Raw genomic sequence first — 56192 nt, 5'->3', positions numbered from 1 at the left:
GGACCCCCGTGGCATCTGCTGCCACGATTGGGGTCCCGGATGCCGCTGCTTCCAGAAGTACGGTTGGAAGGCCTTCACGGCGGGACGGAAGGCACAGCAGGTCCAACGCCGCGTACACCGTCGCAGTATCGTCCAAGTTGCCCGTCCTGTGTACCCAGGGCTCATCGAACGCAGCTACTGTCGCTGGGCGTAGCGATTCGATCCCATCGTCCGGTCCCACCAGGACGAGGTGGACGTCATCCATGTGCTGTCTAAGTGACTGCATTGCGTCCATGAGCGCGTCGATGCCCTTGTCAGCTGTGATGCGGCCGACGAAGCCTACAACTTTGGCATCGGCAGGGATATCGTGGTCCGCGCGGAATGATGTGCGCAGCTCAGGGTCCTGTCCCTTGAGTTGATAGTTCTCGAGATCGATGCTGTTGGCAGAGCCCTTGCCGAAAACTGTGACGTCAGCCGTGAGTCCTGCCTGGATCATCTGCTCCTTCAGAGCATGGCCGACAGCCACGACGTCTGTGGAAAGCCTAATGATTGTCTTCTCGATGAGAAGCATCATCTGTTTGCTGGCGCCGGTCATGGTCTCGGATCGAAGCCCATAGACGCAGTAAATGCGCCGAGGCTTCTGCAGCACCCAGGAAGCGATTGCACCCAGCAGTGCAGCCTTCGGTGTGCCGTACACAATGACATCAGGCTGGAGCTCCCGGATGAGCCTAAAAATCCGCCAAAGTGCGCGCAGATCAGACAACACCGACGGGTCACGTTCAATCGGCAGGGCGTGCGACGATACGTTGTCTTGCTCGGCGAGGGAACTCAAAAGACCGGTATCGCCTGATGCAACCGCAACGCGCAATCCCCGACGCTGCAGGTAACCCATCTGGCCGCTCAACTGGGAGCTAACCGAGATGTCAGTAGTCTGGATGAAAAAAATGTCTGTCGTGGATTTCATTCTTGAGCCCGCTCCCCTGCCGACAAAGTACTTTCCCCCATGCCTAAGGATTGGCCAGCGGGCGTTTGACTGATCCGCTGGCCAAACCACAGCACCTCGGCCCTGCGGACGACGCTATCCATTTTGGGTGAGCCGAATTTCGCAAACCAATAACCAACCTTGAGCATCAAACGGCACAACGCAGGAGGCAGCTGAAGGGGTTCCTTGTGCCCGTGCTGGAGCACAACATCGCGCACGGTCAGTCCATCCCACGGTTGCACACTGACAGTCGGCACACGTTCAGGCGCCTCGCCTACGGCGCGCACGTACCCCGCTAGACCGCCAAGACTGGACACTGGTGAGGGAGCGGAACCAGGTGCGGCCACGCTGGCAAGTGGTGAACGCGCGAACCTGATCAGACTCCGCGTAGTGCTTCGGCTAGGGTCTTGAATCGACGTGGCCCGGACAATCCGGACTGTCGACGGCCCCGTGAGGGTCTGATCCATGAGCAATTGCAAGGCTCGTTCGCCTAGGGCTTTGGACTGTGAATAAGGTGAGAAGGGTTGATGATCCCACGAACCGTCAAGCACGGGCCGCCGTCCCTGCACAGCAGCACTACTTATGTGGATGTACGTCCGGACACCGGCTTGCTGTGCCGCCAGCCAGATGAGGGCTGGCAAGACCGCGTTGGCACCAAAAAGCTCCAGGCTCTGGCCGCTACCTGGGGTAGCAAGTCCAGCTGCGTTTACCACGACATCCTTGTCCGCAAATGAGGCGGCCAGCGCGGCGATCTCCTCGACGTGCTTGGAAGCTTCCGCTATGACCTCCTGAGCAGACCACTCTGGATCAGCCAGCACACGTGGGGCGACCTGCTTCAAGACGCCGTGGCCCGCAGAGGCCAGAACGTCAACGATAGCGCCGCCAACAAATCCACTGCCCCCGACCACAATCCAGTCAGCCATCGAGACGGCTCCTTCCCACGTCAGCGTGACGGTTGCTCGCCCAGCGTCGAATCGCTACCGGGGTCATGAGATACCCTGCGATAAGCACCCCGGCGATGCCCAGATATAGGACCGCAGTCCAGGGCGCTGCCTGGGCGGCAAGTATTCCCAGGGCACCTGTGGCGCAGCTGCCAGCAGCGACGATGGCGGCAACCTGGAGATGGGTCAGACCGAGGTCTTCGAGCTGATGGTAGATGTGGCTGCGGTGGGATTCATACCAACGCTGGCCTCCGGCAATTCTGGACAGCAATGTGTACGTTGCGTCTGCCAGGTAGATGGCTATTGGCCCAAGGATTGCGAGGAGCGGCGCTCCCGAGCAGAAAGCTGCAAAAGCCATGACAGAAACTGCTGCGCCGAGCAGGTAGCTGCCGCTGTCGCCAAGGAAGATCCGATTCCGCCCAAGATTCCAAGGTAAGAAGGCGGCATAAACGGCAGCAAGTACCAATCCGGCCGCAGTCAGCCAGGATTGCGACGTCAGTATTCCAATCACCGCATAAGTCCCACCGAATACGGCACCGTTCAAGCCCGAGATCCCGTCGACGCCATCCATGAAATTCGCGACATTTATGAACCCTGTTATGAACAGTCCTCCGAGCGGGATGATCCACGGTTCCGCGCCGGAAACGGCAACCACGGCCCCCGCGGTGGAAAGCCCGATCAGCAGTTGGCTTGCCACCCGATATTTGATGGAAATTCCTTTGAAGTCCTCCAGCCAGCCTGCGCCAGCCGCTGCCACGGACGCAAGAAGAACACAAATGACTAGTTTCGGGGCTTGTCCTCCCGTCATGATGACCAGACAACCGGTGATGAAGCCAACAAGGGTTGCAAGGCCAGCCCCACGAATCGCCGGGGACGAATGCGAGGAACGGGCTGATGGGACGTCAACGACTCCCAGTCGCCGCAGCAGGGGCAGGACCGCGTAGGGCGCAAGAAGGCTGGCGACCAGCCCGAGACCCGCCGCCGCGAACTCAAGCCTCACGCCGGCCCCTTCGAAACGAGTCTATTCGGTCCGGTTTCCCGGTCATCCGCAAAAAGCTGATACCACTCTTCGACGTCGAGATCTTCGGGCTTCAACTGGGCGGCCGTCGTATGGGAGATCTTGGGATGGATGGGACGCACATCTGATTCGTTGTGGCTGACCAGGACTTCATGAAGCTTCTCGCCTTCACGCAGACCGGTGTAGACGATCTCAATGTTCTTGCCGCTGGCTGCAATCATCCGCTCAGCGACGTCCTGGATCCGAACCGGCTCCCCCATGTCCAGGATCAGCACCTCTCCGGGGCTCCCGATGCCGCCCGCCTGCACGACAAGCTGGCACGCCTCGGGAATCGTCATGAAGAACCTGGTCACTTCAGGATGAGTGATGGTCAGCGGTCCACCGGCGGCAATGAGCGTCTGGAACGTCGGAAGCATGGATCCCCTGCTTCCGATGACGTTTCCGAAGCGCACCGAAAGGTATCTTCCGCCACAGCTGGCCGCAGCCCAAGCGGTGAGCTGCTCAGCAAGTCGCTTGGAGTGCCCGAGCACACTCGTCGGATCGGCGGCCTTGTCAGTCGAGATGTTGACGAAGGTCGAAACACCAGCTTCACGGGCCGCATTCAGGACGTTGAGCGTGCCGAGAACGTTGGTCTTCCAGGCCTCACCCGGGTATTGCTCCAGCATCGGCAGATGCTTGAGCGCAGCCGCATGAAACACAACCTCGGGCTGCCGCTCCCGGAAAATTTCCTCCAGTGCCAGCGGATCACGGATATCGGCGAGGACGACGTCTTTGGTATCCAGGAGTCCGTGCCCGGCGATGGATATCTGCGCGCTTTGAAGACCGGATTCATCGCGGTCCAGCATCATCAATTCGGCCGGTTCGAACCTGACGATCTGACGGCAGAGCTCAGACCCTATGGAACCGCCGGCCCCGGTCACGAGAACACGCTTGCCCTTCAGGTAGCCGGCAATGGAGGCGACCTCCGTGTCCACGGGATGCCGTCCAATGAGGTCTTCAATGGCTATGTCACGAACGTCCGCAGGCGCGGCTCTACCTTCCATGATCTCGCTTAGGGTCGGCAGTACCTTGACTTGGATGCCGCAGGCTGCTGCTGCATCGGAAATCGATCGAAGGAGTTCCGAATCAGCCCTGGCAATCGAGACGATCAGGACTTCAACCTCGGATTCATTGACAATCTGCGAAAGCCGACTGCTGTCACCCAGGACGGGGACACCCACGAGTCGAAGGTTGCGCTTCGAAGGGTCGTCATCAATGAGACCGACAGGCTGGTAACCGGAATGCGCGTCAGCGTACATATTCCGGATCAACAGCTGGCCCATGTGACCTGCTCCGTAGATGAGCGTGCGCTTCGCGTCCGTTTGGGGCTTGTGTAGGCGATCGGAATTCAGGCGGCGGAGGTAGCGCGAGGAACCCATGAGGAGGAAGGCCAAGGGCAGCGCCATGAGCGTTGCGCTGCGGGGAATCCCCAGGCTCTCGCCGAGGAAGACTACGGGGATGCCAACGAGCATTGCAACGGAAATAACGGTTACCAGCAAGGCTGCAGCTTCTTCAAAACTTGCCGACGTGTACCGACCCCGGTAAAGCCAAAATAGCCAGCCGATGAGGAGTTGGGCGAAGACCAGAGCCACGCTAACGGCCAGCAGCGGAGGCAGGCTCATCTGGCTTCCATCAAACTCGTATCGGAAGAAAACACCAACGACTAGTCCGACAATCCAAGACACGGCATCCAATCCGAATTGAAGGCGGTGGCTGAATGGGGTCAACTGCGAACTATGTAGGGCTGCTATCTCCGTCGAAGGTTTCCCCGCATAGTCACTTACGGTGTTGATCCTGTTGATGTGTTTCATCGACTATCCCCAATGTTATGCAAATCAGGACTGAGCTGGTCCGTAGAAATCGTGAAGCGTTGAAGGTCTGGTGCAAGCCGACACTGAAGGCTGAAGTCTGCACCAGGATTGGATGCGCCAGGCATATGCGAAATCTGGATGCGCGGGGCAACGAAGCGTACATTCCGTTTCGCTCGGATCGGCTACGGCTTTGCGCTACCGTGGCGCATTTCTTGCCGATTCCTGGCTTCGGTCGAACGCCTTTTACCTTTGTCGACCTGAGGCTTGTAGTCGTAGTAGTTGTGATCACCCTTTGTTGCCGGAAGACGATTGATGACCACGCCCAACATTCGCGCACGGACAGCTTCAATATTTGCGACAGCTCTGGCAAGATCGGCTTTTTTCGTTCGACCGTCAACACTCACGACCAGCAGGATGCCGCTGGCGTTCGCTGCGAGAACGGCCGGGTCTGTGACGGGGAGCAGAGGCGGGGCATCAATAATGACCACTTCATACTCAGATTCCAAATGAGTGAGTAGCTTGTCCATAGTCGAAGACCCAAGCAACTCGCTTGGGTTCGGTGCCAAACGCCCCGATGCCAAAACGTGAAGCTGGCCCGCCGGACCCCATGTTTGTATTGCGTCCTCAAGCGCCACACTGCCGGTCAGGACACCTGTAAGGCCCACGGATCCTTCCAGAGCCAAGTAGTTTGCGACACGCGGCCGGCGCAAATCGGCATCGATGAGAAGCACACGCGTCCCGCTTTCAGCCAGCATTATTGCCAAATTAACAGCGGTAGACGTTTTCCCTTCACCTGGGATCGACGATGAAACCACGACACTCTGGTGCCCGCCGCCAAGGTTCGTGAATGACAGGTGTGTTCGCAGCTGGCGGAAGCCCTCTGCCCTCGGACTGTATGGGTCACCCTGCGTTAAGACAGGGGTCTTTTCCAAAGAAGGATCGCCCACGAAGGTGCCCAGAACGCCTGCGCTGACGACTCGCTCAATGTCATCCTGGGTCCGCAGCCGTGTATTGAGAACTTCACGCACGAACGCGAGGCCAAGCCCAAGGACCAGGCCCACAACCAGACCAAGGATTAGGTTCATCATGGGTCGAGGTGAAGAAGGACTGACTGGCGGCTCCGCCCGTTCAAAGACGCTCAATTTCACCAACGAAACATCCTCGACGGATGCCACGCCTTTAATCAGTTCGTCCGCCGTGGAGTTGGCAATCCTGGCTGCCAGTTCGGGGTCTGCGTCGGAAGCCGTAATGTCGATGAGTACTGTTTGTGGGGGCGCCGAGGCTGAAACGCGACCCGCCAGTTTCCTTGATCCGCCTGGCATATCTAAGTCATCTGCAACCGCTTGGAGGACGCGGGGACTCGTAGCGAGACTTACATAAGACGTAACGCGGTTTTGCGCGAACATGTTTCCCTGGGTCACGTCAGTCGCTGAATTTCCACCCTTGACGGACACGAACAATTGTGAATGGGCGTCATAGATGGGCGTCTGGGTCAACGTTTGACCCAGTGCGACGATAACCGCCACAGCGGTGACAAGCAGTATGGAAATCCAGCGCTTGCGGATGACATGCAAGTAGGTACGCAACTCCACGGGGTTCCCCATTATTTTCGTGAGCCATTATCCATCAAGGAAGCGGAGCCGAGGCGATCGGTCCACTCATCGTTATTAGATCATGTCGTATAACCGATGTTGCAACACAGGTAGACGCTGCTAGTCATATGGTCACGCTTGATAATTTTGACGCTATCATGCATCTATCACGCAGGTTTAAAATGAACTTCCTAGGCGGAGGCTAAGTTTCAACTAAAATTGGTTGACGAACTGAAGTGTGGGACTCCGAAATGTGCTGGCATCGGCCATCCCGCACGCTGTACGCATCAAGCACCCTTTACAGCAGTCCCGTACCACGAGAACTTGCCCGGCCAAGGTATCGGACGCCATAGATACGAAAGCGCGAGCAAGGGACATCGGCTGCTGTCGCTCCTGTACTCTGTCTAGACGTCCACAAGACTCTGGCGAATTCCTTGACAACCACAGAGTACGACTGGCTCGTGGTGGATTTCATCGACGAACGCATGAGCACAATCGAGCTTGGCGGGACCACCATTACACAGTCCGATGAGCTCAAGGCAATGGATTTCACCGTTGATCCTGCCAGTGTTCATGAGCCTTGGAGTGCCACCGGATGGGCCAACCGCCTTGAAGGCCTTCGGGAGCTTGTGAGGCTAGTTGACCCAGCCAAGATCATAGTCAACCGCGTTTACTGGTCAAGTATTGACGCGTCAGGGCAGCCCTTCGGGCGTTCACTCTGGTTCGACCGAAATAATCGACTGCTCTACAACCTGTACAAAGAGATCGAGAAGTCGCCAGGTGTCCGGTTCATCGACTACCCCGGCGGAACACCCTTGGCTGCGGATATACACAAATGGGGCAGGCAACCCTTCCATTACACAGATGCTTCGAACCAGCACTTTCTCGCGGAGCTCACGCGGTTGACCAAAGCGTAGCTCTTTGGGAGGAAGTCCAGGTTTGCGAGGACTTCCCCTCTAGTGTTCGTGGAGCTGGTCAGAAATGTCTGTATTTCAGTTAGATTCACACCTTTCCACCGGCAGCTAATCGCTCCCTGCATATTCCGATCCCAATCCTTAAATTGAGGCCAGGCTTCGGCAAGTAAGAGACTCCGTGGGAAAATTCACGTTGAGACCGTCGATGCCCGATGACCAACTTGCTGGTAATTGATTGGGACCACCGCAATCACGCAGTAAATTGGAAACCGCGGGTCAAATAGGTATTAACGGCCTATTGTGGCGCCACCGCTGCCTGGCAGGGCAGCCGCAAGGATGCAGAAACCACGCAGGCTAAGCAGCTGGCTGCGCGCCCGCGCGGATTGTCTGGCGTCCCGCCGGTCACTGTACCCAGCCGCTAAGTAGTGGTCTCGCCCAGGCAATGAAGGGCCTCACGGCCACTTTCAAATGCGACGTGCCACCCATGCCCCTCGGACACGGCCCAAGAGCTCCTGGCGAGTAGTTGAAGCAAATAATCCGAGTAGTGGATGCACGTAATACAAGTATTCTTCGACTTCAAGATCTAAGTACGCCAAGTAGTAATCGAGCGTCGCGGGCCTTCAACTCGAGTACTAATTACTGTTGGTAAGAACCTATATTACCCACTATTTTCGAAATGTGATGGAGATCCATTTCAGGAATGAAGTTCACGTATCTGGCACGATTTCCATCTTCTAATTCTAGTTGGCGAGTCAGACCTTTCTTCCCGGTCCGCCGGGTTACTCGGCCCTGGTTGTTTTTCCAAGCAGCCAGGCCGGGATAACTACCTCACGGGAACCAGCGAATAGGGGTGTCTTCATGAGTAATGGCAAAGAGAATGTGGATAGCTCGCTGACAAGGCGAGGTGCCGGCATAGGGCGTCGGGGGATCTTTAAATTCGTCCCCTTGGCAACGGCTGCAGTCGCCAGCGAGGGTTTGTTGATCCTCAACTCAGGCTCAGCTCATGCTGCCGGAGTACGGTCAACAGTGTCGGCCGCGACCGATCCTTCAGTCCAGTACGTACTACGCGCCAACGAACCCGTGAATGCCAGGGACTATGGTGCGGTCGGGGACGGCATCGCCGACGACTCGGTTGCCATTAGCGCAGCACTTCGCGCTGCCGGAGGCAGATCTGTTGTCCTACCAGCAGGGACCTATTTGATTCCGTCTGCGACCCGACTCCAGATGTTCGCGAGCTACTCGTCCCTGGTTGGCGATCCCTCCGGTTCGTCCGTGCTTAGGTTTACTCACCCAAGCGGGGGTATCGATGTGGGCAATGGAACGGATTTCATCTACCAGAACCTGATTCAGAACCTAGTCATCGATGGGTTCAATATAGCTCAGACGCCTTTACGTCTACGCAAGTCCGAGGAAATGGGCATGGTCAACGTCAGGGTCCATCAAGCCGTTGTTGCCGCAATCGAAACCACGGACACAAGCCTGTTTCATTCGACGCGTCTTCAACTCGCCAGGGCCCCAATCGGAATCAAGACTCTGGGTTACCTAGGCACGGCTGGACTGCACGACGGCAACTTTTATCTCCTGGACAGCATCGTTTCCGTGGAAGGTACAGGAGTCGCGCACTTGGTAGTGGGCGGCGTAACTTACATTGAAGGCGTCAAGGCCGGCGTGAGGTTCAACCGACCGGGTGGTCCCATCTCAGTCGGTACGATCCATTTCCGCGATTGTTACGTGACCAGCAGTCTGAATGAGTTCTCACTCTTCAAGGGCGTGGCGGCAACTGGCATAAATGCCGCTGCTTTGGTGGCGACGGATCTCAACGCCTACCTGCCAAATGTGACAACGCCGCCATTCGTAGACTTCAGAGCTTTGAACAACTCCGGTTCGACATTGAGAGCTCGCCTCACCAGCGGAACCTTCACGCTTACTTCGCTTGGATCCGGAAAACTCGTGGCCGTCCACAAATCGCAGAACTGGTTCCAGTTTTTCGTAACTCTGGCCAGCATTACAGGTGCTGCCACGGGTCAGTTTGCCTCCCCATATGTCACAGGCGGCGTGGCACTGAGCCCTCTTCAGCTAGTTGGCTCCGGGAGTCCGGAGAAACGCGAAATGGCACCGGTCGGCTCGACGTATCAAAACTATGGAGGCGGCATTGGTACGACCTTCTACGTCAAGCAGAGTGGAAACGGAAGCACCGGCTGGGTTGGTAAGTGACAAGGCAGCGCTTGGCTGCCAAGAAAACTGGACCAGAGCAGCGCTAATCGAGACGCTCAGCATAGTTAACAAGTTTGTAAGCCGACCGAGGTGCGGCTTGGCTGGTCTCTACTCCGCAATCCAACTGAGAAACCCCTCCACATCCTCAGCAACCCGTTCCGGGCACTCCCACAACACCAGGTGCCCCGTCTTCTCGTAGATCTTCAGCTGAGCTCCCGGGATACGGCGGACTAGGGTCTCTTCATGGTGCCGCGGGACGATGTGGTCATGTGCGCCCCACAGGATGAGCGTCGGGGCTGAGATGGTTCCGGCTTCGGTTGGCGGGACAGCGTCGTAGTAGCCACGCAAGGAAGCCTTCCAAACGGCTGCCGGCATGGCCAAGCCATCCTGCACCCTGTCCTCGATGTAGGCAGCGGGGACAGGGTGCAGCAACCGGTACCAGGACAGAGATTCCCGGACCCAGTCCTCCGAAATCGGATCAGTGAGCGCATCCACCTCGTTCGCAAACAATGGTTTCCCGTGCAGGCTCAACGGCGATCCCACCAGAATCAGTGACTGCACGAGTTCAGGATGGGTCGCAGCGAGTTGTTGCGCCACGTATCCACCACTGGATGAACCCAACACGTGGGCTCTCTCGATACCCAAGGCATCGAACATGGCGAGAACATCTTCCGCGACCGCTGTCAGAGAGTAACTATCTTCAGGTTTGTCGGCCCCGCCATGGCCGCGTAGGTCCGGCGCCACCAGAGTAAGAGGCGGAAGCGAGGCAATCAGCCGCTCAAAACTCCGCCAGGATTCACCCCACGCATGCAGCAGGACCAAGGGCGCGCCGCCGTCGTCGTTCCCTTCAGCGAGGTGACCCTGCACAAAACACGGCACGTTGATCCCTGTGCGCAAGGCGACGGTCCTGACCTCGGACTCCATGCGGCCAGCGTACGCCCGGGCTGGTTATTCCACGACTATCTTGGCTGAATCCGTCGGGGTCCGGCATTCCGCGCAGCAGCTGGAGTCTTCGGCGGATTCATTACTAACGGCCGCGGCGGGCACGGCGCAACACACGTCGCCACGCCATGCGTTGATTCCTTCGCGGACGGCGACGGCGGCAATCACCAACGCTGCGCCGGCATCAGCCCACCACCAACCCAGCGTGCTGTTCAGGACCAGGCCAATGAGCAGCACAGCAGAGAGATACGTACACAACAATGTCTGCTTGGAGTCAGCTACGGCCGTCTTGGATCCGAGCTCACGCCCGGCTCGGCGCTGGGCCCACGACAAAACGGGCATGATCGCCAGGCTGAGGGCTGCTATCACGATCCCTGGCGTCGAGTGCTGGGCCTCTCCCCCACCGGTGAGGGACCTGATGGCATCGAACGTGACGAAGGCCGCCAGTGCGAAGAAGGAAATCGCGATAATCCGCAGGGTTAAGTGCTCGCGGCGCTCGGGGTCCTTGGCGGAGAACTGCCAGGACAGTGCCACCGCGGAGGCCACCTCGATCACCGAGTCCAGCCCAAAACCAATCAACGCCGAGGAATCCGCTGCACCGCCGGCCCACAATGCCACTGCCGCCTCGATCACGTTGTAGGTGATGGTGGCGGCAGCGAGGAGTCTGATCCGACGCGTCAGGACGGTTCTGCGTTCTGCTGCTTCCCGCACGGCGGTACTCATGCCACGCATGTCCCATCAGGAGCGCAGCAATTGGGGTCCACAGCCAAGACCACGCCGATCAGATCTTTGATGGCGTGGCCCAGGCGTGCGTCGGCAAGTTCATAGCGGGTCCTGCGCCCGTCGGGAACCCCGACCACCAGGCCGCACCCGCGGAGGCAGGTCAGGTGGTTGGACATGCTCTGACGGGAAACACCCAGGGAATCTGCAAGTTCCGACGGGAATGCTGGCGCGTCAGCCAAGGCCAGGAGTACGCGTGCCCTGGTGGCGTCCGAGATCGCATAGCCAAAGCGGGCCAGCACCGGAGCGTGGGTGAGGGTTTCCATGTGGTTAAAGTACAGCGGTCGCTGTATTCATGCAATCGTGTACTGAGCCTGCATTGAGCACTGTTGGGCTGCACGAGAGAGCGGCCCCTCCCGCACGACGCGGCGGCAGCTCCGCCGTCGTACGCTTTGCCGACACGACAGAGGCGGAGCCACCTGATAGGTGGCCCCGCCTCTGGTGCGTTGAGATAATCCAGTCCTGCGCCCGTCTTTCGGGTTACCTGTTGCGTTGGTATGCAGGCCGGGTCCCTCCGCGTGCCGACGTGGAATTGCCGGCAGTCATGTGAAAAGTTGCGGCTTAGAGGATGCCTGTCGGAACCAGGAGGGCCCAAGCCATCGCGGGCGCCACCAAGACCACTCCACCTGCGTAGACCATCAGCTGCTTGTAGACGCGCTGACGGTCTGATTCCTGTGCGTTGGCAACAATCAATGCGCCGTCAGTGGAGAAGGGCGAAACATCCACCACAGTTGCTGCGATTGCAAGAGCAGCGACCGTTCCTGACGCACTCAACATGCTGGAGGCCAGCAGCGGTCCGGCGAGCGGGATGAACGCGGTCAGCAGCGCGGTGGACGAGGCAAATGCCGAGCCGACACCGATGACGTAGCAGAGAACCAAGGCGATCAGCAGCGGTGCGCCCAGAGCCAAAGCCATCTCTGCAAGAGTGTCGATAACGCCCACGTGCTGCAGCAGGGAGACGTAGGTGATCATGCCGGCCACCAATAGGACAGTGGACCAGGAAACGCCGCCGATGAATGTCCGGTGTTCCTTGATGTTGACCAGCGCCAGCAGCAGGCCGGCGGAAAGAGCAACAAAGCCAATGGGCATCCGGAAGCCCAAGGTGCAGACGAGCATGACAGCGATCAGCACGAGCGTCAGGATCTGCTGGCCATGAGGCCGCGTGGTGCGGGGAGTTTCCAGGTCCAGGTTCTGGACCCCTGAGCCATCCTTCAGTTTGCCCAGGACCGCGAACAAAGCCAGGGAGAGCGCCGAGAGAAGCAGGTTGATGGCGAAGCTCGCCGCAAAGAGTCCACCCTGGGAAATGGGGAAGCCGTTATCGTGGGCGATGTTGTGGACCAGGACGCCGGCAACCGAGAGCGGCGAGAACCCACCTGCATGTGCACCATTGATGACAAAGGCACCCATGAGGACAGGGTGGATACGCGACTCGTAGGCGAACCCCATTGCAGCAGGTGCAAGAAGTGCGACGGCGGCAGGCGAGAACGTGCCAAGCGAGGTCAGCGCGGCGGCAATGAGGAAGAAAACCCACGGCAGCAACATCGTCTTGCCCCTGACGAGGCGCACACAGTTCTGCACGATGATGTCGATGGTCCCATTGCGGTTCGCCATGCTGAAGAAGTACGTCACGCCGATGATCGTCAGGACGATGCTCGCCGGGAAGTCAGCAAGGATCTCCTTATCGGTCATGCCCAGCATGAAATACCCGACGCCGAACGAGGCCACCAGCCCCATCACACCGATGTTCAGGGGCCACTTGGTAGCGACAACGAACATGACCACCAGGATCACCAAGGGAATGATCTGCGTAGCGGTCAAGGTCGGCTCCGTTCCCGAGGTGGCCGCCGGGTTGAAAATGGCGCCCCCGAACATCAGAGCGGCCGGACCCAGGACAGCAATCACGGCTGCTGTTATCAGCAGGATACGGCGGCTGCGGTTGGGACGTTTGGAACCAGCGTCCTGGACATCATCCACTGATGTGGGGGCGGCTTGGTAATCGGTCTTAGTCATGATCTTTACTCCTCGTTGAGTGGGCTGTCTGGGCAGCCAATGTCAATGGGCGGCTGATACGAAGGAAGGCTCGACGGCGCTGCCGAGGAGTTCCGGGAGATGCAGGGTGGTGGTGGCGATGGTGCGTGCCGTACGGTCCACCCCGACCAACAGGGACCCGTCGCGCTCTTCGCTCCAGGTCTCGATCACGCCCGCAGGAGTCCGAAGCCGCAGGATGGAACGCGGTTCGCTGCCCGTGATGCTGTTGAGGACAGTTCCTGGGGTGCTTGCTGCAAGCGTCAAGGCGATGCTTCCGGTAATTGCCAGGGCCGGGTGGGGCTTGCCCATGGAGAGCATCATGACGTTGACATCGCCGGCATCCCCTATGCCGGTGTCCCCCGCGCCGTTGTCCCCTGTGCCGGGGGCTCCGACGATTGCAAGCTTGGGGATAGCGCGGGCAGCGTCCTTAACTGTTGAGGCCAGGCCCATGCGGACGGCGGCCTGCCGGCGGATCTGGTCCAGGGTGTCCAGCTGCAGCTTCACTCCGGCCTGCCAGCTTTCGAAGCGGGCAGTGTCCAGGCCCAACTCCTCAGCCTTGACGATCACAACTGGAGCTCCGGCGTCGACCATTGAAACTGTCCAGCGCGTGCCGCCTGCACTTATCGTGTCCGTTGGTTCGCCGGTGGGCAGCAACTTCCCGGTCGTCTTGCCGGCGGGATCCTTGAAGCCCAGGCCCACCCGGTAGCCGGGAAATACGACGCCGGGCATCTCCGCATCCGGGACGATCGGCAAAGCGCCCGCCGGGGTGGCAACGCGCTGGATGATGATCTGGCCGGTATTGGTGTTGCGCGTGACGATCCGGGTGTTGTCGCCGCTGGGCGTGACCCAGCCCTTCTCGATCGCGTAGAGTCCAACAACCGCGGAGCAGTTTCCGCAGTTACTCCCCCAGTCCACGGCCGCTTCCTCGATACCGACCTGCGCGAAGGTGAACTCGACGTCGACATCCGGCTCGGCGGGACGGCGCAGAATCATGGCCTTGCTGGTGGTGGAGGTTGACCCTCCAACGCCGTCAATCTGGCGGTGGTCCGGGCTTCCGAAAAGCCGGGGCAGCAAAGAGTCCAGGTCCTTGTGGGTTTCGTCCAGGTGTTCACCTTCGAAGACCCAGCACTTGCTGGTGCCTCCACGCATCCACTCCGCTTCAATCTTCATGGCAATCCGTCCATCTCCTCATGCCGCTCTGGGTTTCAGGGGCCTATTAGAAGAATGATCCGGATCACAAATGAAGACAATGTTGGATATTTGATGGGGCATGTAGGGATGCTTCATTCACTGTCGCTGGAGTGCCTAAAGGCTGTCTGGCTTCTGGGTTTAAGCTCTTTTGGTTGGCAACAGCTGGGGCAAATCGCGCTGCATTGCATAGAATTAACCAAAATCAGAGGAGAGTTAACTGATGCTTAATGATCACGGCCAGGAATTATTCGACATTCGGCGGTTGGCTCTGCTGGTTGAGGTGGTGGAGCAGGGATCCATCACTGCTGCGGCCGATCTGATGCTGTACACGCCGTCCGCGGTTTCCCAACAATTGCGGAAGCTCGAACAGGAAGTAGGCCAACCGCTTCTTACCCGCCGTTCGCGTGGCGTGGTGCCAACAGAAGCGGGCCAGGTGCTCGCCGGGCACGCCCGCAAGATGGTGGGGCAAATGCGCGCGGCCCGTAACGACCTCGACCAGATCGCCGGCCTCCGCCGCGGCTCCCTGACGGTGGGCACGTTTCCCACCCTCGCAGGATCGTTCCTGCCGCTGGTGATCCGGGCGTTCAAGAAGCGATACCCGGCCATCAGCCTCTCAGTCCGAAGCGCGCGCTTTGAGGAACTCGTGTCAGACCTCGAATCCGGGGAGACCGGCCTTTGTTTGCTCTGGGACTACCCATGGAATCGCTTCCATGACGACGCCATCCGGACAACCGAAGTCTTCCAGGAAAGCACGGTCATCCTCGTGGCCAAAGGACACCACCTCGCCGACCTCGACGAAGTAAAGATGGAGGATCTGAAAAAGGAATCCTGGATCGTTCGTGCGGATGCCCATCCTGTGGTGGAAGTGCTCCGGCGATCGGCCAACGAAGCCGGCTTCGAGCCGACCATCGGATTCCTGGCCAACGACTACCAGGAAGCGCAGGCAATGGTCAGCGTGGGAATGGGCGTGGCCATGGTGCCCAAAACCGCCGTCGCACTCCAGCACCCGGACGTCCGGGTGCTGAGCCTCGGCGCTGCCGCCCCACTGCGCCGGGTGCTCCTCGCCCAACGCCAGGACAAGGTCTACGCCCCGGCCGAGGTTGCGTTCCACACAACGCTGTTGGAAATTGCACGGGACCACGTTGGGGATTACCTCTAAGGCTGTGACCGGATCCCAGCGAGTCCGTCCGTCGGCCGCTGCAACGGATATCCTTTGTTATGCCCTCACCGGACAGACCGCCGTCGAACGCCCCCGGAGACCCTGGAGATACCTCCGGAGTGCTTCACGATAAGCTCACCATCCCGGAACGATACGTTGCACCGCGGAGTCAGAAGGTCCTTTACGTCATCGCGGTTGTCCTCGCGCTGGTCGGCGCCGGATCCTTCTTCCTCATCCTCGCCGAAGTAAAGCAAAAAATAGATCTGGCCACGGTGGATGCCACGGTCAGCTCGTGGTTTGTGAGCCAACGCTCACCGGCGGCGACAACGGTCATGGCTGTCCTCGCCACCATTTTTGGCCCCATAGTGATGCCCATCATCGTGGCCGCCGTGACGGGGATCTGGATAATCCGGGCGCGAAAGCTCTGGCGGCCTCTCTTGCTTGCCGGGGCAATGCTAACCGGCGTGCTCCTCGCCCAAGTGATTACGCGTTTGGTCGAGCGACCACGACCGCCCATGGATCTCATGGTGCTCGGCGCTGACAGCACCTACTCTTTTCCGTCGGGCCACGTACTCGGCGCCTCCGACTTCCTTCTTGTGGGGGCATTCCTCGTGTTTTCCCGCCGCCGCAGGATAGGTGCGGTCATTGCCGGCTTCAGCGCCGCCGTCGCAGGAATTGTTACCCAAGCCATCAGCAGGCTTTACCTCGGCTACCACTGGCTGACGGATGTCGTCGCTTCCGTCTCTTTGTCACTCATCATTCTGGCCGCGGTCATTGCCTTGGACACGTGGCGCACCACCAAGGCGCTACCCGGGCCCGAAGAGATGGCTGCGAAAAAACGCTTGCCGCCCGCATGAGTGACCGCTTCCCTTGGACGCTTGCCTGAGTCCAGCTGACGGGACGCTCGTGCCGTTGTCGGTGGCTTCGTTGCCTGGTCACCAGTAGCAGCACCGATCAACTCCGCGGTCATGGCTCCGCTAGAACCGCCCTTCCTGCTGCTGGCGCGGTGCCGTAAAGTCGGGCCATGAATGCTTCGGCTTCCGACCCGGATATAGTTCTGGATCCCACCACCGGGTTCCGCCGCCGCAGCGCCGCGATCGCCCTGCCGGTCGCCTTCGTCTGTCAGCTAGTCTGCAATGCGCTCTACGCCGGCGTATCAACCTCGACCGGCCTCAGCGACACCGGCAGCTCCGCCGGCGGCCTCGAGCTGGCCGCTGCGGCTCCCGGCGCCTTGCTAGCAGCCATCATGTTCGCACTTGTCGGATCACTACTGGCAGTGCTCGGACTTCCCGCTGCGCTGCGACTGCTGCGTCCGGCCAGTCCGCGACTGGCCTTATGGGCGGTGGCGCTCATGGTCACCGGCTACATCAGCTACTTCGGCATCAGCTTCGCCAACCTCGACAGGATCGCCCTGGCCACGAGCGGCGTGGATGCGGCCGCCGCCCTGGATGCATCGCCCGCGGGGACGTGGGGACAGCCGTTCTACCTGCTGTTCGCGATCGGCAATCTTGTCGGCACGCTACTACTCGGCCTCGCGGTGATCCGGGTCGGCCGCGCCGTCGGGGTGCCGTGGTGGGCAGGCGCGCTCATCATCTGCTGGACCATCGGCCACGTCATAAACATCATCGTCGGCAACGAGTGGTTCGCTGTGGCCGGTGGCGCGCTCGAGATCGTCGGGCTCACGTTCGTGGCCGCGGCAGTGTGGCGTTCAACGAACGCGGACTGGGCGGCGCGGGGCTGACCCATGGGCTCGAGGACCGCTTCACGGCATACGACTGCCCGCAGATTCCTGTGCCGCATTATCGGGGTACCCTGGACAGCAGCTGCGATACATTGCTGGGTAGCGCAGCCCAAGAGGGCCGCTTGAAAATGAGCGAATAGAGACCAGTAAGCAACGCTGCCAGCCCGATGAAGATCAGGATCGATTCGCCATTCCCTGTAACAGCATTGGCCACGGCAAGTAGGGCAAGCAATGCGCCCACGATCCAAAAGGAGGGACCGATGCGCTTCTTGGAACCGCTGGACCAATTTTCCCGCGGAGGGTTCTGCGGGAAAGGTGGGGGTCCGAAGCCTGGATGTTGGAAGGGCGGCTGCTGGTAGTAGGGCTGGTACGGAAAAGGCGGCTGCTGGAAAGGAGCCTGCTGGAAGGGAGCCGGCTGGAAGCGCGGCTGCAGGGACGGCGGCTGCTGGTAATGGTGTGGCTCTGGAGCAGCAGCGGGTGCTGCAAAAGGCTGCGACGAGCCATACGGAGGCGGGCCCGCAGGCACTCCCGGCGGCGCGAAGGGCTGCGGCTGTTGCAGCGGCACCACCGGCACTTCCGACTGGCCGTAAGCCGCACCATCCGTGTCGTTTGTCATCAATTCCCCCAATGGAAGTAACCGGCATGGCCCGTTCGTCGACGGCTGGCCCAACTACGCATCAGACTACGACATCGAGTCCGGACATCAGGGCTTTCCAGAACATGGAACCGGCATGCCTGAACCCCAATGCCCTACCGGCCGAATGGGCGCACTGCCTAAACTGAGGGGGCACGAAGCAATCACGGTTCGCTGGTTTGCCCGTGTTTAGGAATGGAGAGCGCCATGCTCAAGATGCTCTTGTGCAAGCTGAACCTGGGCCACGCCTGGCACGTGGAGTCGGCAGAAGATGGCAGCGGCCGTTACAGGCGCTGCACGCGGTGCGGTAAGTACGACCGCGACTGGGACGGTAGCGGCTTTATGCACTGAACGGGCTTAGGCCTTCATATTCTCCTCGGATGGCGTGGCTGGAAGCGAAACCGTAAAGGTGCTGCCTCTCCCGGGTTTGCTGGTGCATGTGATACTGCCGCCGTGCCGTTCCACGATGGACTTGGTGATGGACAATCCCAGGCCAACGCCCGGAATGGCGGCCTGGCGGGCGGCACCTGTCCGGAAGAAGCGCGTGAAAATCTTCGAGGTCTCCTCCGTGGTCATCCCCATGCCGGTATCTTGAACTTCCAGCTGGATCCACCCGTCGTTCCGGGCAGCCCTCACGGTGACGCGTCCGCCACCCGGGGAGTACTTGATGGCGTTGGACACGAGGTTATCCAGGGCCTGACCCAACCTCAGGGGATCTGCATCTGCCCAGAGGGGTGAAGGTACGTCGGCCACGAGGCCCACATTGGCAAAATCAGCCTGCGCATGGGCTGACACCAAGCTGTTTTCAACCAGGCCGGCCACGTCGGTACGCCGTAGGTGGATGCTCTCCACTGCGGCGGCTGACATCAGCAGATCATCCACCAGGGCACGGAGCCGCTCGGCGTTGCGTTCGGCGACTTCCAAACGGGTCCGCGCCCTGTCCGAGAGCTCTTCATCTCCGCGGAGCACCAAGTCCAGATTGCCCAGGATGGACGTGAGTGGCGATCCGAATTCGTGGGAAACGTTGGCAACCAATTCATCCTTGGCCGCGAGGGCCTGGACAACGTCGGTCACGTCGCGAAACACGATCACGGCTCCCCCGAACCCTTCATCAACGCCGTATTTCATGCTGCGCGCGGCGGTGGAAATGGCCCGCTGTTCTGCTCCCGTACCGAACCACACAAGGTAATCCGAATACGTTTCTCCCTGGACTGCCCTTTGGGTGGGGCTCTTTTCGGGTGGAAGCGGTGTCAGCCGATCCTGGCCAAAGATCAATAGCTCCTCGCGTGTGGGCGCCGCTCCGGACCGGGATGGAGTCGCCACGCGCTGGAATTCTTTTTGTTGGTTGTTGGTCAAAAGCGTCTCGCCCTTGGAATCGACGGCGACAATTCCGACGTCGATGGTGTCCAGGATCGTCGCAAGCAGCATTTCGCGATCCCTGCTGGCCGCGAGCAATTGCCTCAGCGCTTGGTCACGCTGCCTGACTCGCTGTTGCTGAATCCGCGCATTCGAGCCCGAGAGCCGGATGGTAATTGCCACCGCCAACATCACCAGTGGCAGGACGGTAACCGAGAACATGTCGGAGGACGGCGGCTTAGGCAGGTGCGAAATGAATGGCGGGAGGGCAATGACGAGGGGACCCAGAAAACTAATGATGAGGCTGGACCTGGTTCGCAGACCTGAGGCGGACAACCAGATCACGGGAAAAAGTGCCAGAACCACGAGGCCTGGCAGCGAGCCATAGGCACCACTTCGCGTGAATGCGAGGGCAACCAGGTCCAGGACCGGAATGACCAGGCTGGCGCCAGGCGCCAGACGCTCCCATGGAACCAGGAAGCAACTCACGAAAAGGATCCCATGCATGAGGATTCCGGTGACAAACAACCCGTTCTGCATGAGGCTTGGCCAAAGGGCGGGGGCAGAGAAGAACAATCCTCCGACTACCAGAGTCAAAGGCAATTCACAGACGGCTACCCGGGCTCTGGGCGTCAGTTTTCTAAAGATGCGGGCGGCTGTGCGAAGCAAAGGCTGCTCAGTCAAGGCAGAATCCTTCGTTTGGGGGACACGGACCAAATATCGTTTCGCGCCGATTCCGGGAAGAGCAGGGGGCGGAGCGTAAAACCGGAACGTTGTGACGGCGCATATTGCACATATTAGGTGCTATAAAACTTGAATGCTTGTATCGTACGTATTGGGTGACACTTCCCGCTTTGCGCTGGGCTTGCGGGGATGTGCGCCGACTCGAGGGAATCAATGAGCGAGCCTGGGGTTGCTGTAGTCATTGAGGATGATGAAGACGTCCGGAATTTGGTGGGCGCCATCCTGAGAGAGGCGGGATTTGTAGTCCATTCCGCCGCGACTGGACGCGAAGGCGTCGAGGTTGTCCGACATCATCAAGCCGTGGCGGTGACACTGGACGTCGGACTTCCAGACATGGATGGCCATGAGGTTTTGCGGCGGATCCGGCAATTCAGTGATGCGTATGTTGTCATGCTCACTGCACGCCGCGATGAACCGGATACTCTCACCGCTTTCCTGACGGGTGCCGACGACTATGTAAAGAAACCCTTCCTGCCACGCGAGTTAAGGGCAAGGGTCACAGCGATGATGCGGCGGCCCCGCGTAGGCGTTGGGTTGTCCTTGCCTGAGGATTCCGGCGAATCCGGCTTGGTCCGTTCGAACGGACGCAATGATCCGGTCCTTGAACACAATGGATTGTCGTTGAATTACAAATCCCGGGCAGTGGCCCTTGATGGTTCTCCCCTGACCTTGACCAGGAGCGAATTCGATCTGCTGCTGGATTTGCTCCGCAACCCCGACGAAGTTCGGACGAGGGCTGACTTGGTTCGAGCTGCCCGCGGGGACTATTACGACGACGATGCTTATATCAGCGAGGCCGACGAACGGGCTGTTGAAACCCACATTGGAAATCTTCGCCGAAAGCTGCACGAAGATTCACAGTCTCCCCGGTTTCTGCAGACGATCCGGGGAGTGGGTTATCGACTCGCCCCGAAAAGGCCGGATTAGGAGATGGGATCCGGTTCCGGGCTTTCATTCCTCAGTACGTAGCTTTCCCTGAGCTCCTTGACAGTGCGCTGACCACACTCGGCAATCTCATCAAGGAGAGTCTGGGCATTGCGTAATTCACCGTTCAGAATGTGTTGTTCAAGAATGGCTGCGAGAACCGAAAGGCGAACGCCTCCCACCATCGCTGAAGATGTTCTCAAGCTAAGGATGGTGTCCAGGGCCGCCGCTTCGTCACCACGTTCGACGGCGGCCGCGAGGTTTCCGTAGCGTGTTGGCCAGAGCCTCGCGAAGTCGCTTGCAAATATGCGCGCAATGCGCGGATCGCCCACCTGATCTTCCAAGAGTTGGAATTCCGCGAGGTCCAGTATCGGCCGTCCGGACGCGTTGGGCATCCATGTGGAGCCTTTCGTCTGTCCGGTACGGTCCGAGTCCCCACGCTCGTCGACCTCACTGAAATCTGAACTGAACATAACTCGATGCTACTTCCTGAACTCAGATTTAAACCGATCTTGTGCTGATCTTGAGCAAATCCTTAGCTCCCCCTGATTTCTTGAGTTTCCTTTTATTACACAAATTCGTTATTCCTGCTCAGCCAGCACTGAGGGTTGTTATGGTATTGATCACTGCTGGTCCCAGGATGGCAATAAACAGGACTGGAAAGATGAAGAATAGCAGGGGAAATAGAATTGTTACCGGAAGCTTCATGGCTTTCTCCTCGGCGCGTTGCCGGCGCTTAACCCTCATGACCTTCGCCTGAACCCTCAACACGCGGCTAATGGCAATCCCATACGTGTCGGCCTGGATAACCGCCTGCACGAAGCTTCGAAGCTCAGGAATATTGGTCCGCTGGGCCAACGCGAGATAGGACTCACGGCGGCTCCTGCCAACCTGCATGTCCTGGAGTGTCCTGACAAGTTCTTCCGCCAGCGGTCCCTTGCCGTTTTCTCCGGCGCGGGCCATGGCTCCTTCGAAGCCGAGGCCGGCTTCCACGGAGATGAGCATTTGGTCCATGGTGTTGGCGAGTTCCAACTGGATTTTCTTTTGCCGCTCCTGACCTTTGCTGTAAAGCATCAGGTCCGGAATGAAATATCCCAGCAGGACCACAAAGATCCCCACAAGCTTGATGAGTCCACTCTGGCTGGTGGTAGTGATAAACACACCAAAAATCGCACCGAGAAGGCCAAGCGCAGGCTTGGCGGCAAGGACACGTCCCAGAGGGAGTGAGGTGGGGCGGCCAGCCAAAGCCAGCAGTCTGTCCAGTTTCTGGACATAACTTCCAGGGGTCAGCCTGTAGCCCAGGCGCTCCAAAGCCCCGCTCCTGCTCTGCTGCTCCACTTCAATCGCGATTTGACCGCGCGACAGGAGCTCACGGACTGCCCGCGGGGTCCTCCGGTCAGTTGAAAGGAGGGACCACGCGAAATAGGCGCTCGGCAGAGGAACGAGCAACAAGGATAAAAGCAGGAAAGGGTGCAAGGTTCACCTCAAAATTTCAAGTCGATGATCTTGCGCATCCACAGACCACCGATGGCCATCAAGATGACGGAACCTCCGATCATCACCCAGCCCAGCGGATTGGTGAACATCACGTTCATATAGCCGGGGTTGACGATCATGAGCATGAACACGATTCCCACCGGGAGGGCCATCAAAATGTAGGCCGAAAACTTTCCTTCTGCAGCCAGGGATTTAATGTGCCCTTTGATTTCACTGCGTTCGCGAATGGTGTCGTTCACCTGGTCCAGCACATCTGCGAGGTTCCCACCCACCTCACGGTTGATCTGGATTGCTTGGGCTATCCACACGAAATCCTCGTTCCGCATTCTCTCCGCCGTATCGTTCAGGGACGCTTGCAAGTCCCGTCCCAGACTTGTCTCCGTGATGACCCTGCGCATTTCTTCGGATGTGGGGCTGACTGATTCCGTGGCAGCAGCGTCGATGGCGCGCAGGATGCTGTGGCCAGCCCTAAGGCCGCCGGAAAGAAGCTGAAGAGTGTCGCCAAGCTGATCATCGAACTTGTCACGCCTTTTGCCCGCCCTGAACTTCAGAACAAGACGAGCCACGAAGGGTGCCAAAATGCTGAGGAGAATCGCGACGAGAATGCCGCCGACAATCAGCCCGATCAAGGCTCCCACCACCGCGCCTGCAATCACCAGGACGACGAAGTCCGCTTGGCTCATTCGCACACCCGCGTCATCGAGTTGTTCGCGGTTGAAAAGCCGAACTTTGCGCTGCGTCAGCACACGATGAAGTGCGTCCGTTGTTGACCCGGTGAATCGCGTCAGATGGGAACCGGGAAGCACCTGGTAGGGCCTCCGCCGGTCCAGCGGAACATCGGGGGTCTTTGGCAAAATAACAGCGACCCCGAACAGCACGATGGCTGACAGCATGAGGGCCAGCCCGACGAAAAGAATCATTGCACGCTCACGTCCTCGGCGTCGATGTCAGTGGAGCCGCAAAAAGCTCGGGAGAAACATGAATGCCCAAGTCGGTGAAGCGATCGATGAACCGCGGACGGATACCGGTGGAAACTGGTTTGCCGAGGAACCTACCGTGAGCGTCGACGCCGGCCGAATAGTCGAAAACAAAAGCGTCCTGGAGCGTGACGATATCGCCCTCCATCCCTTGGACCTCCGTCACGTGCGTGATTCGTCGCGTGCCATCGCGGAGACGCGAAATTTGGATGATGAGATTCACGGCGGACGCGAGCTGCTCCCGGATCGCCCGCAAGGGAAGGTCCATTCCAGCCATTAGAACCAGCGTTTCAAGCCTGGCCACGGCATCACGGGGAGAATTCGAGTGCACCGTAGAGAGGGACCCGTCGTGGCCGGTGTTCATGGCCTGCAGCATGTCCAGCGACTCTCCCCCGCGCACCTCGCCCACCACGATCCTGTCCGGGCGCATACGGAGGGAGTTCCGGAGCAGTTCCCGGATAGTGACTTCGCCTTTGCCCTCAGTGTTTGGGGGCCGGCTCTCAAGCCTGACCACGTGCTGCTGCTGGATCTGCAGCTCCACGGCGTCCTCAATGGTCACAATTCGGTTGTCCTCAGGAATGAATGAAGACAGGACATTCAACAGCGTGGTTTTGCCGGTTCCAGTACCGCCGGAAACAATAATGTTCAATTTCGCTTTGACGCAGGCATTCAGGAGTTCGGCGATTTCAGGGGTCAGTGTGCCAAAGTCGATCAAATTCCTGATAGTCAAGGGCACTTTGCTGAATTTTCGGATTGTCAGGGACGAACCGCCAACAGCAAGCGGCGGAATCACAGCGTTGACGCGTGAGCCGTCCTCCAACCGGGCATCGACCAGCGGTGATGACTCATCGATTCGGCGTCCCACCTTGGAGACGATGCGTTCGATGACTCTTCTCAGATGGTCTTCGGAGCTAAATCCCGAATCCGTGAGGATCAGCTTGCCGCGCCGTTCGACGTAAATCTGGTCCATTCTGTTGACCATGATCTCCGTAACTTCCGGGTCATCCAGCAGGCGCTGCAGTGGCCCATAGCCCAGGACATCATCGGCCACATCCGCCACAAGCCGGCTGCGCTCCTCAGGAGAGAGCGGCACCTGCTCGGCGTCGATGATCCTGGTCAGCTCTTCCCGGGCAGCCGTCCGTAACTCCTGCTCACTCAACGTTGAATCGTTGAACCTCGCACCCAGACGCTCAAACAATGCCGTTGCGGCGCGTCGCTTCAGGGCAGCGAAGGCGTCCACCGGCTGCTGGGCCTTTGGCATCGGCGCGTCAGGATGATCAGCCAATTTCACCGAGAGGTGGGGTTTCGACGCGACCGTGGCCTTCGTTTGAAGGTTCGGTTTGGCCTGCTGGGCGGCCTGCGCAAAGGTGGGGTTGGCCGTCGAGAGTGGCTTGGATCCTTGTCCAAGCGCAGTGGCTGGAGCCGCGGATTCTTCCTCGGCGTCACGCAGGCGTTCGGACAGCTTCACTGGACTACCACCCTTCTGTGCAGTTTTCGCTGGGCCGTGGCCCGCCACGCGGGGTTGAACCGTTGAACGAGATGGTTCAAGCCCTTGATTGCTGGATCCTTCGCCCCCTCTTGCAGCACCGGAATTCCACGGTTGGTGGAGAGCGCCACTGCTTTTGACCGGGGGATGCTGATATCAACGGGGGCACCAACGGTCGATTCAACGTCCTGGACGGACAACCCGGACTTGGAATCGGCCATGTTGAGTACCACATGGCGGGTTTCCGGGAGCAGATTCAGCTTGCGAAGGATGTCCAACCCGGAGCGCAGGCCCCGAACACTTGGCACGTCCATGGCTGACACCCACACGGCGTCGGTGCACTGCTCCAACGCCGCGAGGCCGATTTCAGGCAAGCCCGGGGCTGTATCAACCACCACGTACTGAAATTCTTCGGCAAGTTGCTCCAGCAGCCGGCCCACCTGTTCGGGCGTAATTTCATCTGCTTCAACAGGATTTTTGGGCGCGCACAGAGCATAAATGCTCGCGGGATGGACCGTGAGAAATGCCTTGAGCACCAAAGAATCCTGGCTGGCCGACGGCGTGACCGCGTCAGTAACAGTATGTTCCGGATTGAGATAGAGTCCCGAGGCGACGTCACCGAACTGCAAATCGAGATCCACGATTACTACGCTCATCGGCGCTATCTTGCCCAACCCCACGGCAATGTTCGTGGCGATGGTCGTCTTTCCCACGCCTCCCTTGGGAGAAAAGACGCCGATCACCAGCCCCTTAGGGGCTCCTGCTGGCTTAGGTTCCGAAGTGCGCTGACGGGTGGCGAAGGATTGGCAAGCACGCTCCAGGGTGACCCTGATCTCGGCCGTGTCTGCGGATGGGCTCATGATGTCGCGGATGCCGGATCGCATCGCCTGGAGGATAAAGTCCGGCTGCGGCTCAGCGACGAGAAGTACGCTGAGCTCCGGCACCTGAACGTTAAGGACTGTAGCCAGGCGCATCGCTTCCTCCACCGGAACGTCCGGGCCCAGGATCAGCACCTCGAGTTGTCCCTGGTCCAGGGCGCCGAAGAGCTCGGCCGGGTCAACGGGCAGGACGCTGGTGAAGAAGGTCTGCACGCTTCCGGGGAGGCCGCCGGCAACGGCTTGACGTAGCCGCTGATCAAATTCAGCACTGGGCGTTATCAGGACAAAGCGACTCACTTGTACACCTCGCTCCGTTGGATGATTCTGGGTCCGCTCTCCTGGGCGTCCACAGGCTCCTTGCTCAGCCAGATCTTGGCGAACTCGGCGGCGAAAACGATCTTGGCTGCATCCGAGTCGCCCACTGCCACGGTAAGGAGCAGGGAACCGGTGGGCAGGGTGCTGTCCTTGGGATCGGGTGCTTGGGTCCCGGAACTCGGGGCAGGGCTGGGCTGGGCTGTGGCTGCTGGCTCGGGGGCACGCTGGACTGCGGTCACAAGCACCTTGTGAATGGACAACTGGGTGGTTTCCTTATCCGGCTTGGACTCAATTCCACCGCTCTCCATGGAAATGAAAATCCCGATGTGGTCACCAGGAACTATCCGTCCCCCCACGACTCGCACGGGGTCCAGCTGGAACGAAACTTCCTGCATTCCTGGAGGCACCGCAACGTTTCCCGGAGCCTTCAATGCTTCCGGGGCGACCAATCGCTCGGCCACCAAAGGTTCGCCCGGTACCAGGTCCACAGCGGCCACCTTGCCCGCGGAATCGCCCAACGTCTTCAGTGCTGATTCGGGGACAGAAGACTCAGGAAGTTGCTGCGCGGCAAGGGAAGCCTTCATGGCCTCTACCGGCGTGCCGGCGGGAATCGGCGCCTTGACCATCAACACCTCAACAGGGGCAAGGTTCTGGACAGCACGTTGATCAGCGCCCTGCGCATAAGCGAACACGAGGATCACCCCTATGACCGCCAGCAGCGCTGCTGCCGATCCTGCCAATAAGCGTGATTTCACTTAACACTCCTGTGCTTAATAGTTGGAAAGGCTAGCTGGTCAGGCGCACTACGGTGACACCATTGGCATCCACAGGTCCCAAGGAATAGCCATCTGCCAGCGATACGTACTTGACGAACCTCCCCACGATCCCCCGGCAATTTCCGGTGCAGGACAGTGAGGAGGAAACATAGGGGCTGTCGTTATGGAAAGCGTCAGGGAGGCTGCTGCCGCCGCTGAACTTCCATCCCGTCACTTTGAAGGCTGCAAACGAGACCAAGTGGTAAATGGCTCCGCTGCCTGTGCCCGTGACGGCATTGAAGACCGGAAGCAGCACGATAACGTCTTTTCCGGCGTTGATGCTGGCTGCCCACTTGTTCAGGGTGGTTGCACAGTTTGGCGGCACGCTGTTCCCGGGAGCGCTGCCACCTTCGCTGAGCGCCAGGTCAATGGTGCCACCGCACACGCCAGTATCCTGGACAGTCCATCCGAACCCGCCCTCGACTGCCGCCCCTGAAGGCCCGTAGTTGCAGCTGGGGTTGGCGCCGGTGCCGTGAGCCTGCAAAAGCTGCTGGACACCGCCAACGTACCCTTGCACCTGGCAGATCGAAAACGCCAGGGGAAATGGAGTTGTTCCAGCACGAGGACTGCCCCACTGAACAGTCGACGACGTCACAACGTCCGCCGTATTCATGCCCAGGACACGGCCGAAGACCAGTGAAACGGCATTTGGAGCGCCGCCCGCTTGCTGGGAGCCGGCGGACACGGTCACCTTCCGGTTAGTCAGATCAAGGTTTACCGAGTTGATGTTTCCAAGGCCGTCTATGGCATTCTTATTGGCCATGTCCTTGGCAATCTGGGACGTAGTGGAGCAATTCGGGTCGCTAAGATTGGCCGCGCATTTCTCCGCCACGGCCAGGGCCGCTGCATCGGATCCGTTCTGCGCCTGCGCCTTTTCCGAGTAGAGCATTCCAGCGTCCACAGCCAGGGCGGCAAAGCCAAGCAACGCAACCAGAATCAGAGCTATGAGGACCGCAACGGCTCCGCGTTCGCCGTCGTCATTGCCCTTTAGCCGCCACATACCATCACCCCTACTCCTTGCATCGGGAACGGTCCTGCGATTCCCGTGAGGGTGCTGAGTGTGTATTTGACGGTTACGGACATCTGCGCGCCGGACGTACAGCTGGTGGCACTGAAGGTGAAGTTCGCATCTGCCAGCTTGGGATTCAGGGTTACAGCGGCGTTTTTCGCCGCGGTCCTGGCTGCCGACTGATCATTCGCGATGGACATCACGCGCACGCCCTCGCGGGCAGCGTTCGTGAGCGAGACCTGCGCGTTATAGGCCCGTCCGAATTCCATGATCCCCAGAACCAGGAGTATCAGGATGGGTGCAAGCAGTGCGAACTCAACCGCTACTGCACCCCGTTCTGATGTCCTCTGCATGTGGATCTGCCTTCTCATCGAAAGTGGAAAGAGGAGCGGGTGGGTGGGGCCACCGACCCACCCACCCGGGTACCCGCTGAGAGCCGGACTACTTCGAGCAGCTGCCAACAACGGCCGGGGTCGAACCCGAAGCTGGTGCAGAGGCCGTCCAGGTGCCGCCCTTGACGGCACAGGCTGAGCTATTGAAGGTCTCGACGAGGTTCCCGCCGAGCAGGGTCACAGCAACGATGATGACAACGGCGATGAGCGCAACCATGATGCCGTATTCGACGGCGGTAGCGCCGTTCTCTTCACGACGGGCACGGGATGCGATGGTGCGGAAGGTAGCAAACATTTTGAAAACTCCTGAGCGAGTTGGGGAGATGTGGGCTGGCCCGATACCAGCTCCCAACCAACGTAGCAACGGAGAGAGGCCCATATCGGAGTCCTTGGGACTTCCTGTGGAAAGCCTCTGGAACCTGCGCATTTCCTGCGCTAAACCTAGGAATTCCCTTCCTTTGCCCACACAAAATAAGGCCGCGCCACCATTGGCACGGCCTTATCGTTGAGGTTTGTCAGCCCATTGCAGGGGCAACCACGGGTGGTGGCGAGAGCTGCTTACGCGCCCACCGGGCCAATTTCTTGCCCTTGCCCTTCCACCAGTTGTCTTCATCCTTGTCGGAGTGCCAGCGGAAGATGATCATCACCAGCACGGCCATACACATGGCCACCTGAAGCCATGACCAGGTGACCGCTTCAGCGAGCGCGCTGATCCCCATGACCATGATGGAAGGAACCGCCAAGGTCCTGAAAATCGTATTCGCCACGTACCGGGGGCGTGAACTGGGTATGGACATCGCACGCACCATATCGAAGCACAGGCACACCACTACCATTATTTGTCCCACGGACATAAGGAGAAGCCCGGGCAGCGACCCCGCGAACACTGCTGCCGATTCCATTCCTGTACTCAACGTAAACCCCTCCAACAAACGTCATTTCAGATCCTCTGTGCTCAATTGAATCGGCTGCAGAAGGGCCCCGTCACGAGTAGTGGGTACTCGTTTCCGGCGGGCCCGACTACTTGCTTGCTTGCCTTGTACTTGGTCTTGGCGTGGGAGGACTTTCCACAAATTCCTGTGCTTTCGTACTGCGCGTTGTCTTTGCTGATCCGTAAATCACTATGCTGGGCAGCAGGACTTGGTTTTCAGATCCGGGGGGATGGAAGGTGCTTGGCTATGGGGGATAGCGTTTTCTTGCCGCTGGAGGACTATTTCAGCAGAATCGGTAGGCGCAGGGCGGTTGTGTTGTGCCAGTTGCCCTTGATGGTCATGGTCACATTGATTGTTTTCCTAGCAATCCTGTTCAACGCCAGCAGCCTCTTCGACCCTGTCTTCGTCGTCGTACTGCTCCTGCACGTCATGATCCTGGCTGCATGCCTCGTTCTTCCATGGAACCGTCTTCCCAGTTGGAGTTTCGTTTTCATCCCCGTACTGGATTGTCTCGTTCTGGGCCTACTCCGCGAGGTCGGCGGTCCGGTGCTCAGCGTGGTGGGGCTTGTCATGGCTTTTCCTGTGATCTGGCTGTCTGTCAGCGTCAGCAAGGTGCGCGTTGCCTTCGCCATCCTGGCACCGCTTTGCGCAACTGTTGCGTCACCGTTCGTATTGGGGCACGAGGTTGAACGGCCAGAGTTGGTCCGGATGATTGTCTTTCCTGTCATCATGACTGGTTTGGCGATCACCGGACACGCTGTTGCCCGTGGGCTTATAGAACATGGCGACACACTGGACCGTAAGGATCGCGAATTGGTGCGGCTCCACGGTGCAACCAAAGAACACGCACAACTGCTGGATACCGTCTTGGAAACGGTCAACGTCGGTGTCTGGGCCATGGACACAAACGGTGGCGACATTCTTACGAACCGCCGCCTTCGGGCCGATCGTTCATGGGTTCAGGAGTCGACGGACTCCGTGAACCCCTTCACAGTTGTGACTGGGCCGTCCGCCGAAGAGCGGAACGGTCCCGCGGATCTTGCCGTCCGAGGCGCCAGTTTCACCAACAGGCTCGTCCGGGTGGGCGATGCGGAGAAGCAGCGGACCTTTTCTGCGGCCGCACGGCCGCTGCTCGACGAATCGGGCCAATTGAAGGGTTCCATCATTGCTTTCACGGACGTCACAGCCCTGGTGAAGGCGCAAACAGCGCGTGACAAGTTCGTCGCCACTATCTCCCACGAACTTCGGACTCCGCTAACGTCCATCCTTGGTTACCTGGAAATATTCGCCAACCAGCCGAATCCTGCGTTCATGGGCATCATCGAACGGAACGCGGAACGCCTACTGACCCTTGTCAATGATTTGCTCCTTGTCGCCTCCGAAGACCTCGAACTGCGTCGCCGGCCGACCAACGTCTCCGAGCTGCTCCAGGAGTCGGTCAAGAACGCCAGGCCGGCCGCCGCCGCAAGGGGCATCACCATTGCTCTGCAAATCCATGGAGACGTCGCTGCAGATGTGGACCCCGGTCAATTCTCCAAGGCCATTGACCAGTTGCTGTCCAACGCGATCAAGTTCTCTCCCGAAGGCACACAAGTGGTCATTGGCCTCCGGGGAAAAAACGGCGAGGTAGAGCTATCCGTCCGCGATCACGGAATCGGCATGACCGAACAAGAACAAGACGAAGCCTTCACCAAGTTCTTCCGGGCCGATCAGGCAATGGAATCAGCAATACCGGGGGCAGGCCTGGGTTTACCACTCAGCAAAGCCATTGTTGAAGCCCACGGTGGAACCATCGGGTTGAACAGCCGGCCGGGTTCCGGCACGACTGTGACGGTCACTGTTCCTCGCTAGGTGCAGATCCAATATCAGGTGCAGATCGAGCCTGCCCGCCAGACCGCGGCAATCTCCTTCATCGATATCGTGACGATCGTCATAATTTCATTATCTAGCCACGATAGCCCAAGCCTCACATGAGCGCAAGAGGCTGGTTGGTATGCCAAGGTCACCAGTGATGGGGTGATGATCGCAGAAATAAGTCAACATTCCCCAGCCCTATTGACGCTTCTTTCAAGTTTGGTATACCGTCGGCGCTATTCGGCATCCACTTGACTGGATGCCTCGACGATGAGGGAAGACGAATGGCAGAAGTAGAAGTCGTTTCGAACCAGGCCGGAGCTGGCTGTGCCAACTGCGGAAGCGATGCGGGGCTCGAGGGCGAGACCCGCACAGTCAGGAACCAGCTGGCTCAAACAGGGCTGTTGGAGGACAAAGTGCAGCGCGGGTCTGCGCTGGCGAAGATGCGGGGATTCGGAGCTGACGGCTTCCGTGACCAAAGCCGTCCACTGGTTCTGGCCCCGAGTTGGCTCCTGGCGCATATCAATGACGAGATGGTTCTCCTGGCCGATCACGAAGTTGTGGTCAAGAACGGTCGAATTGAGGCAGTCAGGCCCCGCACGGGCAGCACCGACGAGCGCGTGGATATGCCGGGACAATTGCTCCTTCCCGGACTGATCTCCATGCACAGCCATGTAGCCGGAGGCGCAGCCACCCGTGGCTACGTTGAAGGCAACCTGACTCCCATGAGCAAAGGGGCGCCGCTGCGGCAGGGGCGCCAATTCCTCAAAGCCATGGTGCTCCTTGAAGACCTTCCGGCCGAAGATCTGGACACAATGACCGCGTTGAACCTGGCTGAAATTCTTCGCGGTGGGTGTACTACCCAAGTGGAAATGTCCAAGGGCCTGCGCTCAATGCAGTCATACGTCCGGGTTGCCCGCGAGTTTGGCATCCGGGGCTACCCTTCAGGCGCTGTCCCGGGAATGAAGCGGATCCTGCCCATATGGAAGCGGGGTACGGACGATCAAGCGTTGTTCGACTCGGTGCCGGAAACCCTGGCCGAAATCCAGGAAAACCTGGACTACGCCCTCAGCATCAACGGCGTTGACGATGGTCGCATCCTTCCCATGATGGCGCCGGCAACCAACGCTGTGCACACACCGGAAACCTTTGCGGCAATGAAGTCGGCAGCACAAGAGCTGCACGGCCTGCACATTCACCTTCAGGCTGGATATGGCCGCGCGCCTCAGCCAGACAAGGTAGCCATGAGCAGGCTCTGGGGCCAGGATGAAATACCGTGGCTGCACAGCATGGGCATCTTCGATGGTTCGGTTCGCGTCTTCGGGGCCCATCTGCTGGGTATCGACTTTGAGCGTGACCTCCCCCTTCTGGCGAACTCCAGCTTCACGTTTGCCAACTGCCCTTCCGGTACGGGAGCGGGAGTAACACCGGCGCAGTGGCCGTGGCCGGAAGTGCTGGGGGCTGGCGTCAATTCCGGCATCGGTTTGGACACCCACTCCAACGACTACATCGAGAACCTGAAAATGGCGGTCATCTATGGGCGCATCCGTGCTGACTTCCTGGGTGATTCCACCCCGGTGCCCATGGTCCGCCCATCGATCTGGACCGCCGTCGAGGCAGCCACGCTGGGCGGAGCTAGGGGACTTGGCCGTGAAGATCTGGGCCGCATCGCCGTGGGAGCGAAGGCAGACCTCACGAGCATCGACGTCAGTGGCATGTTTGTCGGCGTCGGAACCGTGCCGCGCGAACCCCTGAACCACCTCATGTACGCCAATGGCCTCTCTGTCAGGAATGTCATGACAGACGGACAGTGGCAGGTCCGCGACGGCGCCCTGACTATCGTTGACGAGGCCGCCCTGGTCCACAAAGCCGGCAAGGTCGTCCAGAGAATCTGGGACCAGATGGCAGCCGACGGAGTCTTTGTCGACGAGCCCCGCAGCGACCTCATACCCGCCGCTTCCCTCCGCTAACCCCTCCCCCGCACATCCCGCGGTTCACACCCGGGATATTCCGTGCTGCCCACGTTTGACCCTGTAGTTCCCTTCAAGACCAAGTAGTTCCCTTCAAATTATTAGGAGATAGATCAATGAAGAACTTTGCTCCCCAGGTATCTGAATACTGGAAGAAGGTCGCTGTAACGACAGTTCTCGTCGGCATAGTCGCAAGCACCGCCGCCTGTGGTGGCGCCGCACAGCCGGCTACGAAGGTGGAACCGGCAGCAAGCGGTAATGCCTCCTTAAGTGATCTGCTCCCCGCAGACATCAAATCAAAGGGTTCCATCACTGTCGGAACACAGCCCGACTTTGAACCCGCCAACTACACTCCGATCGGCGAAGACGGCGTCAAGGGATTCAACATTGACCTGATGGACGCGATGGCAGCCAAGCTGGGCCTTAAAGTCACCTACCAGAAGGTCCCTTTCGACCAGCTTCTGGTGGGCGTGCAGAACGGCAAGTTTGACGCCTCCATTGCTGGCATGACGGACCGGCCCGGGCGCCAGGAAAAAGTTGATTTCGTAGACTACCAAGTGGCAGGAACCGTCTTCATGGTGGCCAAAGGCAACCCAAAGAAGATCACCAGCGAGGTCAACGGCGGGTGCGGAATCAAGATCGGCGGAGTCAAGGGCAACGACGACGAACGTCTGGTCAAACTGATGGCCGAGGCCTGCACCGCCGAAGGCAAGCCTGCCCCGGAACTAGTAACCTTCCCCACCGGAAGCGATAAGAACCTGGCGCTAACCTCAGGCCGGGTGGACGCTATGTTCTGGCCCGATATGGCCGTATCCGTAGTGCAGAGGGAGACCGGTGGAAAGCTGGAGTCCGTTCCGGTGAACTTCGAGGAAAAAGTCTTCCTCGGCATGATCTTTAACAAACAAACCCCTCAATTGCGCGACGCCTTCCTCAAGGCAACCGAGGCCATCCACGCCGACGGCACGTATGACGAGATCCTGAAGAAATGGGATGTTGCTGTCATCAATCTGCCAAAGCCCGGAATCAACCTCGCCAAATGACCACAAATAATGAAGCGCTGACAAAAGTGCATTTGGCGACCGATTCCCCACTAACAACTCCCCGACGTAGTTCGGACCAGCCCCAGGGAGTATCCGGAGAAAAGGCAAGAAGGCGAAAACCATACGGACAATGGGCCTCCGCAGCCCTGATCCTGGCAACCATCGGCGCATTCTGTTGGACGCAGGCCGGCAATGAAAGGCTCGATTGGGCCAGCGTGGGCCAGTTCATGTTCCATCCAGCCATACTCAAGGGCATAGCAGTCACGCTGGAACTCGCGGTTTTCAGCATGCTGATCTCGGTCGTTCTGGCCTTCGGCGTCGCCCTCATGTGCCAAAGCAGAAACCGCGTGGCGTCAGCCGTAGGCAAACTGTACGTCTGGTTCTTCAGGGGCGTACCCCTGCTGGTGCAGATCCTCATCTGGTTCAATCTCGCCGTGCTTTACCCCACCATCCTGGGGAGGGACACGAATGAATTGATCTCAGGATTCACCGCAGGCCTCTGTGCCCTGTCTCTGGCCGAATCCGGATATATGGCGGAGATTATTCGAGGCGGCATCATCTCGGTCAATAAAGGCCAAACTGAGGCGGGGCTGAGCATCGGCCTTACCCGGGGCCAAGCCCTTCGCCGGATCGTCCTGCCCCAAACCATCAGGGTCATCATTCCGCCCACGGGAAATCAATTCATCGGACTGCTCAAGGCAAGCTCGTTGGTCTCAGCGATCGGTGGCAGCGACCTGCTCACCCAAACCCAGTTGATCTATGGACAAAACTTCAAGATCGTTCCCCTGCTCATCGTCGCCACAGTTTGGTACCTGATCCTGGTAAGCCTCGCCAGCGTAGGCCAGTACTTCCTGGAGCGGAAGTTCAATCCGGAGGGAGCATCCTCCCGCCTCTCATTTCGGCAACTCTTCATAGGCCGTGCTGCGGTGCCGGAACAGCAATCCGCACCTATCCGGAAGGCAGGACAGCCATGAGTGCCGTTCAAATGCAGGAACCCTTGATGGAAGCCCGGGATGTCAACAAATGGCTGGGACGTAACCACATTCTTCGCGGAGTGGACATGACGGTGGAGCCAGGCGAAATTGTCTGCGTCCTCGGTCCATCAGGCTCTGGCAAGAGCACGCTGCTCAGGTGCATCAACGGACTTGAGGCAATCGAGTCCGGCACCATCAACGTGGATGGCGACCGCGTGGGATTCAAGACCCACAAGGGACAACTGTACGAACACACCGAACAAGAAGCTGCACTGATGCGTCGGAGGATTGGAATGGTCTTTCAGCATTTCAATCTTTTCAATCACATGACGGCCCTGCAAAACGTCACGTATGGCCCCCGGAAAGTCCTCGGCCTCCCCAAAGCAGAGGCAATCAAACAAGGGCTGGATGCGCTGGACAAGGTTGGCTTGTCCTTGAAACGAGACTCCTATCCAGCGCAACTTTCCGGCGGGCAGCAGCAACGCGTAGCAATCGCCCGCGCGCTGGCCATGAAACCCCAACTGATGTTGTTCGACGAACCAACCAGCGCCCTGGACCCGGAATTGGTGGGCGACGTACTGGCGGTCATGAAGCGGGTGGCTGAGGAAGGGATGACGATGATCATCGTGACCCACGAAATCGGATTCGCCCGGGAAGTCGCGGACAGAGTCGTGTTCATGGATGAAGGCCGGATTGTCGAATCAGGACCGGCAGCACAGGTACTCGACCATCCATCCAACGACCGAACAGCCAATTTCCTTCGCCACGTCAAGTGAAAGCGTGGGGTCCGGCGATCGCCGGACCCCACGACACCAGAACAGGAACACGACCCTATGACAGACCGTGAAGCCCTGGACGATGTTCCAGTTTCAGCATCACGAACAGCCTTGGCCTATCTACACATCAGGGACCGGATTATCAGCGGAGACCTGACGCCCGGGACGTGGCTCAGGGAGCGGGAGCTATCCACTGAGCTCAACGTTTCCCGTGTGCCGGTCCGGGAAGCCCTGCTGCAACTCGAGGCCGACGGGTACACCACCACAGGGCCACGGCACGGTGCCGTTGTTCGACAAATGACCATTCAGGACGTCAATGAAGTATTCGATATCAGGCTCAGCATTGAAGTCTCATCAGCAAGCATTGCCGCCAGGCAGGTAGCCGATGGTGCCGCTCCCGATCAGCTGCTCACGGTCATGGCACATGCAGAATCGCTCATCGACAGCCAGGATGCCGATCTGAGGGCACGGACAAATATCGCCATTCACGACGAAATCTTCCGGCTGACGGGCAACGAGCTGCTGACCTCCGTCATAAGGCCGGTCGCCAACCGCATGCGCTGGCTTTTCGGAAATGTGGTGGAACAGGACGCCGCGGTGCTGTGCCAGGAACATCGGGCATTGTGCCAAGCGATATGCATGGGGCAAGCAGAACTGGCCTCGGCCTTGGCCGTCGCCCACATTGAGCACAGCAGGGCCCCTGCCATTGCCCAGCTCGAAGGAAGGCTCCCCTCCCGCCGTGCGCAAAATGCCAGACCCCCTGGCTCCTTCCACCCCCGGACACAGAGGCACCCATGACACTTGTTCTCACAGCATCCACACTCGAGTCCCTCGCCAGCATGACCGAAACCATTACCGCCGTCGAGCGCGGTTTTGGTGACCTCGCCCGCGGCACTGCCCTTCAGCCCGGTCCGCTATCTCTGCACCTACCGTCGTCGGAGGCGCGCTACCTACTCATGGCCGGGCTGGCAGAAAGCCAAGGGCTGGCGGCAGTGAAGCTTCTTTCCGATATCCCCGCGAACCACCATGAAGGGCTGCCTACCCAGCGCTCCAGTATCCTGTTGGCCGATCGGCGGACAGGAGAAACACTCGCCCTTCTGGACGGGCGGGTGCCCACCCGAATTCGAACCGCAGCCGCGAGCGCCGTTGCCAGCAGGTTCCTTGCCCGCCCTGACAGTTCAACTCTGGGTCTGGTTGGTGCAGGAGCCCTGGCCATCGCCCACGTTGAGGCGTTGATGGCTGTTCTTCCCATCCGAAAGGTAGTGGTGTGGTCCCGAAGCGCGTCTACACTTGCGGCGTTCGAGGCCGCGACCGCGCACCACCAGATCGAATTGGTGAGGGCCTCCAGTGTCCAGCAAGTTGTGGAGGAAGCCGACGTGCTCTGTACCCTGACGCCGTCCGTGGAGCCTTTGGTTCATGGCGAGTGGTTCCGTCCCGGACTGCATGTCAATGCTGTCGGCGCCCGGCCCCGCCCCACTCATCGGGAAATCGACTCGGAGGGGATGCGAAGGTCACGAGTGTTCGTGGACAGCATGCCAACTGCCATTGAGAAATCGGGCGACCTCATGATGGCTGTGGCCGAAGGAGTCATAGCGATAGACGACGTCGAGGGTGAACTCGGCGGGGTCATCGCCAGCGACGTGATGGGACGCCAAAGCGAGGACGATATTACGCTCTTCAATTCGGTGGGAATCGGCATGCTTGACCTGGCCATCGGCCGGCTGCTGTACGACGCTGCGGTCCTTCATGGATTGGGAACCAGCATCGATATGTCCCGGTGATGAAAGCGGACACGTCAACCCCTCAGGGACGGTGTGTTGGATAATCAAGTATGGGCGCGGAGCTGCTGACAATTCCTGAATGCCCCCATGCTGCGGCCGCTCAGCAACTCTTCGAGCGGGCACTGAGGCTGGCCGGGGTTTCCGGCATGGTGCACTTAGTGGTGGACTCCGAGGAGGAAGCAGCCTCGCTCGGTTTCCACGGCTCCCCCACATTCCGGATCGACGGACAGGACCTCTTTCCGGTCCTCGGAGCCCCCGCGCTGAGCTGCCGGATCTATCCAACCATCGACGGCCCCCGAGGCCTGCCGCAGCTGGAATCGCTCCGAACGGCGATTCAGGAAAAGCTGAAGCATGTAGCTTAGGGCCGGGTCAGGAATGACTCGACTTTTCCAGGGTCCCTCTCGATCACCGGCTCCAGCACTTCATCAATTTTGGCGAGGAGTTCCGTGGTGAGCTTTACCCCGGACGCCGTGGCATTGTCCACCAATTGCTCGGGCTTGGAGGCCCCAACGATCGCTGCCGAGACGTTGCTGTTCTGCAAAACCCAGGCGACGGCGAGGGCGGCCATGGACAGTCCCGCTTCCTTGGCAATGGGCTGCAATTCCTGGACCTTCTCCAGCACCTCCGGGCGCATGAACTTGTGCTCGTCTTTCAGAGCCCCGTCCTCGGTGGTGAAGCGCGAATCGGTGGGCGCCCCCTTGCCGGGAATGTACTTGCCTGTAAGGACGCCCTGTGCCAACGGGGACCAGCAGATCTGTCCCAGGCCGAGCTCCTCGCTGGTGGGCACGACTTCTTCCTCGATGACCCGCCACAGCATTGAGTACTGGGGTTGATTCGATACGAGCCCGATACCAAGGTCTTTGGCGAGTGCGGCGCCGGCCCGGATCTCGTCCGGAGTCCATTCGGAAACTCCGATGTAGATTGCTTTGCCGGCCCGGACGATGTCCGCGAATGCCTGCATCGTCTCCTCAAGCGGCGTTTCGTAGTCATAGCGGTGGGCTTGGTATAGGTCAACGTAATCCGTACCGAGCCTGCGCAACGAGCCGTCTATTGACTCCATCATGTGTTTACGCGAGAGCCCACGATCGTTCTTCCCCTCACCGGTGGGAAAGTAGACCTTGGTGAAGATCTCCAGGCCTTCACGCCGGACCCCTTTGAGGGCTTCGCCCAAGGCCGATTCTGCACGGGTTCCCGCGTAAGCATCGGCAGTATCGAACGTGGTGATCCCAAGATCCAGTGCTTGACGTACGCAGGATGTTGCCGCCTCCTGGTCGATCTGTTCGCCATGGGTGACCCAGTTGCCGTAGGCCAGTTCGCTGACGTGCATGCCGGAGGCGCCGAGCTTGCGATATTCCATGGGTTAAGTCCCTTTCAAAGGTGTGACTGTTGGCTGTGGGGTGTGACTCTTAGTCAGGTGGTGTGACCGTGCGCCCGCCTCGCAAGGGAAATGGCGGCGCTGTAGTGCCGCGAACAATCAGTTGGGCGGACAGCACCAAATCCGGCTCCGCACCGGCGTCGTGCGCTATCAAAGCCAGCAACCGACGTGCGGTTTCGGACCCCTGCAGGGCGACCGAATGGTCCATGGTGGTCAGGTCGAGAATCCCGGAGAGTTCGTGGTTATCGAAGCCAATGACCGACATCTGGCCCGGAACATCGATTCCTGCCGCCTTGAGAGTGTGCAGCACGCCGAAAGCCATTTCGTCGGACGCTACGAAGACTGCGGTAGGGGCTACTTCCGCACACAACAAACGGGCCATCGCCCTCGATCCGCCGGCCGTTGAATTTTCCTCGTGGACATCAAGGTCCTGGCCGGACTCCAGCCCGGCCTCGGCCAGGGCCTCGCGGTAGCCCTTCAAGCGGTTTGCCGGCGGGACGCCACCCAACGTGCTGTCTGCAGCCTCGCGAATACCGATGAAGGCGATGCGCTCGTGCCCCAAATTGATGAGGTGCCGGGCTGCTGCCCGCCCCGCCGCGTGGTCGTCCACCCGAACACCAGACCTGCCCGGAGTTCCCGAGCCCAAAAACGCTAGCGGCAAGTTCTGGGCTTCAAGGGTGGCCAGTTCCGCCGGAGTCGGCTGCAAGGCAAAGACCAACACGCCATCAGCCCGCCCGGCAAGGCTTGATCCCGCGAAGAAACGCTCCCGCGCGGCAGTATCGGCAAGTTCGTACAACAGGACGTCAAAGCCTGCCTGGCGAAGCACCCGCCCCGCCGATGCCAGCACCTGCCCAAAGAACCATTTGGAGAGGTTGGGGGTGACGATCGCGATGGCTCCCGTGCGGCCAGTCGCCAAACGGGAAGCAGCAAGCGAGGGAACATAACCTAGTTCCCTCGCGATACTTTGCACACGCTTGCGCGTCTCTTGCGAAACGCCCGGCATATCCCGCAAGGCACGCGAGACCGTTGATACCGAGACATTCGCGCGTTCCGCAACCGCATCCACTGTTGACGACATAGAAGACGACGGTAGCGGCAACGCCAGATTAACGCAAGCGCTTGCGGAATAGATCAAACGGGGATGGGCCCTGAGTCAACTGGGCCCACCCTGAACGGCCTAAGGAGATGTGCTTGGCGACGATGAGGAAGTCATGCTGCCTTCCGAGGTGCTCATGGTTGGTGTCGGTGTCAACGATTTGGACGACGGCGAGCTGCTCATGCTGCTGGGCGAGCTGGTCCTGCTTCCGGACGAACTGCTCATCATTTCACCGGGAGTTTCGCTACCGCCCTCGGCTTTCGCGAGCACCTTGTTGATCAGGTCTTCGAGTTCCTTCTGGTCAGGATCGCCCAGGCTTGGCCCACTCTTAGTGGCCACCACCAGCAACCTCCCGTCGGCCGCGGAGACCTGCATCAGCTTCTTCTGGCTTTCGTCGGAACGGGTGCTGATTGTTCCGAACGTTTCCTTTGCCTTCGTCTTGGCGTCCAATTCCTCACTGGAGACTTCATAGGTCTGGCCAACAGCTTTCACAGTGAACTTTGCGCACTTATCCATGTTTCCGCTGATGTCCTTGAGAACCTTTTCCGCGTCAGGCCCTTCGCTGTCGGATTGCGCGGACAAGGACCTGGGCTGATCACTGTCAGACAGTGCCACGGCAACATCTCCGTGTTCAACCTTGTCTACCAGCCCAGCTGTGGCGATGTCCTTGCAATCCTCGGGATCCACACTGGCCGTATTCAAAAGCAGATCGGCGATCTTGCCACCTTGGTCTACCTGCTCCTTGGAATAGAGCTTGAGCTCGTTGCCATCTCCATCCCTCATACCGGAGATGAGCTCTCGCAATTCATCCTCGCTGTAGACCTTCTCCTGGGCCGGCGCCGAGGCCGAGGTTGGGGCTGACGACGTGGTGGTAGATGAAGGACTTGCTGCACTGCCCCCACCTCCGCTGCACCCCGCCAAAGCCACTGCCGCAACTGCCAATACTCCAAGCGCTGGAACTCTTCGCATCAGATACTGCTTTCCGAGACGTTCAAAGCGGGTTTTCTAAAGCTGTCCGCCCGGACCGCTGTCCTCCACCTCACCGCGCCAAGCACCTGTTTCTGTTCCCCGGGACTCGATAAAGTCCTAAAATTTCCGCAGATCGGCTTTAACCTGCATTTCGTCGATCTTCAAGGCCGCACCTGCCTTCTCGGTAAAGGTTTCCGGTGCCCACTCGAAATGGACGTTGACTTTGGTGTGGTTATCATCCATCCGGGTGAACCGCACGACGCCAGCATGGGACTTCCCGTCGGTACTGCGCCAGGCGATTCGGTCATCTGGCTCCTGGTCGACGATTTCGGTATCGAATTCGCGCTCCACGCCAGCGATTTTGGTGACCCAATGGTTGGTGGTGTCAGTCAGTTGAGTCACGGACTCTACACCGGACATGAACTGGGGAAAGGACTCAAACTGGGTCCACTGGTTGTAGGCCGTGCGAACCGGGACGGCGACATCGATGGTTTCTTCAACGGTTTCCATTTTTCCTCCTATTGTTGGAGCTGCCCGCAAACAGCGGACAGCGGTAGGCCTCCGAGGCGCGCTGGAGTACGCGTCGGTTCAGAATGGTTGTGATCTCCGGAAAGTGGAGCGCCTGAGGATAGTCCGATGGACTTCGTCCCGGCGATGGAAAACCGCCCGGGAGGTAGGGATCAGAGATGATCGACATCGACTGTTTCCTCAAGAAAGGGAGGCTGCTGCCCACCTCTGGACCATGCTCCCGCTTTTAGGCTAGACCTCGATATGTTGTGGGGCAAGGATCCGACGAGGCCCGCAGCGAGGAGGCAGTTCCGAGGGATGAAAGAGCCCTGTCCCGATGTTGAGAACTTTATAAATCCATTCAAAGTTCCTTTTGAAGGATGTGATCGAAATGGTTAAGATCGCGGTTGTTGTGGGCAGCACCCGTCCCGGGCGGCGAAGCAAGCAGGTGGCCGATTGGGTGCTTGAACGTGCGGTGGCCAAAGGCGGCGCCGAGTACAAACTGCTTGATTTGGCCGATTACAAGCTTCCGTTATTGGATGAGCCAATGCCTCCATCCATGGGGAATTATCAACACGAGCACACCAAGACGTGGGCGCGCGCAGTAGCGGAATTCGATGGCTATATCTTTGTCACGGCCGAATACAACCACTCCGTTCCCGGGGCATTGAAGAACGCACTCGATTTCATCTACGCCGAATGGAACAATAAGGCCGCCGGCTTTGTCTCCTACGGAAGTGCCGGTGGGGTGCGCGCGGTTGAAAACCTTCGTCTGATATCCGGCGAACTCCAAATGGCCGACGTCCGGGCACAAGTGGCGCTGCCCTTCGCTACGGACTTTGAAGGTTTCACGACGTTCACCCCGAGTGCAACGGCGGAAGAAGACCTGGACGTCCTCATTGAGCAAGTCCTTGCGTGGTCGACGGCCCTAAAAACCATCCGGAACTAGCACGTCCGCTTAGGAGGAGCAGTACCAGCTGCGGCCTGTAGCTCCCCCAGAGCCGGGTGGGAACCTTCGCTGTCTTGCCTTGCGTCTTGGGCGGGAGCTTAATGGTGCTCGGGGCGCCGCCCGACGCTCCTGTCTTCGGAGGAGAATACTATGAGCCTGACGACTAAATCACTCGCAATTATTGGCATTGCGTTCGCGGGAACTTTAGGACTCGCACCGGCTGCGTCAGCAACGATCCACCCCATAGTCGAATCGTTTGATTGTGCCAGCCAAACCGCTTTTGAGAACCATCCACTGGGAGACGTTGCCGAGGTTCCGGGCGTGACCCCAGGATATGGCCATCACTCCACCAACAGTGATCTTGCATCCCTGTCAGCCACGACGAACGGATTCACCGAGACGAGCCCAGCTTGGTCTGACTTCAAGCTCAACGGCACGTGCGGGCAGGTAGGTCAATAACAGAGGAAGAATGCGACCCCTGCTGGGAGGGGTCGTGCCGCAAGCACGGTATGCGGAAACGGCGTGCCCCTGAAACCCTTTGAAATTCAAATATCGTGCACCGAACTAAGTGCCGCAGAACGTCCGGTATGGCCCGAAGCTGTCGGGAGCGGGCGCGGCGTAATATTCCAGGCCCGGGCGTTCGCTGAATGGGGCCTCAACTGCCTCAAGCAAGCGTTCAACTGGCCCGGTATCCCCTTCCGTGGCGGCCGAAAGGGCTTCTTCCACCAAGTGGTTGCGGGGGATGTAGACCGGGTTGATGCGGTCCATGGCATCGGCATCCGGAGACACAGCCCGCCAGCGTTCCAGCAAGGCATCGAACGCCGCCAGGTCAAGGATCATGCCCCGGGAAGGTTCAACGTCCCCGCGGGCGGCCTTGCCAAGGCTGCGGAAAAACGAGGTGTAATCCGCACGTGACTCCTGAACCAACTCAAGCAGGTCATCCACCAAAGGTGAGGCAACGCCGTCGTCAATTCCCTGAGGTAGCCCAAGCTTGGCCTTCATGCCGTCGAACCAGGTAGCACTGTACTGTTGGCGGAATCCATTGAGTGCCTCGACAGCAAGGGCGACTGCCTGCTCGTCATCCTCATGGATAAGGGGAGCGAGTGATTCGGCGAAACGGGCGAGGTTCCACTCGGCAACCAGCGGCTGGTTGCGATAGGCATAGCGTCCGGTTTCATCGATGGAGCTGTAGACCGCTCCCGGATCGAAGCCTTCCATGAAGGCGCACGGACCGTAATCGATGGTTTCGCCGGACACGGTCATGTTGTCGGTATTCATGACACCGTGCACGAAACCGACGAGCATCCACTGGGCTACCAGCTTCGCTTGGACCGCAATCACGCCTTTGAGGAGCCCGAGATAGCGGTTGGCTTCCCCCGCCGCCGACGGGTGGTGGCGTTCGATCGCGTGGTCGGCAAGGCGGCGCAGCAGATCCATATCGTTGGTTGCCCTGGCGTATTGGAAACTGCCCACCCGCAGGTGACTGCTGGCAACACGGGTCAGAACTGCGCCCGGCAGGAGGGTCTCACGCTGAACCGGACGGCCCGTCGCGACGACCGCCAGGGACCTCGTGGTGGGAATGTTCAATGCATGCATCGCCTCGCTCACGATGTGTTCGCGAAGCATGGGACCCACCACTGCCTGGCCGTCACCGTTGCGGGCAAAGGGCGTCCGCCCCGAGCCCTTCAGGTGGACGTCGCGGAGCTTCCCGTCAGCGCCGGCGATCTCCCCCAGCAAAAGGGCCCGGCCATCCCCCAAACGGGGCGAGTACCAGCCGAACTGGTGGCCTGAGTACGCCTGGGCCACCGGGGTTGCCTCTTCCGGGAGGGCATTACCTATCAGCAGCCGTAGGCCCTCCGGGCTGCGAAGGAAACCAGGATCAAGACCGAGCTCGACGGCGAGGGGCTCGTTGAGTGCCAAAAGCTGCGGATCAGGCGCTTCTTCCGCCCGCCACGGAATAGCCATCTCCGGGAAGTCCCGGGCGAAATGGCCCTCAAGGGCGATGGTGGAATGCGCAAGTTCGCTCATCATTCAAGGATAGCGATGCGGGAAGGGACCACCGTAGCGCAAGCTTCGGCGAGCGGTTCAGGGCCTAAATCATTCCACCGCGCGCGCCGATGATCAGTTCCAGGGACCGGAGCACAGCGAACGGCACAACGCCGCTGGTTCGCGGGTTTTGCGGCGATACTTTGTTGCAGATTTCAAAACGGTAATTCCCGCTGCCTCCGGAAGCCTCGATCAAGTGCGTCGTCAGCTCGGCCGCCGGGTCGGCCCTCACCGACACAGCCACAGCGTCCCAGTCATCTACTGCAAGGGCGACGGCGGCTGCCACGTTAAGCGACTTGGGGAACAATTGCGTGGCCTGGGCTGCGGGACCGGAAAAGATCTCGATGGGACCGGACGTGTTCCGAATGCGATCGGCCTCCACCTCGTCCATCCACGGCTGAATCAGGGAACCCGGGAGCTTGGTTGTGGTTATCCTGACGGCGTCATAGCCTGTTGCGCGGGCGCCCGACGCCAACAGGTCCAGGCCACCAATGGAGCCCGGGGTCAAGAAAAGCCTGCCGGGCCCTGCAGCCGACAACCTCGCTGAGAGGTGTGGGTCCGCAAGCGCCCCCAATGAGGTAGCGAGCAGGTCTACGCCCGCAGAAAGCACCGCCTCGCCATGGTCTATCAAGACCTCCTGCCCTGCGCATTCAACCAGCAGGTCACAGCGCTCCAACGCTTCGTCAATCTCAAGCCGGGGAGCCGGCGCGTTGTCTATGGCGCTGCGGGAAATGATTCCTTCAAGGGTGGCCCCTTTGACTTTTCCAGCGGCAATGTCAGCAGCAACACGGGCCCCAATGGCTCCATGTCCGATTATTCCGATCCTGCGGGCTCCTGGCTTCATTCGATTCCTTGCTTGATGGAGTGGATGGACGAACCGGCGCCGTGATCGTCTATACGTTCAGGGTGAGTTCGTCCGCGGAGGAAGCCTTCGGGTCATAGGCGACGATGGAGGCTTCAGCTTTTTTCAGTAGCAGCGCCAATTGGTCGATCTCCTTGGCGGTCAGGCCGGCGAGCATATTGCGCTGCGTTTCCAGATGCTTTGAGATGACCTCGTCAATGAGCTTTTTGCCGTGGTCCGTCATCTGGGCGTAGACAACACGACGATCCTCCTTCGACCGAACCCGCTCAATGAGGTTTTGTTCCTCCATGCGGTCCAGCCGGAAGGTGATGCCACCTGTGGTCAGCATGGATGAACTTGCCAGTTCACCGGCCGTCTTCCGATGCGGCGGGCCTGATCGGCGCAGGTTCGCCAAAACATCAAAGGATGCCAACGTGAGCCCGTACTCCTCATAGTTCACATCCTGAACAGCCCGCTGCCGTGCTACCAGGCTCTGCAGGCGGCCAAAAACGCCGATGGTCCTGGGATCAAGATCGGGGCGCTCGCGGTGCCAGTCCTCAATAATGGCGTCCACGGCGTCCATGTCAGTGTTCCGCGATTCGGTGGTCATGCGCAGTCTCTCCTTCGTCCGGTCTAAGTATCTTAACACTGAGCTTCCCAATGCGTGCGGCAATTTTCGCGCACTTTCCACCGACATCTTGCAGCGTGATCCATTATATCTTAGTCTTGAGATAGTTAGAGTCGAGGGAGATTCACTCCGCGTCTGACTAGAGGTGTCCCCGGGAACTTTGCCTAGCTGATTTGGCGCTTCTTCATCACAAGCCACCATGGTCGGCTGTGGGCGCCATGAGGCCCCTTACCATGTGTTCGAGAATTTCCTGGATGCCTCGGATGTCCCGCAGGAAGGGAGTGCGGACAACGCTGGTGACCACGTGCAGTGCCGCTTTCACCCGGGTTCTGACCACCTCTGGATCGGCACCCTGGTAAATGTCCTCCACCAGTGAGGCTAGATCGGTGATGTAGTCGCCCTGCGCGTCCATTAGGTTCCGCAAGTCCTCCTCGGGCAGATGTGGACGTTCGGACACGGCCAGTTGCAGGAATTCCGGGCTGGCCACCGAGAAAGCAATGTGCGAGGAAAGGATGCGCTGCAGCGCCTCGGATGCATCAGCGGCTTCAGATAGAGCGCGCCACATGTCCATCCACCGCACTTCTTCGGCGCGATGCAGGGCTGCGGCAAGCATTTCCGCCTTGCTGTCGAAGTGGCGGTAAATGCTGGGACCCGCGACTCCAACCTCGGCGCCGATGTCGTCAAGACTCACGGCTTCAAACCCAAACGCGGCGAACTGTCGAATTGAGGCAGCCAGCAATGCCTCACGACGGCTACGCGGCATGGGAATCGACGCGCGCCGATGGTTCCCCGACGCTTCAATCGGGGGCAATGGCATGACGAGTACTGTGCGGGCGAGCGTGGCCAGCTGGAACTCTTTATCCACCCGTGAAAGCCGGTTGGGGTTCCACGACACACTGATCATCACAGCAAACATTGCCCAAGCCCGCAGGTCCGCCTCGGGCGCCGGCAACGCATGGCTGCCGGACTGCAGTTTGCTGCTCATCGCGAACTTGCTGGCGCTCGCAATATCGAAGCGGGTGGCAGGCGGAAGGTGCCGGGATTCACGCTCCCACAGCACGCCGTTGTCCCGGTGCTCCAAAACTGCCCGGCCCAGAGCCGCGATCAACTGTTCAAGGTCGCCGTCAGGGGCTTGGGTGACGGTATCCAAAACGGGCTGGAAGCTGGCCACAACTGCCTCCCGAAGCAGCTCGCCCTTGCTCGGGAAATGTCGATAAAGGGCGGATGGTTGAACCGCCATGGCGTTGGCCACGTCGGTCATGCTGACTTGTGCGTATCCCTTCTGCGCGAAGAGTTCACCTGCCGCTGCAAGTATCAGGGCGCGCCGGTTCCGCGGCCTCGTGCCGCGCTCCGGGGCGATGGAGGACTCATTCATGTTCACAAGACTAGTCGGATTCACTTATTGCGGAATAGACCCCCATCTGACAAAGTTCTAGGAACAACTACGGAAGACTGACATTCACTTACCGGACGCCAAGTGGGTGCCAGACCCTAAAGGCATTCCCCAAACTCATGGGCAGGATCGGGATCAACACCGACAGCATCGTCCGTGCTGTCCTGGATGTGGTCCACTGACAGCGACGCTTATCGAGGCTGCTAATGATGCTGTTTCGCTGAGCTGCATTCATCCAGGTCCGCGAGCTGTATTCTCTATCTGAGCCACACCTTGTTGGCCTTTTCTGGTTTGGAACTACGCCCTGCAGGTGCTGAACCATGAACGTTCCTGGGGGAACCATGATTCAGTCCCGATCCGCGCGCTACTTTGAACGCTTGAAGCCAGTGCGGTTCGGCGTCGCGGCCGTAGGTGTTGCCATGCTGCTGTCCGCGTGCACCATCATTTCCCTTCCGGGGTTACCCGTCGCAACCACTCCACCCCCCACGACTTCTCCGGTAGAGAGGAGCACAGAAATCGCGACGGCGGCATGGGAAGTACCGCTGGATGCCATCGGCCAACCTGTGGTGGCTGATGGCGTTGCCTTGGTTTACGCAAAGACCCCTGCTGGCGTCACCGCCCATGCCATTTCAGTTGCGAACGGCAAGGAACTGTGGACCCAGCCTGTTCACCCGGGGCTCGAGGCGCCCGCTGTTCCCCTTGAACCTGTTGTCACCAGGACAGCGACAGGGAAGAGTGCCGCCATTTTCCTGCAGGCGGCAACTCCCCCGGCCAATAATGGCGGCGCAACGTGGTGGACTGCCCCGGTGGCCTTTGACCTGAACACCGGCAAGGAGCTCTACCGCGGCAGGCCCGAACTGGTGGGCACCCGTCCCTTTGCCTGCGACGACCACGTGGACATGTGCTTTATCGCCTTTGATGAAACTTCCCAAACAGTGGAGCACTGGGTGGACTTGGATTCCGGCGAAGATCTGGCCGGTCCCGAAATCAACCCACTCACGGGGAATTTCCGGCCGGTGGGCAAAGAACTGTATTCGGTGGTGGCTGGTGGAGTTGAAACCCTGGCCCATGTCTCTTACGGCGAGGTGCTGTGGGAAGTTGAAATCGAAAAAATCTTTGGCAAAGGGGCCAGCACCAGTATGGGCTGGCACTTCACCTACTCCGAAAAACTGGATCTCTACGTCGGCTCCGTTGGAATCAACCCCACGGATTTTTCACCCGACAAATTTACAGAGCAAACCTTCTCACTAAACTTGCGCGAAACCGCCAAGACCGTAGGCTTCCGGGCTTCAAGCGCACGGATTCTGTGGACAGCGGACGGCTCACAGGTGGAATGCTCCAAAACCATTGGCACAGTAGCGACGAAGCTGGAGGGTGGCGACGCCTTCCCCATTCGATGCGAGTACACCGAGGGGTACCTGGAATTTCCCGCGGGCAAGTACAGAGGTGCCAAGTCGAAGCTGGTCGGCTACAACCCCCTGACCGGCGACGCCGCGTGGGAAACCGAGCCCATGGATATCGGCTGGAACACGAGGGAACTCATTCCTACAGCAAGTCGCGGCGATCTGGTGATTGCGGGCGTCCCGAGGAGCGTGAATCTCTTGGACACCCGGACCGGCAAGTTCCGCGGGGCAAGCTTCGAGGACGTGTTTGTCTGCCTGAAGGAGACCACCTACACGCCACCTCCAAACGGACCCTACGAGGACCAGCCTGGCGGTGCCATCAGCGCTGGCTCGGTTACGGCTTTTCCATGCATGAAGAGTGGCGTGGCCGTCCCAGCACTCACCTACGGCGCGCTGACCGACCTGCCCACTGCGGAGGACGGCATGGCCGTGATCTCGTTGGAAGGAAAAGTGGCCGGGTACAAGCTTCTGAACGAATTTACATAAAGAGCTTGGAACTACCCCTTGAAAACCGGCGCCCGCTTCTCCTGGAACGCCCGGAAGCCTTCGGCGTAGTCGTCGGTCTTGCACAGCCGTGCCTGCTCCGTGTTTTCCTCGGCCATGGACGCCCAGAGTCCCAGTCGCTGATCGCGGATGTGGGCCACGAGTTCCTTGGAGGCAACGAAAGCACCGGTGGCACCTGTGGCTACGCGCTCGACGATTGCGCGGGTCATGGCAAGCAATGCGTCATCCGGCATCGCCCGGCTGAACATTCCGCGCTCTACGGCCTCGGCTCCGCTGATGAGGTCGGCCGTATAGATCAGGTCCAGTGTCCGGTGCATGCCCAGACGCTCCATAAAGTACCAGTGGCCGCCGGAATCCAAGGTGGCGCCCAGCTTGGCAAAGGGCGAACCGAACTTGGCATTCTCCGCCACGTACACCACGTCAGTGGCCAGCAAGAGACCTAAACCAACACCCAGGCAAGCTCCATGTGCGGCAGCAAAAGTGGGTGCCGGGAACGCGGCCATCTTCTTCAACAACGGTTCCACCAGCCCGCCCAGGTACGCCTGCGCGTCGTCGGTTTCGGGGGTGACACCTGCGATGTCGCGGCCGGCACAGAAGGCACGTCCCTCACCGCGAAGCAGCAGGGCCCGCACCTCACCGCGCGAGGCGGCGGCAGCAGCGTCGTCGTACGCCTTATCCAGTTCGGCGAGCGCGTCCTCGTTGAGCGAGTTCAGCTTTTCGGGGGCATTGAGGACAATTTCGGCAATGCCGTTGGCAATGGAGAGCTCGATCATGGGGACTCCTTAGACGTCGAAGTCGACGGTAACTTCTTCGCTGGTGGGGTGGGACTGGCAGGTGAGGACGTAGCCCTTGTCCAGCTCGTCCTGTTCCAGGGCGTAGTTCTCATCCATGGACACCGTACCGGTCACAAGCTTGGCGCGGCAGGTGCCGCAGACCCCGCCTGCACAGGCGAACGGAACATCGGGGCGGACACGCAGTGCAGCATTGAGGATGGATTCACGGGCGTGGGTGGGACTGGCGACCTCGCCGGTCAAACCATCCAGCTTGAACGTGATCTTGTAGGTTTCCTTCGACTCGTCCTCCACAACGGGACGGCCCGCGTTGCCCTCAGGGCGGTCCGGACGGCCAGTGGTGAACAGCTCGAACCGCACGTGCTCGGGCTTCACGCCGCGGGTAGCGAGGGTGTCGCGGCACAGCTGGACAAGCTCGAAAGGCCCGCAGAGGAACCACTCGTCCACATCCTCGGCATGGATGGCACTGCTCAGCAGGGCCTGGAGCTTCTCCGAATCGATGCGGCCGGTCATCAGCGGGGCGATCCGCTGCTCGCGGGACAAAACGTGGTGCAGCGCCAGGCGCGAGGGGTACTTGTCCTTCAGGTCCGCCAGCTCCTCAAGGAACATGACGTCCATGGCAGCCTTGTTGGCATAGATCAGGTCAAACGTGGTCTCCGGATTGGCGGCCAGCAGCGTCCGGGCGATCGCCATCACGGGGGTGATGCCTGAACCCGCAGCGATCGCAACGAAGTTCCCGGGCTCCCCCGCCAGCTCTTCCGGGTGGTTCATGGAATTCATGACGTTGTGCTGGACCGACGAACCGTCCTTGCCGTGCCGCGAAATGAACGCGCCCTGCGGGCTCATGACGTCAAGGCTGTCGCCGGCCTTAAGCTCGGCATTGGCCCACGTGGAGAAGACACCGCCAAGGTCCTTCTTCACGGCCACCCGGATCTCGCTGCTGCCATCGGCAAAGCTGCGCGGCTCTGCGCAGATTGAGTAGCTGCGGCGGACCTCGTGCGGCTCACCTTGCTCATCCGGCAGCGTGGTGCGTAGCGCGACGTACTGGCCCGGGAGGTAGTCGTACTGACCAGCCAGCTCGGCGGGAACAGCGAACGTCACCTCGATGGCGTCGTCCGTAAGGCGCCGGACTTCCGAGACGGTCAGGGTGTGGAAAGACGCACGACGGCGGCTGGCCGTCTGGGTTTCGGTGGTCATGGAATTCCTTAGAGGACTTTGAAGTAGTCGAACGGTTCCTTGCAGTCCTGGCAGACGAACAACGCCTTGCAGGACGTGGAACCAAAGCGGGTGAGCTCCTTGGTGTTCAGCGAAGAACACTGCGGGCATTTCACAGCCAGGTTCAAACGAACGGGACCGGAGTGGCCGCCTGCGGCAGCCCTTCCCGTGGGAGGCGCGATCCCGTATTCCTGCAGCTTGGCCTTGCCGGACTCGGTCATCCAGTCCGTGGTCCAGGCCGGGGAGAGCACCAGGTTGATGTGCACGCTCGCGTAGCCCTCCTTCTCGAAGGCCCTCCGCAGGTCGTCACCAATCGCATCCATGGCCGGGCAACCCGAGTACGTGGGCGTAATGGTGACCTCGACGGCGGTACGTGAAGTGCCGCCGTCGTCCGCTTTGTCCGTGGGCTGCTGCTTGTCCGTGGGCTGCTGGGCGTCCGGGACGTCGACGACGTGTACGCCACGGAGAATGCCGAGGTCCTCGATGGTGAGGACCGGGATCTCCGGGTCGCAGACCGTGGACGCAATGTCCCAGGCCCTCTGCTCTTGGGTGCGTGTTTTTGAACGAGCAAGGGTTGCCATGATGGTCACCAGCTCGCGCCGGGGTGCTCGCGGGCCAGGACCTGCATCTCAGCAAGGATGTAACCCAGGAATTCGGAGTGCTTGCCGCGACGGCCGCCTCCCAGTGCTTGCGGAACGGCAGGGATCTCCAGTTCGGCTTCGGCCATGATCTGGCCAGTGAGGCGATCGAATTCGGCGCGAAGACTTGAGGGCTGCACTGTCACGCCAGCCTCGGCCAGGCGGGTGGTGAGCTCATCGTCTTCGAAGAGTTCGTCCACGTATGGCCACACGAGCTTGAAGCCCTGGATGATGCGCGCGCGGGACTCGTCCGTGCCGCCAGCCAGGCGAAGTACCCATTGGGCGCTGTGGTCGCGGTGGTAATCCACTTCCTTCACGGCTTTGGCGGAGATGGCCGCGATGGTGGCGTCCTTGGATGCGGTGAGGGCCGTGTAGAGCTCGTACTGGTAGTAGCTCACGATGAACTGGCGGGCGATTGTCACCGCGAAGTCCCCATTGGGCTGCTCGAACAGGTGCGCGGAACGGAACTCGTGCTCGCGGCGGAAGTAGGCGAGATCGTCCTCGGACTTGTCCCAGGCCGCACCAGCATAGGTCAGGAAGGAGCGGGCGTGGCCCAACTGGTCCAGCGCGATGTTTCCGAGTGCAATGTCCTCCTCAAGCTCCGGAGCGCGGGAAATCCAGTGGCCAAGGCGCTGTGCGAGGATGAGGCCGTCGTCGCCAATGCGCAGCGCAAACTCGGCTACGTCATCGCTGGGCTTGACCTGTCCACGCCGTACTTCAAGGGCAATGTCTTCCGGGCGGAGGGCGTTGCCCGGTGTGATGCGGGTGGCGCTGGCTGAACCGTCACCGGAAGCTCCTGCTCCGTGAACGCCCACGGAGATGTCGCCGTGGCCTTCAATGGCGAAGTCAGTGTCTTTGTCAGTCATCACAGGTGCTTCACGCCTTCGCTCTTGGTGTAATACGTTGCGTGGCGGTAGTCCTTGCCCTGCGGCGATTCGAAGAAGGCGCCCTTGGAATCGGGATCGCTGGAGGAGATCGCCTCGGCCGGGACAACCCAGATGGAGACGCCTTCGTTGCGGCGCGTGTAAAGGTCGCGTGCATTCCTCAGTGCCATGGCGGCATCAGGAGCGTGCAGGGAACCGGCGTGCACGTGGGACAGGCCTCGGCTGGAGCGCACGAAGACCTCCCAGAGGGACCATGGGGTCTCGTGGTGCTGCTGTTCCGCCGGCGTAGTCGCCGCAACTTTGGGGGCCTCGCGCTTGATCTCGCTGGCCGAGCTTGCCGGTTCTTCCGGGTTACCGTGAGGAGCCATTATGCTGCGTTCTCTTTCTGTGCTTGCTTGCGGGCGTAGGCAACGGCGGCTTCGCGAACCCAGGCACCGTTTTCGTGTGCCTCGCGGCGGCGCTCGATGCGCTGCGAGTTGCAGGGGCCCCGTCCGGCCAGGACTTCCTTGAACTCATTCCAGTCCAGGGGTCCGTGCTCCCACTTCTTGGTTTCTTCGTTGAAACGGATGTCCTTATCAGGCAGGGTCAGGCCGAGGACCTTGACCTGCTCCACCATCATTCCCACGAACCGGCTGCGCAGTTCATCGTTGCTGAACCGCTTGATGTTCCAGGCCATGGACTGCTTGGAGTTGGGTGAGTCATCATCCGGCGGGCCAAACATCATCAACGACGGCGCGTACCAGCGGTTCACAGCCTCCTGCGCCATCTGCTTCTGCTCAGGCGTGCCGTTGGACAGTTCCAGCAGGATCTCGAAACCCTGGCGCTGGTGGAAGGACTCTTCCTTGCAGATGCGCACCATTGCGCGGCCGTAAGGACCATAGGATGCCCGGCACAAGGGAACCTGGTTGCAGATCGCTGCGCCATCCACAAGCCAGCCGATGGCTCCCATGTCCGCCCAGGAAATCGCCGGGTAGTTGAAGATCGACGAGTACCGGGCCTTGCCGGCAATGAGGTCATCCATCATCTTGTCCCGGGTCTGGCCCAGGGTTTCAGCTGCCGAGTAGAGGTACAGGCCATGGCCCGCCTCGTCCTGGACCTTGGCCATGAGGATGGACTTGCGCTTCAGGCTTGGGGCGCGGGTGATCCAGTTGGCTTCCGGCTGCATGCCAATGATTTCCGAGTGCGCGTGCTGCGAGATCTGGCGCAGCAAAGTCTTGCGGTAAGCCTCCGGCATCCAGTCGCGCGGTTCGATGCGCGAGTCTTCCGAAATGATGCGATCAAAGTACGCCTTGCCGGCTGCCTCCCGCTCCTGCTCTTCCGGGGACAGCTCAGCGGGCACTGATTGCAGATTCTGCGATGCCATGGTTGCTCCTAATAAATTACCGACCGTTCGTTCAGAATATGCGGAGCGGACGTTTTCAGTCAAGCGTTCGGTGGGACACCAAGGGCTGATTACAACGCACGGGTGCAGCTGGGCGTTGTGACAAGGTGCGCTTTGCTGCCCGTGTTAACTTGGGATGGGACCCGAGCCGTCCCAAGCCCCCGCAAGAAAAGAGCCTCACGTGGAATCGCCCCAGCCCTTCAGGATCCTCACCGTCTGCACAGGGAACATCTGCCGTTCCCCGGTGGCGGAACGGCTGCTGCAGGCCGGCCTCAACCACGCAAGCCCGGGATCATTCGAGGTTCGCAGCGCCGGAACGCGCGCCATGGTGGGAGAGCCGATTCAACCCCTGTCGGCCAAGATGATCAGCACCTTCCGTGGCAGCCCGGACAATTTCGCGGCCAGGCAGCTGAACCAGAAGATCCTCCGGGAAACCGACCTTGTGCTGGCCATGACGTCCAAGCACCGGGGCGAAGTCCTTCAACTGGATGCCTCCTTGTTGAAGCGAACGTTCACCATCCGTGAATTTGCGAGGATGCTCGCCGTCCTGGAGACGCGTGGCGACGTTGTTCCCGAGGGCGACATCGTGGAATTCTGGCGGGCTCTTCCCGCCCGTGTCGCTTCCGTCCGGCATCTGGCACTGCCGGCCGATCCTGCCGACAACGACGTGGTAGACCCCTACCGCCGAGCGGAAGAGGTCTACCACCAGATGGAGGATGAGCTGGCCCCGGCCATCTTGGGCATCCTCCGCTTTGCGCGCCTTACGGCGCCGGCCTGATTGGCTGTCCTTACTAGTTAAGTCCGATCACCAACATCTGGCTCGTGCCGGGGATGCAGGTCTGCAGGACAACAGCGGGGAAGCCGCCGAAGACGGCCGCCACATTGTTGGTGGTTCCGGGGTTGGGCACCTGGCCCCTTCCGGTCACTGTGTACGTGCCGTAGCCCGGGATGTTAACCGTCTGTCCCACACCGATACCGGAGAAGCGTGCCCAACCTCCACAGAAGTCGTGCTCGGTAATGAACAATGCGTAGGCGTCCGTGGGAGTGAAATGGATCGGCCCTATGCACGCGTCCACCATGCTCTGGCCTCCGGATCCAGCCACGTAGATCGTCCAGCCTGCAGCTACTGGAGCAGCAGCTTGCGCCGGAGCGGCCTGCGCAGGGGCGGCCTGGGCTGGGGCTGCGGCGGGGGCCGGCGCCGGCTCGATGAGTGGAACAGCTGGTCCAGTAAGTTTCAGGACCTGGCCGGGCACGATGACGGAGTAGCCGCTCAAGCCATTGGCAGCCAGCATCTCGTTCATGTTCACCCCGTACCGGGCAGCTATGGAGCCCACGGTATCTCCGGCGACAACCGTATAGAGGTTGGTATCCACCGCCGGCGGTGCGGGCTCGGCCGGTGCAGGTTCTGCAGCCGGCGCCGCGGCCACGGCCGGTGCAGGTTCTGCAGCCGGCGCCTTGGCTTCGGTTGCAGGTGCAGCTGCTGCTTCACTCGCAGCGGGCGTGGCGGGGCTGGACTCAGAGGCCTGGGGGGTGGCCAGTTGTTCAGTGGAAACATTCTGGCCCACATCGGCTGCGGGGTTGCCTGCCTGTGAAAGAACCCCAAAAATCAATGGAATTAGCCCTATAACAACGATGATGGCAATTGTGATCAACAGGACTTTATTTTTGCGCGACCCATGCAGCAAGGTGCCGCCGGGCGTGTTCTTTGACAGAGTAGTTTGAAGCTCGTCATTGTAAATGTTCATTAGATGTCCCAGAATCCGTGGCTTTGGTCTGAGCACGCAGAAGTCCCAGGGGAGGGGCGTATGCGATAGCGCAGAAGTGTTATGGGGAGCGCCACTCGTCACGTGCGAGGGAGCGAACCACCGCTGAGCCGGCGGAACAGAA

General features: G+C 59.8%; 55 protein-coding genes and 2 pseudogenes (1 of these 57 only partly in view). 19 read left to right on the top strand and 38 right to left on the bottom strand.

Annotated elements, in window-relative coordinates:
• From AC6I97_RS07590 to AC6I97_RS07565, 6 genes and pseudogenes are all read right to left on the bottom strand, one after another.
• Positions 1-943 carry the 5' portion of a glycosyltransferase gene (locus AC6I97_RS07590; protein WP_497944575.1) on the bottom strand. Its footprint begins 242 nt before the window's first position, so 943 of the gene's 1185 nt are visible here — the first part of the coding sequence; it begins with the start codon at positions 941-943; its stop codon lies beyond the left edge, outside the window.
• A complete protein-coding gene (locus AC6I97_RS07585; RefSeq protein ID WP_497944574.1) occupies positions 940-1884 on the bottom strand; it encodes an NAD-dependent epimerase/dehydratase family protein in 945 nt (314 codons plus the stop codon). Before AC6I97_RS07585 ends, AC6I97_RS07590 begins: the two co-directional genes overlap by 4 nt.
• Complete coding sequence (locus tag AC6I97_RS07580; RefSeq protein WP_497944573.1) at positions 1877-2902, bottom strand: MraY family glycosyltransferase; 1026 nt, start codon at positions 2900-2902, stop codon at positions 1877-1879. Before AC6I97_RS07580 ends, AC6I97_RS07585 begins: the two co-directional genes overlap by 8 nt.
• Positions 2899-4581 (bottom strand): polysaccharide biosynthesis protein, encoded by a 1683-nt coding sequence (locus tag AC6I97_RS07575; RefSeq protein WP_497944572.1) that lies wholly within the window; start codon positions 4579-4581, stop codon positions 2899-2901. Before AC6I97_RS07575 ends, AC6I97_RS07580 begins: the two co-directional genes overlap by 4 nt.
• 371 nt (positions 4582-4952) lie before the next feature.
• A complete protein-coding gene (locus tag AC6I97_RS07570; RefSeq protein WP_497946975.1) occupies positions 4953-5945 on the bottom strand; it encodes a CpsD/CapB family tyrosine-protein kinase in 993 nt (330 codons plus the stop codon).
• A 162-nt stretch (positions 5946-6107) separates the two neighbouring features.
• Positions 6108-6374, bottom strand: a pseudogene (locus tag AC6I97_RS07565) (YveK family protein); the annotation flags it as partial.
• Positions 6375-6715: 341 nt separating this feature from the next.
• Here AC6I97_RS07565 and AC6I97_RS07560 point away from each other — a divergent pair.
• Both AC6I97_RS07560 and AC6I97_RS07555 read left to right on the top strand, forming a co-directional pair.
• Entirely contained in the window at positions 6716-7279 is a 564-nt protein-coding gene (locus tag AC6I97_RS07560; RefSeq protein ID WP_497946969.1) for a DUF6270 domain-containing protein, read from the top strand.
• Positions 7280-8302: 1023 nt separating this feature from the next.
• Positions 8303-9490: a glycosyl hydrolase family 28-related protein gene (locus AC6I97_RS07555; RefSeq protein ID WP_497944571.1), complete on the top strand. Its 1188-nt coding sequence runs from the start codon at positions 8303-8305 to the stop codon at positions 9488-9490.
• Between the two features lie 108 nt (positions 9491-9598).
• Here AC6I97_RS07555 and AC6I97_RS07550 read toward each other — a convergent pair whose 3' ends face one another.
• From AC6I97_RS07550 to AC6I97_RS07530, 5 genes are all read right to left on the bottom strand, one after another.
• The gene (locus tag AC6I97_RS07550; RefSeq protein WP_497944570.1) at positions 9599-10414 is read right to left on the bottom strand and encodes an alpha/beta fold hydrolase; all 816 of its coding nucleotides are present in this window, start codon (positions 10412-10414) and stop codon (positions 9599-9601) included.
• 24 nt (positions 10415-10438) lie between these two features.
• Complete coding sequence (locus AC6I97_RS07545) at positions 10439-11155, bottom strand: cation efflux transmembrane domain-containing protein (RefSeq protein ID WP_497944569.1); 717 nt, start codon at positions 11153-11155, stop codon at positions 10439-10441.
• The gene (locus AC6I97_RS07540) at positions 11152-11478 is read right to left on the bottom strand and encodes an ArsR/SmtB family transcription factor (RefSeq protein WP_224088588.1); all 327 of its coding nucleotides are present in this window, start codon (positions 11476-11478) and stop codon (positions 11152-11154) included. The genes AC6I97_RS07545 and AC6I97_RS07540 overlap by 4 nt, the downstream gene beginning before the upstream one ends.
• Positions 11479-11773: 295 nt before the next feature.
• Entirely contained in the window at positions 11774-13222 is a 1449-nt protein-coding gene (locus AC6I97_RS07535; protein ID WP_497944568.1) for an SLC13 family permease, read from the bottom strand.
• A gap of 42 nt (positions 13223-13264) precedes the next feature.
• Entirely contained in the window at positions 13265-14410 is a 1146-nt protein-coding gene (locus AC6I97_RS07530; protein ID WP_497944567.1) for a PrpF domain-containing protein, read from the bottom strand.
• 241 nt (positions 14411-14651) lie between these two features.
• On the opposite strand from AC6I97_RS07530, the gene AC6I97_RS07525 reads away from it, so the two are divergent.
• The 3 genes from AC6I97_RS07525 to AC6I97_RS07515 all read left to right on the top strand — a co-directional run bounded on the left by AC6I97_RS07525 (position 14652) and on the right by AC6I97_RS07515 (position 17331).
• A complete protein-coding gene (locus AC6I97_RS07525) occupies positions 14652-15590 on the top strand; it encodes a LysR family transcriptional regulator (RefSeq protein WP_223946737.1) in 939 nt (312 codons plus the stop codon).
• A gap of 59 nt (positions 15591-15649) precedes the next feature.
• Positions 15650-16447 carry a phosphatase PAP2 family protein gene (locus AC6I97_RS07520; RefSeq protein WP_497944566.1) on the top strand — a complete coding sequence of 266 codons (798 nt, stop codon included), beginning with the start codon at positions 15650-15652 and terminating at the stop codon, positions 16445-16447.
• Between the two features lie 167 nt (positions 16448-16614).
• Entirely contained in the window at positions 16615-17331 is a 717-nt protein-coding gene (locus tag AC6I97_RS07515; protein ID WP_497944565.1) for a hypothetical protein, read from the top strand.
• A gap of 58 nt (positions 17332-17389) precedes the next feature.
• On the opposite strand, the gene AC6I97_RS07510 is transcribed toward AC6I97_RS07515, so the two are convergent.
• The gene (locus tag AC6I97_RS07510) at positions 17390-17947 is read right to left on the bottom strand and encodes a hypothetical protein (protein ID WP_497944564.1); all 558 of its coding nucleotides are present in this window, start codon (positions 17945-17947) and stop codon (positions 17390-17392) included.
• 225 nt (positions 17948-18172) lie between these two features.
• Here AC6I97_RS07510 and AC6I97_RS07505 point away from each other — a divergent pair, with 225 nt between their 5' ends.
• On the top strand, positions 18173-18316 hold the full coding sequence (locus tag AC6I97_RS07505; RefSeq protein ID WP_224088605.1) for a hypothetical protein: 144 nt from the start codon (positions 18173-18175) through the stop codon (positions 18314-18316).
• Between the two features lie 6 nt (positions 18317-18322).
• On the opposite strand, the gene AC6I97_RS07500 is transcribed toward AC6I97_RS07505, so the two are convergent.
• Positions 18323-20005 carry a sensor histidine kinase gene (locus AC6I97_RS07500; protein WP_497944563.1) on the bottom strand — a complete coding sequence of 561 codons (1683 nt, stop codon included), beginning with the start codon at positions 20003-20005 and terminating at the stop codon, positions 18323-18325.
• 213 nt (positions 20006-20218) lie between these two features.
• On the opposite strand from AC6I97_RS07500, the gene AC6I97_RS07495 reads away from it, so the two are divergent.
• Positions 20219-20992: a response regulator transcription factor gene (locus AC6I97_RS07495; RefSeq protein ID WP_497944562.1), complete on the top strand. Its 774-nt coding sequence runs from the start codon at positions 20219-20221 to the stop codon at positions 20990-20992.
• Here the strand turns inward: AC6I97_RS07495 and AC6I97_RS07490 are convergent.
• The 10 genes from AC6I97_RS07490 to AC6I97_RS07445 all read right to left on the bottom strand — a co-directional run bounded on the left by AC6I97_RS07490 (position 20989) and on the right by AC6I97_RS07445 (position 29260).
• Positions 20989-21462, bottom strand: a complete 474-nt coding sequence (locus AC6I97_RS07490) for an Hpt domain-containing protein (RefSeq protein WP_497944561.1) — start codon at positions 21460-21462, stop codon at positions 20989-20991. The genes AC6I97_RS07495 and AC6I97_RS07490 overlap by 4 nt on opposite strands.
• A 118-nt stretch (positions 21463-21580) precedes the next feature.
• On the bottom strand, positions 21581-22465 hold the full coding sequence (locus AC6I97_RS07485; RefSeq protein WP_224165168.1) for a type II secretion system F family protein: 885 nt from the start codon (positions 22463-22465) through the stop codon (positions 21581-21583).
• 8 nt (positions 22466-22473) lie between these two features.
• Positions 22474-23406 carry a type II secretion system F family protein gene (locus AC6I97_RS07480; protein ID WP_497944560.1) on the bottom strand — a complete coding sequence of 311 codons (933 nt, stop codon included), beginning with the start codon at positions 23404-23406 and terminating at the stop codon, positions 22474-22476.
• A gap of 7 nt (positions 23407-23413) precedes the next feature.
• Positions 23414-24724, bottom strand: a complete 1311-nt coding sequence (locus tag AC6I97_RS07475) for a TadA family conjugal transfer-associated ATPase (RefSeq protein ID WP_224091139.1) — start codon at positions 24722-24724, stop codon at positions 23414-23416.
• Positions 24725-24927: 203 nt separating this feature from the next.
• Positions 24928-26124: a CpaE/TadZ family protein gene (locus AC6I97_RS07470; protein ID WP_497944559.1), complete on the bottom strand. Its 1197-nt coding sequence runs from the start codon at positions 26122-26124 to the stop codon at positions 24928-24930.
• Positions 26121-26897, bottom strand: a complete 777-nt coding sequence (cpaB, locus tag AC6I97_RS07465; protein WP_224165171.1) for a Flp pilus assembly protein CpaB — start codon at positions 26895-26897, stop codon at positions 26121-26123. Before cpaB ends, AC6I97_RS07470 begins: the two co-directional genes overlap by 4 nt.
• A gap of 31 nt (positions 26898-26928) precedes the next feature.
• Positions 26929-27957 (bottom strand): Tad domain-containing protein, encoded by a 1029-nt coding sequence (locus AC6I97_RS07460; protein WP_497944558.1) that lies wholly within the window; start codon positions 27955-27957, stop codon positions 26929-26931.
• Positions 27945-28319, bottom strand: coding sequence for a TadE/TadG family type IV pilus assembly protein (locus AC6I97_RS07455; RefSeq protein WP_309925392.1), 375 nt, complete (start codon positions 28317-28319; stop codon positions 27945-27947). Before AC6I97_RS07455 ends, AC6I97_RS07460 begins: the two co-directional genes overlap by 13 nt.
• Before the next feature lie 88 nt (positions 28320-28407).
• Positions 28408-28653, bottom strand: coding sequence for a Flp family type IVb pilin (locus tag AC6I97_RS07450; RefSeq protein WP_216926391.1), 246 nt, complete (start codon positions 28651-28653; stop codon positions 28408-28410).
• Positions 28654-28873: 220 nt separating this feature from the next.
• Positions 28874-29260: a hypothetical protein gene (locus tag AC6I97_RS07445; RefSeq protein WP_497944557.1), complete on the bottom strand. Its 387-nt coding sequence runs from the start codon at positions 29258-29260 to the stop codon at positions 28874-28876.
• Positions 29261-29536: 276 nt separating this feature from the next.
• On the opposite strand from AC6I97_RS07445, the gene AC6I97_RS07440 reads away from it, so the two are divergent.
• From AC6I97_RS07440 to AC6I97_RS07405, 8 genes are all read left to right on the top strand, one after another.
• Positions 29537-31141: a sensor histidine kinase gene (locus AC6I97_RS07440; protein ID WP_497944556.1), complete on the top strand. Its 1605-nt coding sequence runs from the start codon at positions 29537-29539 to the stop codon at positions 31139-31141.
• A 287-nt stretch (positions 31142-31428) separates the two neighbouring features.
• Positions 31429-33114 (top strand): amidohydrolase family protein, encoded by a 1686-nt coding sequence (locus AC6I97_RS07435; protein ID WP_497944555.1) that lies wholly within the window; start codon positions 31429-31431, stop codon positions 33112-33114.
• 116 nt (positions 33115-33230) lie between these two features.
• Positions 33231-34154, top strand: a complete 924-nt coding sequence (locus AC6I97_RS07430) for an ABC transporter substrate-binding protein (protein WP_497944554.1) — start codon at positions 33231-33233, stop codon at positions 34152-34154.
• Positions 34151-35128 carry an amino acid ABC transporter permease gene (locus AC6I97_RS07425; RefSeq protein ID WP_497944553.1) on the top strand — a complete coding sequence of 326 codons (978 nt, stop codon included), beginning with the start codon at positions 34151-34153 and terminating at the stop codon, positions 35126-35128. Before AC6I97_RS07430 ends, AC6I97_RS07425 begins: the two co-directional genes overlap by 4 nt.
• Complete coding sequence (locus AC6I97_RS07420) at positions 35125-35904, top strand: amino acid ABC transporter ATP-binding protein (RefSeq protein WP_275964648.1); 780 nt, start codon at positions 35125-35127, stop codon at positions 35902-35904. Before AC6I97_RS07425 ends, AC6I97_RS07420 begins: the two co-directional genes overlap by 4 nt.
• Positions 35905-35961: 57 nt before the next feature.
• Positions 35962-36702, top strand: coding sequence for a GntR family transcriptional regulator (locus AC6I97_RS07415; protein WP_497944552.1), 741 nt, complete (start codon positions 35962-35964; stop codon positions 36700-36702).
• Positions 36699-37685, top strand: a complete 987-nt coding sequence (locus AC6I97_RS07410) for an ornithine cyclodeaminase family protein (RefSeq protein WP_497944551.1) — start codon at positions 36699-36701, stop codon at positions 37683-37685. Before AC6I97_RS07415 ends, AC6I97_RS07410 begins: the two co-directional genes overlap by 4 nt.
• A 50-nt stretch (positions 37686-37735) precedes the next feature.
• A complete protein-coding gene (locus tag AC6I97_RS07405) occupies positions 37736-38047 on the top strand; it encodes a hypothetical protein (RefSeq protein WP_309925370.1) in 312 nt (103 codons plus the stop codon).
• Here the strand turns inward: AC6I97_RS07405 and AC6I97_RS07400 are convergent.
• The 4 genes and pseudogenes from AC6I97_RS07400 to AC6I97_RS07385 all read right to left on the bottom strand — a co-directional run bounded on the left by AC6I97_RS07400 (position 38044) and on the right by AC6I97_RS07385 (position 41635).
• Entirely contained in the window at positions 38044-39042 is a 999-nt protein-coding gene (locus AC6I97_RS07400; RefSeq protein WP_497944550.1) for an aldo/keto reductase family protein, read from the bottom strand. The genes AC6I97_RS07405 and AC6I97_RS07400 overlap by 4 nt on opposite strands.
• A 49-nt stretch (positions 39043-39091) precedes the next feature.
• On the bottom strand, positions 39092-40138 hold the full coding sequence (locus tag AC6I97_RS07395; protein ID WP_497944549.1) for a LacI family DNA-binding transcriptional regulator: 1047 nt from the start codon (positions 40136-40138) through the stop codon (positions 39092-39094).
• A gap of 99 nt (positions 40139-40237) precedes the next feature.
• Positions 40238-41125, bottom strand: a complete 888-nt coding sequence (locus AC6I97_RS07390; RefSeq protein ID WP_497944548.1) for a hypothetical protein — start codon at positions 41123-41125, stop codon at positions 40238-40240.
• 36 nt (positions 41126-41161) lie between these two features.
• A pseudogene (locus AC6I97_RS07385) lies at positions 41162-41635 on the bottom strand (SRPBCC family protein).
• 388 nt (positions 41636-42023) lie between these two features.
• Between AC6I97_RS07385 and AC6I97_RS07380 the strand changes: the two are divergent.
• Complete coding sequence (locus AC6I97_RS07380) at positions 42024-42581, top strand: NADPH-dependent FMN reductase (protein ID WP_497944547.1); 558 nt, start codon at positions 42024-42026, stop codon at positions 42579-42581.
• A gap of 150 nt (positions 42582-42731) precedes the next feature.
• The gene (locus tag AC6I97_RS07375; RefSeq protein WP_224088639.1) at positions 42732-43040 is read left to right on the top strand and encodes a hypothetical protein; all 309 of its coding nucleotides are present in this window, start codon (positions 42732-42734) and stop codon (positions 43038-43040) included.
• A gap of 105 nt (positions 43041-43145) precedes the next feature.
• On the opposite strand, the gene AC6I97_RS07370 is transcribed toward AC6I97_RS07375, so the two are convergent.
• The 4 genes from AC6I97_RS07370 to AC6I97_RS07355 all read right to left on the bottom strand — a co-directional run bounded on the left by AC6I97_RS07370 (position 43146) and on the right by AC6I97_RS07355 (position 47471).
• On the bottom strand, positions 43146-44609 hold the full coding sequence (locus AC6I97_RS07370; protein WP_497944546.1) for a protein adenylyltransferase SelO: 1464 nt from the start codon (positions 44607-44609) through the stop codon (positions 43146-43148).
• Positions 44610-44673: 64 nt separating this feature from the next.
• On the bottom strand, positions 44674-45471 hold the full coding sequence (locus AC6I97_RS07365) for an aspartate dehydrogenase domain-containing protein (RefSeq protein WP_224088643.1): 798 nt from the start codon (positions 45469-45471) through the stop codon (positions 44674-44676).
• A 49-nt stretch (positions 45472-45520) separates the two neighbouring features.
• Positions 45521-46078 (bottom strand): MarR family winged helix-turn-helix transcriptional regulator, encoded by a 558-nt coding sequence (locus AC6I97_RS07360; protein WP_224088645.1) that lies wholly within the window; start codon positions 46076-46078, stop codon positions 45521-45523.
• 205 nt (positions 46079-46283) lie between these two features.
• Positions 46284-47471 carry a TetR/AcrR family transcriptional regulator gene (locus tag AC6I97_RS07355; RefSeq protein WP_497944545.1) on the bottom strand — a complete coding sequence of 396 codons (1188 nt, stop codon included), beginning with the start codon at positions 47469-47471 and terminating at the stop codon, positions 46284-46286.
• Positions 47472-47809: 338 nt separating this feature from the next.
• Between AC6I97_RS07355 and AC6I97_RS07350 the strand changes: the two genes are divergently transcribed.
• Positions 47810-49378 (top strand): PQQ-binding-like beta-propeller repeat protein, encoded by a 1569-nt coding sequence (locus tag AC6I97_RS07350; RefSeq protein WP_497944544.1) that lies wholly within the window; start codon positions 47810-47812, stop codon positions 49376-49378.
• 11 nt (positions 49379-49389) lie between these two features.
• Here the strand turns inward: AC6I97_RS07350 and AC6I97_RS07345 are convergent, their stop codons facing one another.
• The 6 genes from AC6I97_RS07345 to paaA are packed head-to-tail and all read right to left on the bottom strand — an operon-like array spanning position 49390 to position 54287.
• Positions 49390-50169, bottom strand: a complete 780-nt coding sequence (locus tag AC6I97_RS07345; protein ID WP_497944543.1) for an enoyl-CoA hydratase/isomerase family protein — start codon at positions 50167-50169, stop codon at positions 49390-49392.
• Between the two features lie 9 nt (positions 50170-50178).
• Positions 50179-51384 (bottom strand): 1,2-phenylacetyl-CoA epoxidase subunit PaaE, encoded by a 1206-nt coding sequence (gene paaE, locus AC6I97_RS07340; protein ID WP_497944542.1) that lies wholly within the window; start codon positions 51382-51384, stop codon positions 50179-50181.
• A gap of 8 nt (positions 51385-51392) precedes the next feature.
• On the bottom strand, positions 51393-51983 hold the full coding sequence (gene paaD, locus AC6I97_RS07335) for a 1,2-phenylacetyl-CoA epoxidase subunit PaaD (RefSeq protein WP_497944541.1): 591 nt from the start codon (positions 51981-51983) through the stop codon (positions 51393-51395).
• Positions 51984-51988: 5 nt separating this feature from the next.
• Entirely contained in the window at positions 51989-52906 is a 918-nt protein-coding gene (gene paaC, locus AC6I97_RS07330) for a 1,2-phenylacetyl-CoA epoxidase subunit PaaC (RefSeq protein ID WP_497944540.1), read from the bottom strand.
• On the bottom strand, positions 52906-53292 hold the full coding sequence (gene paaB / locus AC6I97_RS07325) for a 1,2-phenylacetyl-CoA epoxidase subunit PaaB (protein ID WP_224088683.1): 387 nt from the start codon (positions 53290-53292) through the stop codon (positions 52906-52908). Before paaB ends, paaC begins: the two co-directional genes overlap by 1 nt.
• Positions 53292-54287: a 1,2-phenylacetyl-CoA epoxidase subunit PaaA gene (paaA, locus tag AC6I97_RS07320; protein WP_224165219.1), complete on the bottom strand. Its 996-nt coding sequence runs from the start codon at positions 54285-54287 to the stop codon at positions 53292-53294. The genes paaB and paaA overlap by 1 nt, the downstream gene beginning before the upstream one ends.
• A 199-nt stretch (positions 54288-54486) precedes the next feature.
• Here paaA and AC6I97_RS07315 point away from each other — a divergent pair, with 199 nt between their 5' ends.
• Complete coding sequence (locus tag AC6I97_RS07315; protein WP_497944539.1) at positions 54487-55083, top strand: arsenate reductase/protein-tyrosine-phosphatase family protein; 597 nt, start codon at positions 54487-54489, stop codon at positions 55081-55083.
• A 13-nt stretch (positions 55084-55096) separates the two neighbouring features.
• On the opposite strand, the gene AC6I97_RS07310 is transcribed toward AC6I97_RS07315, so the two are convergent.
• Positions 55097-56050 carry a LysM peptidoglycan-binding domain-containing protein gene (locus AC6I97_RS07310; protein WP_497944538.1) on the bottom strand — a complete coding sequence of 318 codons (954 nt, stop codon included), beginning with the start codon at positions 56048-56050 and terminating at the stop codon, positions 55097-55099.
• Positions 56051-56192 lie beyond the last annotated feature (142 nt).

The sequence above is a fragment of the Arthrobacter sp. TmtSoilC48 genome (genome assembly GCF_059739425.1).
Note: the sequence above shows the minus strand (reverse complement) of the source record. Positions and strands in the feature narration are given on the sequence as shown.

Bases quoted from the DNA above. Each gene is read 5' to 3' on its own strand.
- paaC (WP_497944540.1), bottom strand. From the start codon at position 52,906: ATGACTGACAAAGACACTGACTTCGCCATTGAAGGCCACGGCGACATC.
- AC6I97_RS07550 (WP_497944570.1), bottom strand. From the start codon at position 10,414: ATGGAGTCCGAGGTCAGGACCGTCGCCTTGCGCACAGGGATCAACGTG.
- AC6I97_RS07425 (WP_497944553.1), top strand. From the start codon at position 34,151: ATGACCACAAATAATGAAGCGCTGACAAAAGTGCATTTGGCGACCGAT.
- AC6I97_RS07520 (WP_497944566.1), top strand. From the start codon at position 15,650: ATGCCCTCACCGGACAGACCGCCGTCGAACGCCCCCGGAGACCCTGGA.
- AC6I97_RS07480 (WP_497944560.1), bottom strand. From the start codon at position 23,406: ATGATTCTTTTCGTCGGGCTGGCCCTCATGCTGTCAGCCATCGTGCTG.
- AC6I97_RS07490 (WP_497944561.1), bottom strand. From the start codon at position 21,462: ATGTTCAGTTCAGATTTCAGTGAGGTCGACGAGCGTGGGGACTCGGAC.
- AC6I97_RS07530 (WP_497944567.1), bottom strand. From the start codon at position 14,410: ATGAAGATTGAAGCGGAGTGGATGCGTGGAGGCACCAGCAAGTGCTGG.
- AC6I97_RS07350 (WP_497944544.1), top strand. From the start codon at position 47,810: ATGAACGTTCCTGGGGGAACCATGATTCAGTCCCGATCCGCGCGCTAC.
- AC6I97_RS07365 (WP_224088643.1), bottom strand. From the start codon at position 45,471: ATGAAGCCAGGAGCCCGCAGGATCGGAATAATCGGACATGGAGCCATT.
- AC6I97_RS07525 (WP_223946737.1), top strand. From the start codon at position 14,652: ATGCTTAATGATCACGGCCAGGAATTATTCGACATTCGGCGGTTGGCT.
- AC6I97_RS07450 (WP_216926391.1), bottom strand. From the start codon at position 28,653: ATGTTTGCTACCTTCCGCACCATCGCATCCCGTGCCCGTCGTGAAGAG.
- AC6I97_RS07405 (WP_309925370.1), top strand. From the start codon at position 37,736: ATGGGCGCGGAGCTGCTGACAATTCCTGAATGCCCCCATGCTGCGGCC.
- AC6I97_RS07455 (WP_309925392.1), bottom strand. From the start codon at position 28,319: ATGCAGAGGACATCAGAACGGGGTGCAGTAGCGGTTGAGTTCGCACTG.
- AC6I97_RS07380 (WP_497944547.1), top strand. From the start codon at position 42,024: ATGGTTAAGATCGCGGTTGTTGTGGGCAGCACCCGTCCCGGGCGGCGA.
- AC6I97_RS07420 (WP_275964648.1), top strand. From the start codon at position 35,125: ATGAGTGCCGTTCAAATGCAGGAACCCTTGATGGAAGCCCGGGATGTC.
- AC6I97_RS07375 (WP_224088639.1), top strand. From the start codon at position 42,732: ATGAGCCTGACGACTAAATCACTCGCAATTATTGGCATTGCGTTCGCG.
- AC6I97_RS07390 (WP_497944548.1), bottom strand. From the start codon at position 41,125: ATGCGAAGAGTTCCAGCGCTTGGAGTATTGGCAGTTGCGGCAGTGGCT.
- AC6I97_RS07435 (WP_497944555.1), top strand. From the start codon at position 31,429: ATGGCAGAAGTAGAAGTCGTTTCGAACCAGGCCGGAGCTGGCTGTGCC.
- AC6I97_RS07475 (WP_224091139.1), bottom strand. From the start codon at position 24,724: ATGCCAAAGGCCCAGCAGCCGGTGGACGCCTTCGCTGCCCTGAAGCGA.
- AC6I97_RS07430 (WP_497944554.1), top strand. From the start codon at position 33,231: ATGAAGAACTTTGCTCCCCAGGTATCTGAATACTGGAAGAAGGTCGCT.
- AC6I97_RS07445 (WP_497944557.1), bottom strand. From the start codon at position 29,260: ATGGAATCGGCAGCAGTGTTCGCGGGGTCGCTGCCCGGGCTTCTCCTT.
- paaE (WP_497944542.1), bottom strand. From the start codon at position 51,384: ATGACCACCGAAACCCAGACGGCCAGCCGCCGTCGTGCGTCTTTCCAC.
- paaD (WP_497944541.1), bottom strand. From the start codon at position 51,983: ATGGCAACCCTTGCTCGTTCAAAAACACGCACCCAAGAGCAGAGGGCC.
- AC6I97_RS07510 (WP_497944564.1), bottom strand. From the start codon at position 17,947: ATGACAAACGACACGGATGGTGCGGCTTACGGCCAGTCGGAAGTGCCG.
- AC6I97_RS07410 (WP_497944551.1), top strand. From the start codon at position 36,699: ATGACACTTGTTCTCACAGCATCCACACTCGAGTCCCTCGCCAGCATG.
- AC6I97_RS07415 (WP_497944552.1), top strand. From the start codon at position 35,962: ATGACAGACCGTGAAGCCCTGGACGATGTTCCAGTTTCAGCATCACGA.
- paaA (WP_224165219.1), bottom strand. From the start codon at position 54,287: ATGGCATCGCAGAATCTGCAATCAGTGCCCGCTGAGCTGTCCCCGGAA.
- AC6I97_RS07545 (WP_497944569.1), bottom strand. From the start codon at position 11,155: ATGAGTACCGCCGTGCGGGAAGCAGCAGAACGCAGAACCGTCCTGACG.
- AC6I97_RS07495 (WP_497944562.1), top strand. From the start codon at position 20,219: ATGAGCGAGCCTGGGGTTGCTGTAGTCATTGAGGATGATGAAGACGTC.
- AC6I97_RS07360 (WP_224088645.1), bottom strand. From the start codon at position 46,078: ATGACCACCGAATCGCGGAACACTGACATGGACGCCGTGGACGCCATT.
- AC6I97_RS07515 (WP_497944565.1), top strand. From the start codon at position 16,615: ATGAATGCTTCGGCTTCCGACCCGGATATAGTTCTGGATCCCACCACC.
- AC6I97_RS07460 (WP_497944558.1), bottom strand. From the start codon at position 27,957: ATGTGGCGGCTAAAGGGCAATGACGACGGCGAACGCGGAGCCGTTGCG.
- paaB (WP_224088683.1), bottom strand. From the start codon at position 53,292: ATGGCTCCTCACGGTAACCCGGAAGAACCGGCAAGCTCGGCCAGCGAG.
- AC6I97_RS07370 (WP_497944546.1), bottom strand. From the start codon at position 44,609: ATGAGCGAACTTGCGCATTCCACCATCGCCCTTGAGGGCCATTTCGCC.
- AC6I97_RS07585 (WP_497944574.1), bottom strand. From the start codon at position 1,884: ATGGCTGACTGGATTGTGGTCGGGGGCAGTGGATTTGTTGGCGGCGCT.
- AC6I97_RS07400 (WP_497944550.1), bottom strand. From the start codon at position 39,042: ATGGAATATCGCAAGCTCGGCGCCTCCGGCATGCACGTCAGCGAACTG.
- AC6I97_RS07535 (WP_497944568.1), bottom strand. From the start codon at position 13,222: ATGACTAAGACCGATTACCAAGCCGCCCCCACATCAGTGGATGATGTC.
- AC6I97_RS07310 (WP_497944538.1), bottom strand. From the start codon at position 56,050: ATGAACATTTACAATGACGAGCTTCAAACTACTCTGTCAAAGAACACG.
- AC6I97_RS07345 (WP_497944543.1), bottom strand. From the start codon at position 50,169: ATGATCGAGCTCTCCATTGCCAACGGCATTGCCGAAATTGTCCTCAAT.
- AC6I97_RS07505 (WP_224088605.1), top strand. From the start codon at position 18,173: ATGCTCAAGATGCTCTTGTGCAAGCTGAACCTGGGCCACGCCTGGCAC.
- AC6I97_RS07395 (WP_497944549.1), bottom strand. From the start codon at position 40,138: ATGTCGTCAACAGTGGATGCGGTTGCGGAACGCGCGAATGTCTCGGTA.
- AC6I97_RS07540 (WP_224088588.1), bottom strand. From the start codon at position 11,478: ATGGAAACCCTCACCCACGCTCCGGTGCTGGCCCGCTTTGGCTATGCG.
- AC6I97_RS07575 (WP_497944572.1), bottom strand. From the start codon at position 4,581: ATGAGCCTGCCTCCGCTGCTGGCCGTTAGCGTGGCTCTGGTCTTCGCC.
- AC6I97_RS07355 (WP_497944545.1), bottom strand. From the start codon at position 47,471: ATGAATGAGTCCTCCATCGCCCCGGAGCGCGGCACGAGGCCGCGGAAC.
- AC6I97_RS07440 (WP_497944556.1), top strand. From the start codon at position 29,537: ATGGGGGATAGCGTTTTCTTGCCGCTGGAGGACTATTTCAGCAGAATC.